We start from the raw sequence: 57,671 nt of genomic DNA on the forward strand, positions 1-57,671 counted from the left end.
AGTGGCAAGGAGAAAACACAATCTATCTAGGAAATTTCTTTTTTTACGGACATGGCGTAGGTGTAAAAACAAAAGAAGAAATTATCTACTCATTAAATGAACGACGCGTCCCTTACGCTTTTATTTCAGCTTTTTTGACCGATACTATTACTCGTATTGATAGCCGTATAATGAGTCAATACGCCTCTCCAAACACACCACAAACAGCCATAGGGTTTATTCCGATTAGAGATGATGCAATCGTTGCTACAGTTGGCCATACAACTACAATTTATTAAAAAAAGCGCCTACACATGTAGGCGCTTTTTTTAATAATTAAGCTTTTGTATGTTCTTTATGGTCACATTCGCAATGAGATCCACATTTCCCATATAATACTGTTGATTTTTCATCTTCAAAATGTGCGATTGTTCCTTCACATACTTGGCATACGATTGTTCCCATTTTTCATTTCCCCCTGATTTTTAATAGTAATCTACTTATTTATCATTAAGCTTTCGCATTATCTCTATTAGCACAATCACAATTTGTACCACATTTCCCGTAAAGTACTGTCGTTTTCTCATCTTCAAAATGTGCGATTGTTCCTTCGCATACTTGACATACGATTGTTCCCATTTTTCATTTCCCCCTAAGTTTATGGTCCTAAAAACTTTCAGTTGTCCATGTCCTATCAATTATTGGGCTTTTGTATGCTCTGTGTGATCACATCCGCAAGATCCACATTTCCCGTAAAGTACCGTTACTTTCTCATCCTCGAAGTGTGCAATTGTACCTTCACAATCTTGACATACGATTGTTCCCATTTTTCATTTCCCCCTAAGTTTATAATCCCAAAAACTTTTGTAACCGCTTAACTTTATGTCTTTATTTTAATATGTTATACTTTTTACGTCAATAGGTTTTTAGTATAACACATTAAATATTTTAATTTTAAATTAGTATGCGATATTAACATAAAAAAACAGCCATATTTATACGTACGACTGTTTCAAATTAATTATTCTTCATATTCTGCATGCAATGAAGTAGATGGAACGAGAAATTTAAAAAACTGAGCTAACTCCGCTGCTTCCTCTTGAGATCCTAACTTGAAAATTTCCTGCATATATTGCACATTCTCTACATCATCTTGTCCCAGTAAAGTAGACCTTCCCGTTTGCATACAAACAATGAGTGGCTTTCCAAAAAACATATTTGTATAAACAATCCCAAAGTCATAACGAGTATCATGTGTCATAAATCCTAAAAATCGTACCTTCACACTTTCATGCTCATCATACAATTTTTCAAACATTGGTTTCCACCTCTCTACATCACCTTTCCTACTCATACATATATTAAACAAAAAAAGCAATACTCCTTTTAATTGTCAAAAAATTCAGTAGGTTGTAGAATGATATTATTCTACTAAGCTAGGGGGAACTTATATGCAACATGCCTTTATTACGCTTGTACCTAAATCCAATCAACACTCTGTTTCAACAGATGATATAAAACAACTTTTTCAGTACTATAAAACAGTTACTTCCCAAACCGGAGTTCAAATTAATTACGCTTATACAAATACCGCTTTTCCTTATGAAATTTTAGATACATCAGCAACAACATTAAAGCTTCAATCCAGTCATGATCGATATGACTCAATTTATGTCGGTGTTGGAATAGAAAATGAACAATCTTTCATTCAAATTTCTTTACCCTCTAATGCAACATTTGGTGATAAAGGGAAAGCAAATGAATTTTGCCGTTTTCTAGCGAAGAAATTAGAAGGAGAATTACAATTATTTAATGGAAGGATAATGTATTTCTATAAACGTTAGTTTAAAAACAAAAATAAACGATTAGAAAAATCATACTATTCGTGCAAGTGAGAAGCATTGCTTTTCTCCTTGCACTTAGTATGACATACGCTATCACATACGCTAAATAAAAGAATATGAGAAAAAGAAAAATTTTATAATGAAGTTTATCACGACTTGACAATAATAACACTGCTGAAAATCCACTCCATAAAACTAGATGTAAAAATGAAACTAGCGTAATTTTCATAGCGTTACCTCCTATTTCTTCTATTATATTGTGCAGCCCATCCCTCTCCTTATTTTAAAAACAAACTTCTACGTGTATAAAATATTTGAAGCTTCTACTTACTCTATGATTTATCTTCTACCATTTATGTAAGCTCTTAATTATTTTATATGCCAAAACTTCCTCGTTTTTTACGTTACATTCTCTTTCTTTCCTTACAATATAGATTATTCCATTAGTAGCGTGGTATAATTCCTTTGGATTAACTATAGAAAGAAATCAATGATACATGGTATTTAGTAACCTATTTTTTTTATGTCTTTTTTTACCTGCAATTCTTCTAGTGTACTATTCAGTACGTAAAGAATAACAAAACATCGTTCTTTTGTTATTTAGTTTATTATTTTATGCCTGGGGAGAGCCTATATATGTCTTCCTTATGCTTTTTTCTATTTTCATTAACTATTGGTTCGGGTTATGGCTTAATACAGGACAAATATCTAATACAAATAGAAAACTCATTCTTACTATAGCAATCGTCGTCAATATTGCTATACTAGGATATTTTAAATATGCTAATTTCTTAGTAGATAATATAAACGGGATTTTTCATACAAACATTGTACTCGAAAAAATCCCATTACCAATCGGGATTTCATTTTTCACTTTCCATGCAATGAGTTATATTATTGATATTTACAAAAGAAAAGTAGAGGCTCAGCGAAATCTGTTTGATTTGGCGCTATACTTTACTATTTTCCCTCAATTAGTTGCGGGACCAATTGTTCGGTATAACACAATAGCTCATCAATTACATGTTAGAACCGTTAATGCTGATATGTTTTCAGAAGGCATTCGTCGTTTTATCCTTGGATTAGGAAAAAAAGTTTTGATTGCAAATCAATTGGGAGCTATTGCCGATGAAATATTTGCAATGGACCCAGCAACAATGAGCGTATCTACTGCTTGGATTGGTGCGATCGCTTATACATTACAAATTTATTTCGATTTTTCAGGCTACAGTGATATGGCCATTGGATTAGGAAAAATGTTCGGGTTTGATTTCTTAGAAAACTTCAATTATCCGTATATATCAAAATCGATTTCTGAATTTTGGCGTCGCTGGCATATTTCCCTTGGTTCATGGTTCCGTGATTATGTCTATATCCCACTAGGTGGCAATCGAGTATCTAGCTGGAAAATCTATCGTAATCTCTTTATAGTATGGGCGCTAACAGGTTTTTGGCATGGGGCTAGTTGGACATTTATGATTTGGGGTATCTATTACGGATGTTTAATTGCTTTGGAAAAATCCGGTTTTGAGAAAATCTTGCAAAAATTATGGTGGCCAATTCAACATGTATACGTGCTGTTTTTAGTGATTATCGGTTGGGTTTTCTTCAGAGCTGACAACTTTAGCTACTGTTCTAAATTTTTACAAGCAATGTTCGGATTAAATGGATCGTTGACTGACATTACTAGTTATTTCTATGTGATGAATTATTGGGGAATCTTTATACTTGCAATAGTGACATCAGCTCCAATTTTCTCTTGGATCAAGACTCTATTTGTAAATAAAAAGATAGTACTTTTATCTCCACTTTACTATTTGAGTGTTTTAATCATTACTATGATGTACTTAACGAATGCAACTTACAATCCATTTATTTACTTCCGCTTCTAAAGGAGGGCTAACTATGGATACTATAAAATCCGGAAAATATTTCAAAGATACTGAATTACACTTTACAGATCATATTGCCGCACGAGATAAATTTATTGAAACTTACACAAAGTTGCAATTAAAATTCAATCGCACTTTTGTAAATAATAATTTCGTCGCAGATGACGGTTTCATTTTGTCTGCACCTACAAATATTGATATGCGTGATCAAATAAAACAATCTGTAAGTGAACTAGACAACTTAAGAAATCAATTTACAAAAACAGAATTTTATTTCCTGTTAGCTCCAAGTAAACTAACGACATTTTCGTATAAGTACCCACCATATGTAGATCGTGGGTATGATCAAAAACATCGTGATTATTTTGTACAAGAATTACAGAAAATAAATTTTCCATTTATTGATGTTCTACCTGCTATTCAAAAAGAATTTACTCACGAACAATTAGAAGAACTATACTTTAAAACGGATCACCATTGGAATATGAAAGGTGCGTTTTATGCATACGAACAAACAATGAATTACATTGCTAATCACTCTAAAGTATTTACAGGAAATGTTGTTAATCGAGATGATTATAAAACCACTATAGAAGAACCTAATGGGCAATTTATCGGTAGTTGGAATAGACAATTATACAAATTAATAAAAACACCTGAAACAATTCCATATGTACAATTAAAAGAAAACCCAAATGTGTGGGATAATTATACTGTCTATCTCGGTCCAAAATCAGAAGAAACAAGTAAAATACCGATGAAAGAATTCTTTGCAGTGAACAAAAAGAAGCTTTCACCAGACTATGCATCGGTTTATCAAACAGACTATTCACAGATTAACATCTTAAATCCAAATGCAAAAAGTAAATTGCATGCTGTCATTATTAAAGATTCTTATGCAGATGCAACTTATCCTTTATTCGCACAAGAATTCGAACAAACAACTTTTATTGATCCACGATTTGGGGCAAGTAAAAATATTAAACAAGATCTTGAAAAACTAAATGCTGATATCGTCTTATTTCTTTATAATGACACTAGTACAAGTAAACAAATGTATCAATTTGAAAATAAAGAATAAAAAACAAGAGGTGAATCATTCCGATTCACCTCTTGTTTTTCTATTCATATAACACATACATAAAAAAACGTCTTCTAAATTTAGAAGACGTTTTTTTATTATTTTACAATGTGAATTGGCATTCCAAGAGCAACTTCAGCTGCTTCCATTGTGATTTCACCTAATGTTGGGTGAGCGTGGATTGTTTGAGCGATATCTTCAGCTGTCATTCCAGCTTCGATAGCTAAACCAATCTCAGAGATAATATCAGAAGCACCTGCGCCTGCAACTTGAGCACCTACAAGAAGACCATCTTCTTTACGTGTTACAAGTTGTAGGAAACCGTCAGTGCTGTTTAATGATAACGCACGACCGTTTGCAGCGAATGGGAACTTAGATACAGTTACAGTCATTCCTGCTTCTTCAGCTTGTTTCTTAGTGTAACCAACAGATGCTAATTCTGGATCAGTGAAGCATACTGCAGGAATTCCGATGTAATCGATAGCTGATGCATGGCCACTAATTGCTTCAACAGCTACTTTACCTTCGTAAGAAGCTTTGTGAGCTAATGGTGGTCCAGGAACGATATCACCGATTGCATAGATGTTTGATACGTTTGTACGGCATTGCTCATCGATTTCGATGATACCGCGGTCAGTCATTTTAACTCCAACTTGCTCAAGACCGATTTCTTGAGTGTTTGGACGACGACCTACAGTTACTAATACGTAATCTGCTTCTACAGTTTGGATTTCACCTTTAACTTCAAAGCTAACTTTTACGCCAGTTTCTGTTTCTTCAACGCCTTTAGCCATAGCTTTTGTATGGATATTTACGTTACCTTTTTTCTGTAGAGCACGTTTAACAACAGAGCTCATAGCTTTTTCGAAACCAGCTAAGATTTCGTCGCCAGCTTCTACTACAGTAACTTCTGTACCGAAGTTAGCATATGCAGTACCTAATTCCATACCGATGTAACCGCCGCCGATTACAACAAGTTTTTTAGGAATTTCAGGTAAGCTTAAAGCACCTGTAGAGTTGATAACACGTTTAGAGTATTTGAATCCTGGAATTTCGATTGGTGTAGAACCAGTTGCAAGAACAGCATTTTTAAACGTATAAGTTTGGGCTGCATCTTCAGTCATAACGCGTAATGTGTTAGCATCTACGAAGTAAGCTTCACCGCGAATGATTTCAACTTTATTACCTTTAAGAAGGCCTTCAACACCGCCAGTTAATTTCTTAACTACGCCGTTTTTCCATTCTTGAACTTTTGTAAAGTCAACTTTTACGTTCTCTGCAGTGATACCCATGTCATCAGAATGCATTGCATTCTCATAACGATGACCTGCATTGATTAACGCTTTTGAAGGAATACATCCAACGTTTAAGCATACGCCACCAAGGTTAGCTTTTTCAATAATTGCTACCTTTTGACCTAATTGTGCTGCACGAATTGCCGCAACGTATCCACCAGGACCTGCACCAACAACGACTGTATCTAATTCAATTGGGAAATCTCCTACTACCATTGTTATTACGCCTCCATTACTAATAATTGTGGGTCATTCAATAGACGTTTAATTTGGTTTAATGCTTTTTGAGCAGTTGCGCCGTCAATTAAACGATGGTCAAAGCTTAGAGATAATGCTAATACTGGAGCTGCAACGATCTCACCATTTTTCACAACTGGCTTCTCAGCGATACGGCCGATACCAAGGATTGCTACTTCTGGGTGATTGATAACTGGAGTGAACCATTGTCCACCTGCAGAACCAATGTTTGTAATTGTGCAAGAAGCACCTTTCATTTCAGTTGGAGCTAAACGACCTTCACGTGCTTTACCAGCAAGATCATTGATCTCGTTAGAAATAGTGAAGATAGACTTGCGATCTGTATCTTTAACAACTGGTACTAATAGACCTTTGTCTGTATCAGCTGCGATACCGATGTTGAAGTAATGTTTGTGAACTACTTCTTGAGATGCATCGTCTAAAGAAGTGTTTAACATTGGGTATTCACGTAATGCAGATGTTAAAGCTTTAACAACGTACGGAAGGTAAGTTAATTTAATACCTTTGTCAGCTGCAACAGCTTTGAACTTCTTACGGTGAGCAACAAGCTCAGTTACATCAACTTCATCCATTAATGTTACGTGAGGAGCTGTATGCTTAGAGTTAACCATTGCTTTCGCAATCGCTTTACGGATACCACTCATTTTCTCACGAGTTTCTGGATATTCACCAGCTGGGATTGGTTGTGCTTTTGGTGCTTCTTCTTTCGCTGCTGCTGGAGTAGCTTCTACTGCTGCTGGAGCCTCAGTTGCTGCTACAGTTTGTCCACCATTTGCAAATGCATCGATGTCAGCTTTCACAACGCGACCGTTCTTACCAGATCCAGCTACTTTATGAATATCTACACCTTTTTCACGAGCATATTTACGAACAGATGGCATAGCGATAACGCGCTCATTTACTACTTCTGCAGTTGCTGCTGGAGTAGCTTCCGCTGCTGGAGCTTCTACTGCTGCTTCTTCAGCTTTTGGAGCTTCATCATGATCGTCACCTTTAAATTTAAGGTTTTCGTATCCAGGAGCATCAAATTTAATTAATGTATCTCCTACAATTGCAACTGTTCCTTCTTCTACAAGTACTTCAAGTACTTTACCTTTAACAGGAGAAGGGATTTCTACTACTGCTTTATCATTTTGTACTTCAAGAAGTACATCGTCTTCATTTACTTCATCGCCTGGTTTAATAAACCATTTTACGATTTCACCTTCGTGGATACCTTCACCGATATCTGGTAGTTTAAATTCAAATGCCACGGAATTCAGCCCCCTGATTCATTTCATTATTATGGAATATGTACAAAAGAAACCAGCATGTGCTGATTTCTTTTGCACATGAAAAGCTAAAAATTAGAAGTTCATTACTTTGTTAACAGCTTCAACAATATCTTTATGGTTTGGTAACCATACGCTCTCAGCTTGAGAGAATGGGAATACTGTATCAGCAGCTGCAACACGTACAACTGGAGCTTCTAAGTTTAAGATTGCACGGTCGTTAATTTCCGCTACAACGTTAGCTGCAATACCAGCTTGTTTTTGAGCTTCTTGAACTACAACTACGCGACCTGTTTTTTCAACAGAAGCGATGATTGTTTCGATATCTAATGGTTGAACTGTACGTAAGTCAACAACCTCTAAAGAGATACCTTCTTTTTCAAGTTCTTCAGCAGCTTTTAATGCAGCGTGAACCATAGCACCGTAAGCGATAACAGATACATCTGTACCTTCACGTTTGATATCAGCTTTGCCTAAATCAATTGTGTATTCGCCTTCTGGTACATCTTGGCGGAATGAACGATACAATTTCATATGCTCTAAGTAGATAACTGGATCGTTGTCACGAATCGCAGAGATTAAAAGACCTTTAGCATCGTATGGAGTAGATGGAATAACAACTTTTAGACCAGGTTGTTGAGCTACTAATCCTTCTAAGCTATCAGCATGTAGTTCAGGAGTATGAACACCACCACCGAATGGAGAACGAACTGTTACTGGAGCAGTCCAACGTCCACCAGAACGGTAACGCATACGAGCTAATTGACCAGAAATTGAATCCATTACTTCAAATACGAAACCGAAGAATTGGATTTCTGGAACTGGACGGAATCCTTCAAGTGCAAGACCAACTGCAAGTCCACCAATACCAGACTCTGCAAGTGGAGTATCCATTACACGATCTTCACCAAATTCAGCTTGTAAACCTTCAGTAGCACGGAATACACCGCCGTTTACACCAACGTCTTCACCAAATACAAGTACGTTAGGGTCATTTTTCATTTCAACGCGTAAAGCATCAGTGATTGCTTGAATCATTGTCATTTGAGCCATGGCTTACTTCGACTCCTTTTCTTTGTAGATTTCATATTGTTCAGCTAAGTTGTAAGGCATTTTTTCGTACATGATTTCCATTAAATCAGTTACTTTTTGTTTTGGAGCTTGGTCAGCCTTAGCAATTGCTTGTTTGATATCTTCTTTTGCTTCTTCGATTACTGTCTCTTCAACTTCTTGAGACCATAGGCCTTTAGCTTCTAAGAACTTACGGAAGCGTACGATTGGGTCTTTTTGTTCCCATTCGTTTTCGATATCTTTTGTACGGTAACGAGTTGGGTCATCACCAGCCATTGTATGTGGACCATAACGGAATGTTAAAGTCTCGATTAAAGTAGGGCCTTCGCCATTTACTGCGCGCTCACGAGCGAAAGCAGTTGCTGCGTATACAGCTAATGGATCCATACCGTCTACTTGAATTCCGTAAATACCTGCTGCTACTGCTTTTTGTGCTACAGTTTTAGCTGCAGATTGCTTTTCTACTGGAGTAGAGATTGCATAACGGTTGTTTTGAACAACGAAGATTGCTGGAGCTTTGAATGCACCCGCAAAGTTCATACCTTCGTAGAAGTCACCTTGTGAAGCACCACCGTCACCAGTGTAAGTAATTGCAACAGATTTTTTACCACGTAGTTTCATACCTAACGCAACACCAGCAGTTTGGATGATTTGCGCACCGATAATGATTTGTGGAGCTAATGCATTTACATTCTCAGGCATTTGGTTACCCATGAAGTGTCCACGAGAGAATAAGAATGCTTGATATAATGGAAGTCCGTGCCATACTAATTGTGGTACATCACGGTATCCTGGTAAGATGAAGTCTTCTGCTTCAAGTGCGAAATGACTCGCTAATTGAGAAGCTTCTTGTCCAGCTGTAGGTGCGTAGAAACCTAAACGTCCTTGACGGTTTAAAGAAATAGAACGTTGATCTAATACGCGAGTATACACCATACGACGCATTAATTCTTTTAATTGATCATCAGATAATTCAGGCATAGCTGCTTCATTCACAACTTCACCGTTTTCATTTAAAATTTGTAATGTTTCAAATTGAGCTGCGATAGCTTTCATTTGCTCATCAACATTAAATAGGGTCTTTTTTGTTTTAGTACCCATTCCGTTCACCTCTTCCTCTCTTGAACCATATTCTGAAACGCTTTCACTGGCTATTTTCCAGTTTAAAAAGCGCAACGATGTAAACCAACATGTTTATCTGTCGGTTGAGAATAATTTTGTGTACCTAACAATCTGTACTAATGTTTTTTCAGAAACATATTAATACAATCTTGATCACGTTTTTTAGTTTACAACTATTCTAATTACGATGTCAATTACTTTGAATACGTTTTTTTATAAATAATATGCAGGTTTCTACTACACAAACGTGTTTTTATTTTTTACATCTGTATTAGTAAGCGTTGACCTACTGTTATATTATTCCCTTTTTCACTTATTTTTTCTCTTAGAATAATATGTAAACGATTTAATTCTCTTTAGTTTTTCTCTCTTCGTAACAAAAATATACAAACTATCCTTCCTTTTTTAGGTAAATACCTATACATTTCTCCCCTCTCTTCCATACATTATAGTAACCGCAGTATTAGCGGGAAATGATAAAGGAGGTCATCTCATGTACGGATACTCATATTGCTATCCAACTTGTTCATATCCTTCCTACGGTTATGGCGGTTCTTGTGGCGGGTCTGGACGCGGCTTCGCCTTAATCGTTGTGTTGTTTATTCTTTTAATTATCGTTGGTGCTGCTTGCATTCGCTAATGTAAAACGAAACAACTATGGAAAGAAAAAGACGGCTTTGCCGTCTTTTTCTGTTTATCACATACATAAATACTCTATAATAGAACGATTTCCAAAATGCCTTCCCTTTCTTGCCGATGACTTTTTCCATCTCCTTTGGTAGACTAAAGAGGAAAGGAGAGATTACATATGCTTACAATGAAAGATGTTATTCGCGAAGGAGATCCTATTTTGCGCAACGTTGCAGAAGAGGTGTCATTACCGGCAAGCGAAAAAGATACAACTACCTTAAAAGAAATGATTGAATTTGTAATAAATAGCCAAGATCCTGAAATGGCTGAAAAATATAGTTTACGCCCTGGAATCGGATTAGCGGCTCCGCAAATCGGTGTTTCAAAAAAAATGATTGCAGTTCATGTAACCGATGCGGACGGTACATTATATAGCCATGCATTATTCAATCCAAAAATCATTAGCCATTCTGTTGAACGTACATATTTACAGGGTGGTGAAGGCTGCCTATCTGTAGACCGCGAAGTACCTGGTTATGTTCCTCGTTATACAAGAATTACAGTAAAAGCGACTTCTATTAACGGAGAAGAAGTAAAATTACGTTTAAAAGGTTTACCAGCAATCGTATTCCAGCACGAGATTGACCATTTAAATGGTGTTATGTTCTATGACCATATCAATAAAGAAAATCCTTTTGCCGCTCCTGATGATTCAAAACCTTTAGAGCGCTAATAATAAAAAGGCGGGAATTAATCTCCCGCCCCTTTATTTTATGAAATGGGTTCCATATTTACTTATAACAAGCCAGCCCATTTTAATCCATGATATATACCGTCTTCACTTACATCCTTTGTCACATGATTTGCAAGTTTTTTCAAATCTTCATGACCATTCCCCATCACAATGCCTGTCCCAACTGCTTCAATCATTTCTAAATCGTTTAAACCATCCCCAAATGCATACACTTGTTCACGGCTAAATCCTAATTTTCCAATGAACTTCTCAATCCCTTTTGCCTTAGAACCACCATTAGGAATGATATCCATTGAATACGCATGCCAACGAATAAAATGAAAATCTGGATATTGATTAATAAACTTTTCCTCTTCATTTACTTCACAAAAAAGAAGCGTTTGATAAATATCGCGTTTTTCGTAAAAATCAGGTTCATATGCCGGATGCTCGAACTGCAAGCTTCCAAAACCTTCTTTCACATAATCATGATATTCCACTGTCGCTCTCATTTCTTGATGGTCAAGATATACAAGTGGATATCCTTCTTGTTTTGCAAACTGAGTAAACTTATGCAAGGCAGCTGGGTGTAACGGATTATTAAATACTACTTCATCTTCAAAGACAACATACTGTCCATTAAAACTAACATAATTATGTATATTGAGTTCCTTACGAATATCTTCAAACATAAACGGTGCGCGTCCTGTCGCAATTGCTACATGCACCCCTTTTTCCTGCAAATGTCTTACTGCATCTCGTGTAGATTGCGGATTTTTTTTATCGTGATCTAATAATGTTCCATCAATATCAAAAAAGACAATTTTATCATTCATTTGTCAAAACCCTTTCTGGCACTCTTTACTCCTATTTTGATAATCGCTTTTCAAATTCTAAAAAAAAGTATAACATATTAAACATCTGTGAAGAAAGCGTTCACTTTCTGACCTTATTTATGAAACATGCATATATATATTAGTAAAAAAGGTGAATACTTGTTCTAATGAATTTTCTTTTCCATTCTTCCTCATACTATATCTATAACTAACGGCTACTAATCGTTACTATAGAATAACTTTCACTGTATGAGAAAGGACAAGGTTTTCCATTCACTTTCCCCTCTTTCTTATGTCAGAGATAGAGTTTTCACTAGTAATATGCATGTTTAGAATAAGGAAAGGAAGGAGTAATCATGCTGAAGAAGCTGAAGAAAAAGCTTAAGCGTTATTTAAACGATTTAGTCCGGAAGAAGACAATCGCTTAAATTATGCCCATTTCGGGCTTTTTCTTCATTCTCATTCGAAAAAACATGAAAATCGTGACTGTTTGCTTTATAATAAGTAACAGATAATGCAAAACATAGACAAGGAGAGGTTTTCCAAATGATTTTTAAAGTATTTTATCAAGAAAAATTAACTGAGGTCCCAGTACGTGAAAATACAAAAGTTGTATATTTAGAGGCTACGTCTGAAAAGGATGTTCGTAAAAAATTAAATAAGTTCGCATATAATATCGAGTTTGTTCAGTCTGTTACTGGCGCTCATCTTGAATATGAAAAACAAAACGCTGATTTAGTATTAGCGGAGATTGTATAGCCATATGAAATTTCTAAAAAATGATCAAGTTGCCGTTTTTGCTCTCGGTGGTCTTGGTGAAATCGGTAAAAATACATATGCTGTTCAATTTCAAGATGAAATTATTATAATTGACGCTGGAATTAAATTTCCAGAAGACGAACTCCTCGGGATCGATTATGTAATACCTGATTACACTTATTTTGTGCGAAACGAAGATAAAATTAAAGGATTATTCATTACACATGGTCACGAAGATCATATCGGTGGAATCCCTTATCTATTACGTCAAGTAAACATTCCAATTTACGGTGGAAAATTAGCAATTGCACTAATAAAAAACAAATTAGAAGAGCACGGATTACTTCGTAAAGCGAAGCTTTATGAAATTCAAGAAGATGATGTTATTAAATTTAAAAAGACATCTGTTTCCTTCTTCCGTACAACTCACAGTATTCCGGATTCATACGGAGTTGTTGTGAAAACACCTCAAGGACAAGTCGTTCATACAGGTGATTTCAAATTCGATTTCACACCAGTCGGTGAGCCAGCAGATTTAACAAAAATGGCTGAAATCGGAAAAGACGGTGTACTTTGTCTCTTATCTGACAGTACAAACAGTGAGGTTCCAAACTTTACGATGTCTGAGCGCCGTGTTGGCGATAGTATTCAAGATATATTCCGCAAAGTAGAAGGTCGTATTATCTTCGCAACCTTTGCATCGAATATCCATCGCTTACAACAAGTTGTTGAGGCTGCTGTTGAAAATAATCGTAAAGTAGCTGTATTTGGTCGAAGTATGGAAGCAGCTATCGAGATTGGACAAAACCTTGGGTATATCCGATGTCCAAAAGATACATTCATAGACACATCTCAACTAAACCGCCTACCAGCTAATAAAGTGGTTATTTTATGTACTGGTAGTCAAGGTGAACCAATGGCAGCACTTTCCCGTATTGCGAATGGTACTCATCGTCAAATTCAAATTATTCCTGGCGACACAGTTGTTTTCTCTTCTTCACCAATCCCTGGTAACACAATTAGTGTAAGCCGTACAATTAACATGTTGTATCGTGCTGGTGCTAATGTAGTCCATGGCAAGCTGTCAAACATTCATACGAGTGGACATGGCGGACAAGAAGAGCAAAAACTAATGCTACGTCTAATTAAACCAAAGTATTTCATGCCAATTCATGGTGAATATCGTATGCAACGTATGCATATGAAATTAGCGAATGATTGCGGTATTCCAGAAGAGAACTGTTTCATCATGGATAACGGAGATGTTCTTGCCTTGCGTTCAGATGAAGCAAGTGTAGCTGGAAAAATTCCATCTGGTTCTGTCTATATCGATGGAAATGGTATTGGAGATATCGGTAATATCGTATTACGCGATCGTCGCATCCTTTCTGAAGAAGGGCTTGTAATTGTAGTTGTAAGCATTGATATGAAGGAATTTAAAGTTGCAGCAGGACCTGATATCATCTCGCGTGGTTTCGTTTATATGCGTGAAAGCAGCGATTTAATCAACGATGCTCAAACATTGATTACAACACATTTAGAAAAAGTAATGGAACGGAAAACAACACAATGGTCTGAAATTAAAAATGAGATTACAGACACATTAGCACCATTCCTATACGAAAAAACGAAACGTCGCCCAATGATTTTACCAATCATTATGGAAATATAAGAAAAAGGACAATGCCTTCATGGCATTGTCCTTTTCTCTTATCTTAAAAAGTGTTTAAAACGATCTACTTCGTCATCATGACCAATTACAATTAATATATCCCCCGCTTGAATATTTTCCGTAGCTCGAGGAGAGACGATAACTTCTTTACCACGTTTAATTGCTACAATATTCAATCCAAACTTCGCACGAATATCTAATTCAATTAAAGAGTGCCCATCAATTTTTTTATTTGCAATAATCTCTACAATACTATGCTCATCTGAAAGCTCAAGATAGTCTAATACATTACTTGATGCAATATTATTAGCAATCCGTTTTCCCATATCACGCTCTGGATGTACAATGTGATCTGCACCTATCTTACTTAATACTTTTTCATGATAGTCATTTTGAGCTTTTACAGTAATATTTTTTACACCTAACTCTTTCAAAATTAACGTTGTTAAAATACTTGAATTTAAATTATCTCCAATAGCAACGACTACATGATCAAAATTACGAATACCGAGACTTTTCAATACCATCTCATCTGTTGAATCTGCAATTACAGCATGTGAAGCTATATTTGCAAACTCATTAATTTTATCCTCATCTGAATCAATTGCCATTACTTCCATACCTAATTGAGCTAGTTCTCGGCAAATACTTCCACCGAAACGCCCAAGCCCGATGACAGCAAATTCTTTTTCTTTCTCACTCACAGGAATTCCTCCAATAACTTCAAGTACTATGTATTTTCATTGTAACATACTTTATATACGTCACAAAAACGTGTAAATCATACTTATTTTTGTTTTTGTATATAAAAATATTGTTGTAAATAAAAGGCGATACCAACAAGTAACATACCAAATACAAATATATTTCCAAACGAACTAAATGTTTCAAAAACGAACAATAACGTTTCTTGGCCGAAAAAAGCAAATAGAAGCTGCGTAAAAGCAAATACAAGCGCCCATATGTAATGATGTTGATGGAATAAATAATGCGTTGCGCCTAAAAAAGCAATAAATGAAACGATGAAAATCCACCAATTTTCTAACAACAGTTGCCAATTAGAAAATTGGTATCCATTCACTAATATCGCAATAATCCCGATAACCGCCATTGTTGGCACACTCCAGAATAGTGCTCGCCCTCTAAAGAAGCGGGTACCTTGAACATCTCCTTTTTCATATGCAATGTATGTTAGTACTACTGTACTTATATACAAAACAGAAAGAATCGTTAAAACGATAATAAGCCAAAAGTGTAATTGATAATATTCATGCTCTATATTTGTCACGATTGCAGCTAGCATACACGGGATTAACATTCCCGTCCAACCATCTACTTTTCTTTCATTCCAAAAGACCGTATTACCAATTCGTATACCTAGCAGCATAAAAATAATGATACCTAGTACAAATAATGTAGTTTTATTCCCTACTAAACTCGTTGAGAAAGCAATTAATCCAATAAATAAAAAGAGCACAAACCCATTCATAATTTCTAGTACAGGTGATAAATATCTCTTCACCCATTTGTATGTTTCGTCATATTCATTATTATCTACTAGACGATAGGCATAAAAACTTATCCCAAAATAAACCGCCGCAATAATAACATACGCATATAAGACGAAACATAAAATCGCACTGCTAATTTGCACGTAATTCCCCACCCTTTTTTCTATGTTTCACATTGATTTTACACACTTTTCATACTAAAAGTAAACATATATAAGTTAGTCAAATAATTAATAATGAGCAGTGGCTAAAACCCCCTGCTCATTATTAAAACAGTACAATTAACTTTAATTCTTTCATTTGTATGTAAATGTCTAAAATCAATCTATACGAGCGTTACTTACACCTCAGAACAAAAATTTTTTTGGAACCTTCAAGAGAGCGGAAGTTTTATTTTCTATTTCCTTTCCACTTTACATATTGGCTTAAAAATGTAATTGCCTTTTCAATCACTTCTTCGTCTGGTTTTAATTTCGCATGATGTAAACCATATTCTGAATTTACTCCAAGCCAAAACATAAATCCAGGGATTTCTCGAAGCATATAACCAAAATCTTCACCTGTCATTGCCTCAGTACATGTAATAACATTCATATCAGTTTGTTTATGTACAAATTGCATAAACTCTCTCGTTAACTCTTCGTGGTTATATACTTGATGATACATTGCTCCGTAATCTATAATCGCCTCACACTGGAAAGAAGCTTCGATACCTGCAACAATTGCCTCAATTCTGCTTTTCACACGCTTCATTGATTCCACTGATAATGTTCGAATCGTTCCTTCTAAACGAGATTTTTCTGCGATAATATTTTGAACTGTACCACCTGTTATTTTTCCAATTGTAATTACCGCACTGTCAAGAGGATTCACATTACGACTAATAACGGATTGAAGTTGTGTAACAAGGTGACTGGCTGCAACAATCATATCATTCGCAGTATGTGGATAAGCCGCATGTCCACCTTTTCCTTTTAAATCAACATATAATTCTGATGTATTCGCAAATAACAGACCTTCTTTTGTCGCAATTGTTCCTACAGCGTATTCTGGTGCAATATGAAGACCAAGAATTATATTAGGCTTCCATCCTTTTAGCTCTTCACTTTCTAACATAGGAAGAGCGCCACCTGGACCTTCTTCTGCCGGCTGGAATAGAAACACAAGGTCATCATCTATTCTTTCACTCACAGCTGCTGTTAGGAGGCCTAGACCAATTGTTGTATGCAAATCATGTCCACATGCATGCATCATTCCTTCATGTACAGAAGCAAATTCGTATCCAGTTTCCTCTGTTATTGGCAAACCATCTATATCTGCACGATAACCTATTATTTTCTCTGGGCTTTTCCCATTTACTTTAACAATTACACCTGTTTTCCATGTTCTCACTTCCAAATATTCGTTAGGAAGTGTTTCTATATACTCTAAAATGTACTGTTGTGTTTTCCACTCTTTAAATCCAATTTCCGGGATTTTGTGTAAATCTCTACGAACTTGGACAAATTTGCTTACTGTCATTTTTGCACCTCTATCTATAAAAAGCGTAAGAGCCTATTTATGCTCTTACGCTTTTTGTTTTTTATTTCTCTGGGTTTAATTGACGAAGCTCTTGTTTGATTTCAGTTTTCGCTTTTGTCTTCTCATCAATTTCTTTAATTACACGTGCTGGAGTTCCCGCAACAACTGTATATGGAGGCACATCTTCTGTTACAACAGCTCCTGCTGCTACAACTGCACCTTTACCTACTGTAACGCCCTCTAAAACAACTACATTTGCACCAATTACAACATCGTCTTCAACGATAACTGGTTTTGCAGAAGGTGGCTCAATAACACCCGCAAGTACAGCACCTGCACCTACATGACAGTTTTTGCCAACCGTTGCACGTCCACCAAGCACTGCGTTCATGTCGATCATAGTACCTTCGCCAATTACAGCACCGATGTTAATTGTTGCATTCATCATGATAACAGCGTTGTCACCAATTTCAACGTGGTCACGAATAATTGCGCCTGGCTCAATACGAGCTTTAATACCTTTTAAATCAAGCATTGGGATTGCAGAATTACGACGATCGTTCTCAACTACATAGTCAACAATGTGCTTGCTATTTTCATCAAGAATTGTCTTAATTTCAGACCATTCTCCGAATACTACACCAGATTTTTTATTTACAAATGCTTGTACTGTTTCAGGGAACGTTACTTCTTTTAAATCCCCTTTTATGTATACCTTTACAGGAGTTTTCTTTTCACTTTTTTGAATAAACGAAATAATTTCGTTAGCGTCCATCATTTTCATTCTTGTTGCCTCCTAAATCCATTTATATTGTTACTCTACCAAACGATAGAGCGAGTAGCAAGACAATAATCTTATTTTTCCCTTTGAATTTCTTCTATAATTTCTAAAAACGCTTGTACTTGCTTCAATTGTCTTGCTGATTCACTCGTTAACAACCATGTTTCTCTCGTTAATTGAACAGGTGTTTTATACATATTTTCCTGCACTTCTTTTAATACTGTAGAAGGCAATAATGCATAACCTATACCATTTAGAACAAGTTGTTTGCACGTCTCAATTTGATCAACTACAATTGTTCGCTTAGGTGGGTTAGAGAATAACCCATACCACCAATTTTGTATTTGACCATAATAAGTCGAATCACTTTTAAATTGAATAAATGGTCTATTTGTTTCTTTTAACATCGAAATATCTTTTATTTCTTTATCGACTAAATATAATTCATCTTCAAATAATTGTTGCTTTTGTCCTTTATATTCCTGTGATCCCCTTAATATAGCTACATGAACATCGCCCTCATAAAATTGCTTTTGCACTTCACTACTCCAGCCAGTAAACAGCGATATCTTCACAGAAGGATACTTTTGTACAAACTTTTTCAACACAGGAGGGAGCCAATATTGACCAATAACCGATGCAACAGCTATTTTTAACGTTCCATATGTTTCCGTTCTAAAAACTGCCAGTTCGCTCTTAATATTCTCTTCTCTTTGTAACATTTCTTTTGCATAATTTGCGACTTTTTCCCCTTCAGGTGTAATTGTCAATCCTTTTTGTGAACGAATAAAAAATTTCATTCCCCATTGTTTCTCCATAGATTGTAATCGTTGACTAAGCGCAGGTTGGGAAACAAATAAACGTTCCGCCGCTTTTCTCATATTTGATTCCTGGGCTAACACAACCATCATTTGAAAATCATCAATTTGCAACTTTCTCCCTCTTTCCTTAGCTTCCATACACCTTATTTCAATAAGCTTTTCATCCTGAATTTAACTGAATACTTTTATACAAAAAATACAATTTTTCAGTTCGAACTTTCCTTATGTTTTATGTCTTTTTAAATATAATACATACACAACTGATATGCACGAAAAAAAGTGACTTCTCCGTTTCTATGAAGTCACTTTCCTCCTATTGTCTATCGATTATGCTGCCGTACTTTTTTATTCAATAATTTTAAAATAGCTCTACGTGTTAAAATCCCCTCGAAATACCCTTCTTCATTTACAGCACAAATAAAAGGATGATCAATTGTCATTTCTAAAGCTTTTGCAAATGAATCTTCTAACTTAAGAACCGGAATATCTTCCTTCATCACTTGTTCTACTTTCATATCATCAAGTCTTTCAAACTCAATGCGCTCTAACCCTAACATACCATCTAAAATCATAGCAGTACTAATCAACCCATGTAATTTATACATTGGGTCTAAAACAGGTATTGCCGAATATCCAGATTTCACAAGAACGAGTAAAGCATGCTCTAATCCATTCCCAATTTGGACATGTGCTACTTTTTCTGATGAAATCATTAAATCTTTCACAAGAATTTGCTGAAACTCGTCTTTTGGAATACTAATCATGTTACATCCCCCATTTTCCCTTTTTCCTGCTTATATTCACCGATTCTATTCTTATTTTATGACAGCGTTTTCATATTATTATTTTGTCCTAACTTTATTTCAATAAAAATACAATTACACAGCTATTTTAGCATACAACACAAAAAAAAGACTACCATTACGGTAGCACTTAATACCCTTTATTTTTTAATCTGTAAAATAACCTTGTGATTTTTTTATATTGCGTCACATCTGTCTGTTTCAAACCATTCTCAATATCTGTAAGTTCTACAGCTAAAATTTCACTCGCATAATTTTGTTGAAATAAAATATCTAGTAACAAACTTTCTTCTTCTTTCGTTAAAACAAATTCCCTTTGCATATACCCCTCTCCTTATAATCCCATCGTTACTCTCATTATATAAAATTTCCAACTTATTTAGTAGATGTAATATTCAGTTTTTAATAAAAACATGTAACAATTGTAACCATATAAAAATTATTTCGTATATCGATTTGCATAACTAAATGCCGCATAAGCATCCGGCTTAATTTTTGCAGTTAATCCCATCGCTTGAATTTTCGCTGTCATATCTAAAATAAATTCTTTTGTTAAACCATCATTCCCTATGTCCAAATGAATTTCCATTATGAACCCAGCCCCATCTTGAGCATATGGATGCAATAAATCCCATATGGTTTGTATATGGTTAGGAGTAAATAGGCAAGCGATTTCTTGACTAAACTGTGTTTCTAAATATATTTTCTCCCGTAATGTTGCCGGCTTATCTTTTACTGACCTATGGTGTAAACATCCCCAAGCCCCTTTTCCAACACGGTGAATATGGATTGCCGTAATAAATCTCGTATCTTTTTGATGTGCCTGTGAGTCTGTCCCAATAGATAATCGATATAAATTTCGTGGATCCTTTTCAATGAAACTACAAATGCGGTTAAAGACCGTATCAAAATTCAAATGTCTCTCTGAAACATTATAGAATTTATGCCCACCGTCCACATAGTCACGTCCTTTCCATTAGACAGACTTTTCGTATTCTCATTGTATGGGACAAAAACAAAAATTATAACTTACTATCCTTTATTCGTCTCAATATTTCGCATTACAAAATGACAAACTTGGCAAGTATAAATTACATTTTGATTCGATTGAGCCGTTAATACATGAATAATCTCTGCAGAATTGTGGCAATTAGGACAGATCACAACTGGTAAACGTTCCACATAACACACCTCCTATTTATTTTTATCACGCTATTTTCGAGCAGTAAAACTCCTGATTGATGTAGGCCAATCATCAGTCGATAATAAGCACTTCCACTGATTAAAGTCTTACTTTATTACCATTGTAGGAAAAACGAAAAATTCCTATACATATATACTGGAAAGTAAAAGAACTAAAAAAGGTACTGCCATAGGCAGTACCTTTTTTATATGTATCAAGAAATGATATCGTAAATCTCAATTGCAACCATATCGATATTATCGAATTGATACACTTGAGGTTTTTCACCTTGTTGATACACTTCTAATTCATACATTTCACTTTTATCGAAAAATTTCACGCTACATTTGCGCTCACCGTTCACTTCAAAATAGCGTTGTGCTACTTCACCGCTTACAGCTTGTTCTTGTAGACTAACAAGTCGTGTTAAAATTCCTTGGAGTAGAGACATGAAATCTCTCCTTTCTCTAATCTTCCTACCAATAGGTTTTACAGCTATACTCATTCTATCCGTCATAACAGAAAAAATGTTCCACAGTCTAGGATAAAGGTTATTGGCCAGAAACTCAACTAAAAATTTGTCGAAATGCAAAGGAAAACACAGAAAGAACATCTTTTTCCTTCTTTATTGCGATTTCCATACTGGAATAATATAATAAAAAACAGAAAAAAGGAGGAATTACAATGAAAAAAATTGAGGTTTACACACAACCTGATTGTCCGCCATGTGTCATTGTGAAAGAATTTTTAAAGCATAATAACGTTTCATATGAAGAATTTGACGTAAAAAAAGACGCTGCTGCTCGAGATCGACTTTTATACGACTATGATTCCTATTCAACTCCAACAGTTGTAATCGACGGTGAAGTGGTTGCAGGTTTTCAAATCGAAAAATTACAACAGCTACTCAATATAGAATAGGAATAGGTAAATACCTATTCCTATTTTTATCTCGTTATTTATGGGCAGTAAAACTCCCGATTGATGAAAGCTAATAATCAGTGGGATATAAAGCCCCCACTGATTATTAGCTTTATAATTGTTGTAACCTTTTTATTTCAGTTAAAAGTTCTTGGCTTTCATGATACCCTGCTAATTTCCATTTATCTTGATCCCTTTTCAATGTTACAATTTGATATTGTCCACTTTTCGCCCGCTCATATACATATAAATTTTTATGCTCTTCATCATACGCCATTTTCGTTTCCGAATTAAAAGAAAACGGTGCTTCTTTTGCTGGAAGTAAATATTCACCACTTTGTTTATCACTTCTACTATTTTCATCTGTAAATACTTGAAGGAAATTATCTGTAAAATACGGTGATAACGTCTCTATCATCTTATTCATCGGCAAATGCTTCCCGCGAATTGAAAATTGGGTTTCATAGCCTTTTTGTATCGTTGTAAACACGTCTTTCCGATCGACTTTCAATTCCTCTTTTCCTAAAACAGTTGTAACACTATAACCAACTAGAAAGGCAACACATACAAATAGAACAAGCCATATTCCATATTTCCTCATTTTTTCACCTTCCTTTTAAAAGAACTTGTCTTTGTAGTATTCATTGTAACAATGATTATGCAAAGAAAGGGATGGTTTCGTTCGTAAAATCTTTACAACGATAGACAGCATTTTCATCACCATTTTCACTATTACCAATTTCTGATAAAAACAAACAAAAAAATGCACGAATCTCTTCGTGCATTAAAATAAAACATCTTCTTCATATAAATATTCATAAGATAAATCTATAAATAAAAAGTTTTCATCATCAATCGGGAAAGAAAATGTTCGTACCATTTCACCAGTTTCAATATCGGCATATAAATCTGAAAGTCTCGCCTTATTTTCAAAACGCATTTTCATAATATTCTCAAGAAAATACGGACGCCAACTCCAGTTCTTCATATAATACTCCGGCATCACAATCCATTCCCCATCTTTTTTCATAACATTACCTGATTGTTGAAAACCATCTTCATTGCAAATAAATATGCGAAAACTACATTGTGATATACTTTGGCTAAATTGTAATAACCAATCATTTATATCTTCATTCTTTTTTTGTTTTGACAGAACATCACCAATTCGATCACGTAACATCTCTGTTAAATGATAAATTTTTTGCAACTTCTTTTTCTCATGCTGAATAAATTGATGACATTCATTACCAAGTCTCTCTTTTAAAACATTCGTTTCAATAAAATCAGGTAAACATTCTTTTAAATAATTACCTTGATAGTATCTACCACCGTTTTTCCAAGCATATTGTAGTTGATAAAAAGCATCAATTTCTTCATATAACAACGTTGCACCAATTCTTCTTGCAAGTAAAGATAAGGAATATAAAATATCTTGATAAGATTGTATAAGTGCAGTTTGCCTTAAGTTTGTTAAATCTACTTTTAAAATATCAGGTGCTAACACGCTAATACGTTCTAAATTACTTGTACCCGTTCCAACTTTATTAATCGAAATCTGAATACCATATGTACGATAATACATAAGCAAATGATTAAATTGCTCAATATCTTCTTTACATTCATGCTCTGTTATCTCTAAAACAATGTGGTTCAAATTTAAACCTTGTTTTTCATACATCAATAAAAGTTGAAGTAAACTTTCATCTTCGTCATTCATTAATACGTTAGCATTTCGATGTATAAATAATAACAATTTTTGATTGCTTTCTAAATAACGGTTTAAAGCTTTTTCTACTATAATATTATCCGCTTCCAGTTGAAACTCACTTGGAATAGAATCATCATGAAAGAACGAAGCTAAACTTTGTATGCCCTCTTCTGTTTGAATACGTCCTACTACTTCATATCCAATTACTGTATGTTCATCAGCACTAAAAATAGCTTGATAATAAGGAAGGACTTTATCCAAGTTACTCATTACATCTAATGCATCTATCAACGTGCTTCCCTCCCTTTACTTTTCAAAAATTATAACACGATATTTACGGAAAAATAATAAAAAATCCCTTCAGTTTTCCTGAAGGGATTAGAGGGGTAAAATGCTAAGGGGAATTAGCAATTCTACTATGAAGAAAAAAGAGGTCTTAAATATACCGTATATATGACCTCTTGTAAATACCTTTCTTTCACATGTCACAATTCCGTCACATTTTACCACAAAAAAATGAATCAAACATTCATTTGGTCATCCCTCTTAAAATGGATATTGATGCAAGTGTTGTCCTCCATCCATTGTCATGCATGTTCCATTTATGTATGCAGCTTCATCTGAACATATATAATAAGCTAGACCCGCAATTTCTTCTGGCGTACCTAGTCTTCCAAGTGGCACACTTTGTAGTGTACGCTTAGCCATTTCTTCTGAAATCCATAATTTATCGGCACCGCCCGTACGTTCAATCGGCCCTGGTGCGATAGCGTTAACTCGTATTCCATATTTACGTCCCCACTCAACAGCAAGCGTTTTAGTCATTGCTAATACGCCAGCTTTTGCTGCAGCCGAATGAATAACTCCTGGACCTGCATCCCATGCATATGTCGCTACCATATTAATGATATTTCCTTTTATACCTTTCTCAATCCAATACTTCCCGACAGCTTGACTGCAATAAAATGTACCATTTAACACAATATTAATGACCGAATTCCAGCCATTCACAGATAAATCTTCTGCTGGACAAATAAAGTTGCCAGCTGCATTATTTATTAAAATATCAATTCGTCCGAACTTTTCATCAATATGTTCAATCATTTTCTGAATATCTTCAGTATTTCGTACATCCATTTGTACAGGCAATATTTGCCCTGGAAACTGTTCAATCTCTAACTTTGTTTCCTCCAGTTTTTCTTTTGTACGCCCTGTAATAACAACTCGTGCCCCTTCTTTTGCAAAACGAGTTGCCATTCCTTTTCCCATTCCACTCGATCCACCTGTTATAATTACTACCTTCTCTTTCATATATATCCCTCCCAAAAATGAATACACATTCATTTTATCATTTTATTTGATAGAAATCTTTATATTTTTAAACTTTTCTGATATTTTAACTTAAAGAGACTTCTTTTCATTCATTTTTCCGTAAGCTATACTACTTCTTTATTATTTTAAATATATTAAAAAAAACTGAAAGGAGATTTGAGTAGCCTGTATATGGAACGAAAACACATGATATAAATCAAATAGGTATACTCATACTTTTATGAAGCAAATTACACGAAGAAATTTTTTGAAAAATGGAATACGCACTTGTCTATATTCATTTATAACCACTAGTATCGGTTACTATTACGCTAAATACATAGAGCCGCATATGATCTCTTTTACAGAGCACACACTAAAATCACAGCTCATACCAAAAAGTTTTCATGGTATGAAGATTCTTCAATTTAGCGATTTACATCTCGGATACTATTTCTCGCTCCAACATTTATCTCAAATCATTTCTAAGATTAATGCTGCAAACCCAGATATTGTCCTTTTTACTGGTGATCTCATTGATAATTACCAAACATATACTGATACTCCTTTCGTTGCATCCATTTTAAAGAATATACAAGCACCCTTCGGTAAATTTGCTATTTATGGTAACCATGATCACGGCGGATATGGAACTGAATACTATGATCACATCATGCGTGAATCTGGATTTGAACTATTACAAAATAGCGAAAAACGAATTCGTCTACTGGATAATAGTGAAATTTCTATTTTCGGACTCGATGATATACTACTTGGCAAACCAAAAATAGCGGAAACACTACAACAAGCGCGGCAAAATACTTATAACATTGTTCTTGTTCACGAGCCAGATATTGCGCCACAAATTGCTACATATCCAATCAACTTGCAACTTTCTGGTCATAGCCACGGCGGACAAGTAAAAATCCCTTTTTTAGGTGCTATCGTTACCCCATCACTTGCCAAACACTACATTGAAGGCTTCTATTCCATTCAAGACTTATCTCTCTATGTCAATCGCGGACTTGGAAGAACACGTGTCCCATTCCGGTTTATGTCAAAACCTGAAATTACACTCTTCACCCTACAACATTCGTAATAATTCGCCTATTTTCTTACATATCCTTTCTTGTACGCGCTCATCCACGTTTCGTTTACCATATGATAAAAGTGAGTCCAATAAAGGAGGTTTGTTCATGTATCCATATTATCAACCAATCCCAGTTCGTTCAGCACCTATTGGCCCAGTAGGCGACTCACGATTCTTTCCGTTTTTTGGCGTTCCATTTCTAGCTGGAATTGCTGGTGGATTGCTCGGCGGAGCATTAGCTTTCGGCCCTAGACCATTTTATCCACCTTATCCACCACCTTACCCGCCACCAGCACCTTATCCTTGTTATGGTGGACCTTGTCAACAACCATACTATTATTAATGTATGCCAACAATTCTACCAACGCTATTCTCTCTATTAGACAATCGATTAATATGCTTACAATAAAAACTATTCTCTCTACACATTCTTCTATTTTGAGAACGTATAATAAGTAGAGAACAAAGTAAAAAACCTCTTATTAATAAGAGGTTTTTTACTTTGTTCTTGCTATTCAGCATCTGTATTTTGATACGCCATCTTAAACAACTTCACTTGGCTATCAATCTCCTCTGCACTACTATTAATAACATAATAGTAGTCACCGTCTTTATTTTGTTCGCGTGTTTTCACATTATCTGCTAAAGTAAGCTGTAAAATCGCCTTTATTCTTGCTTTCATTTCAATATCTAGAATTGGGAAGGATATTTCTACTCGTTTCTCCATATTTCGCGTCATCCAATCAGCTGAAGATAAATATATTTTCTCCTCTCCATTATGATGGAAATAATAAATACGGCTATGTTCTAGATATCTTCCTACAACACTAACTACACGAATATTTTCACTTACATTTGGAATACCAGGTCTTAAACAACATGTTCCTCGAACGATGAGCTCTACCTTTACTCCCGCTTGTGATGCTTCATACATTTTTTTTATTAATGGTTTATCCGTTAGTGAATTCATCTTAGCGATAATATAGCCATTTCCATATTGCCTATGATAACGAATTTCTTCATCTATTAAATCCATAAATTGCTCTCTTATATCAAATGGTGCAACTGATAAATGGTGAAAATGCGGTTTCGTTGTATAACCACTTAAATAATTAAAGAAATTTGTTGCATCGACCCCAAAGTCTTTTCGTGATGTAATATAGCCAAAATCGGTATATAACTTTGCTGTTGCATCATTATAATTTCCGGTTCCAAGATGTACGAATCTTTCGATTTTTCCGTTTTTTCTTCTTACAACTAGCGTAATTTTACTATGCGTTTTCAAGTGACTTACACCGTAAATAACGTGACACCCAGCCTGTTCTAATTCTTTAGCCCAATGAACATTATTCTCTTCATCAAACCTTGCTTTTAACTCCACCAACACTGTGACTTGTTTTCCTTTTTCAGCTGCTACTTTTAGTGCCTGAATAATCGGAGAATCACCACTTACTCGATATAATGTTTGTTTAATCGCAAGTACATTCGGATCGTCTGCCGCATCACGGACAAAATCAACTACTGGCTGAAACGATTCAAAAGGATGATGTAATAAAATATCATGCTCAATCGCCTTTTCAAATACATCTTCCTCATCACCTAAGTCTTGAGGTGGTTGCGGAATAAGGGCTGGATAAATGAGATGTTCATATAATGGTGCTAATTTTTTATATAAAGAGAATAAACATGTTAAATCTAACGGTCCATCCATTATATATACATCTTCATCTTTTACTTCCAACACCTCGTATAATAATGTTAATACTCTTTCATCAATGTGTTCTTTGCCAACTTCTAAACGTACAGCAGCTCCCCACTTACGCTTTTTCAACTCTTTTTCAATTACCTTTAATAAATCCCTCGCACCCTCTTCATGAATTGTTAAATCCGCATTACGTGTAATACGGAAACGAGTAACAGATGATACTTTATATCCTGTGAATAATTTATGAGTAAAACTACTAATTACGTCTTCTAATAAAATAAATTTATGCTTTTGCCCTTCACTCGGTAAAAATATGAAGCGTTCAAGTAATGAAGGAACTTGCACAATTCCTAACTTCGTACGGTTTTCTTCCTCCACTTGCTTCTCATCATATAAAAGAGTAGCTAAGTTCAAACTTTTATTTAATAACATCGGAAATGGACGGTATGCATCGATAGCTACAGGCGTTAAAACCGGAAAAATTTGCTCATCAAAATAATCTTCTATAAATTCTCTCTGTTCTTTCGTCAAATCATGGAATGTTAAACGCTCAATCCCCTCTAATTCAAGCGCTGGCAATACGTAATTTTTAAACGTATCATATTGTACGGTCATTAATTCATGGGCTTTTATCTCAATTTTATTTAATTGTTTTTTTGGTGTTAAGCCAGCTTTATTTTCTGGTTGATTAAACCCAGCACTCACTTGATCTTTCAAACCCGCTACACGTACCATAAAGAATTCATCTAAATTCGAGCTAAAAATACTAATAAACTTTAATCTTTCCAAGAGTGGATTATTTTCATCTTGCGCTTCTTGTAGTACACGTTCATTAAATGCTAACCAACTTAGCTCTCGGTTATTATAATATGCTGTATCATTTAAATTTACGATGTTCCCCTTCAACAATTCCATTCTCTTCACACTTCCCCTTGAAACTTTTTTACTATAATTTAGTTACTTTTATTTTAGCAAATTACAATATTATAAAGTGTAAATTTTTTGTAAAGACATCCGTACAACCTAACATTTTCATTCAAATGACAAGTTAATATTCGTTTTTAACACTCTTTCTAGCTGCTTTTTTTGTTTTTCAGCTTGTACTTTTTCTGCTAATGCCGATTGCTCACATAAAATTCTAAACGTTAATCCTTCTTTATTTTCTGTTATGGATATCGTATCGACAAGCGATCTTTGTCTTACATTTAAAGCAGCTGAAAATTGTAAAACAGCCCCTAATAGGCGGATTTTTTTTTGTTCGCTTTTATCAAACCAACCTTCAAATGGAGATAAATGTTGTTTAAATAGCATTTTTGATTTATAAGATGCAATAAGCGCTAACCTCACTCGATCTTTATGCATCATGCCATCAATTGTTTTATTCGCCAATAAATAAAACGTGTGTAAACGACTCGCTTCTTCGTCTATATATTTTCCAATGTTAAATACTTTCGCTGCTTGATGGAATGCTTCCCAGTCTTTTATCGAAACAGAAATCAGTCCCATTTCTTCGAGTTGTTTACAAATCAATCTTCCATGTTTAATAAGTTGAATGACAAATTCCATATCCATTTCATATTCGTGTGATAACAAATGTAAGCTTTCTTCAACTACATTCGGATAATATGAAATCCCTAAATCTTTCGTCAACTCTTCATAGAAAACACCTTCTCTTAATCCTTTTTTGCTTAATACAAATGCCGTTGCTTCTATAATATTTACAAGTTTATGAAATACTTCAACCGCTGGAATAATTGTATCAGCTCGATCTTTTGCCAATCCTTCCATTTTCTGAAGTTCGATAAACGATTGTTTTTCTAATGTACCTTTTACATTTTCAATATCTTCTTCTTTCATTTTGTATAAATGTACTCCCGCTATAGGATAGTTTATTAAATTTTGGTGGATTTTTGCTAAGTTTCTCGCACTACCACCAATTGCAATAAGAGGCAATTTCTTATCAATTAACCATGGTAACGTTCGAAATTGACACTCTAAATACTCTCGAATTTCCTCTAATTCATCTTTAGTAGGAATATCACCTTTAATAAATAGATGTTTTAAAGAAAGCGCACCAAAAGGAAAACTATGGTACTCTAAAATCTCTCTATTTTTAATATATGTAACTTCCGTACTTCCGCCACCAATATCTACTGTTATTCCTTCCGAAAACGAAGTAGAATTCATAACTGCTAAATAGCCGTAACGTGCTTCCTCATATTCTGATAACACTCTAAGAGTAAAGTCTGTTTGTCCTTCAACAAGTTTTTTAATCTCCTCTTGATTCTCAGCCTGTCTAATTGTTGCCGTTGCAACACAAAGTACATGATGCAGCTGATGGAATTTTGTACTTTCTTGAAATTGAAATAATGTTTGTAACAATACTTCCTTACCTTCTTCATTCAAAACACCATCGATTAAATAATTTCTTAACCGGGCAACCACTTTCGTATTTTCAATTTCTTTATAAAAACCTCCATTTTGCTTTTCATAAATAACTAAACGCATTGTATTAGATCCAATATCTATAATGGCATATTGTTGTTTTAATAGTTCTTTCAAACTTCTCACTCTTTCATTATCAAATTTCAAAACACATTCTATTACTATTATACAAAATAGTTGTTTTTTGTAACAATATTGCTTTAATATTGAAAATGTATACAATCACTTTTTGCATATAATAAAAACCTCTTTTATTTATGTTATAATAATGAAAAATTGAAAGGAGATTCAATATGAAACCTTCACAACCACAATCTCAATTACAAAACCAACATCCTATTAATCGACTAGCTCAATCTATTTTCGTTGTGAATCGTCATGCCAAAGCTGCAACTAACCCTAAATATTTATACTGGTTAAAAAAGACAGCTTTAGAGCGTTTAATCGCCGAAAAAAAAGCAATTAAAGAAGGATTACATTTCTCTAGAAATCCACGTTTTAGCCAACAACAATCTGATGTTCTTATACGGTTAGGCGATTATTATTTCCACATCCCTCCTACGAAAGAAGATTTTCGAAACCTACCACATCTTGGTCATCTTGAATCCTCCTACCGAAACCCGAAAACAACCTTGTCTTTAACAGTTTCCAAAAAAACACTTCAAGATTATATTGGTCCTGAAGCACTGAAACAAGAAAAAAAATTAAGTGAACCTGTTCCATGGTATAGCCGCACTTATACAAAAAAATAAAACAGTTTGGCCTATGTTAGGCCAAACTGTTTTATTTTTTCTCTTCTTTAATTTTAATATTGGCTTGCTTGTAAAATGCAACTTTTTCTGTATTATAAGATTTCGTGAATTCATTAAACTTATCTTTTTCTGACTCAATATCCTTATACGATTGATTTACTACTTTAACTTTCTCACTAATATCTTTTAATTTTGTACCTTTATCTTGTAACATTGTATATAATTCTTTTTCTTGTTTTAACGATTTATTATAGCTGTCATACATTTTGTTAAATGAATCATGTCGTTTCTCATATGTGCTTTTCACTTTATCCGCTTGCTCTTTCAATTTCTTATCTTCAATTTTCTTCACATATTTATCTGCTGATTTCACTTCTTCTTGCGCCTTATTTAAAGATTCTTTTTCTTTTTTAAGCACTTTTTCTCGTTCATCTGTATTTTTCACTGCTTGGTTCAGTTTTTCCTTAACAGTTTGATTATTATCTTTTCCTTCTTGAACAATCTGGTTATATAATTCTTGTCCCTCTTTTTCTAAAGTTTCAAGTTTCTTTGCATCTTCAAACATTGTTTTTTCTTGCTTGGCAGCATTTTCAAATGCTACATATAATTCCTCTTCTGGTTTTGGCCCAAAACAACCCGCTAATAAAACCATTGATAATGTGGCTACAATTGCTAATTTACTATATTTCAACATCTTTTCCTCCTACTTATAAACGATCCTTGTGTAAAAAAGCTATAAAAATCATATAATCCTTCTATACACTTCACACTCGCATCTTTTTTACGAAGATCATCAGTATTGTTTATCATGCTTGTACACATTTATTACTTGAAATTATTTTTCACGTTATTCTCTTTGAATTATGTAGCAGTTTCATGTCCATCTACTAAGTATATTTCACTTTGCACTTTTCATTCTCTACTCACACTATGTATTACCTTAAAATACAATGGAATTCACCAGAGCCATAATAATTAGAAGAACAACTATAATAATTCACCTGATAAAAGATGATTGTCGATCTCTCACATCTATCATTCCCTTTCCGCTTTCTATCAAATAATCTCTTTGTTCATTTTACACAGTACAAATACTACCTCGCAACAACTTACAAATATTCTTTTCCTTTCCTAAAAAGGAAAAGTGTAGAGCATGTTTTCCTCTACACTTTTAAAATGAAACACATTGTGCAAATGCATTGACACATCCATCATAATTATATGCCTATTTCATATATTTTTAAAGACTTTTATTACAATAAAAGTTGTTTTTGTAATAAAAGTCAAAAAAATGTTACAATCCGAATTTCTTCATATCATATTTCTTCAACTCAAAGTTTTACTCATTGTCTTTCAAATTTCTATACTGGTACAATTGATTCTGTGCCTTTCTTAACAATTCTTCAAAAGTTTTCCCTTCTACTGGATAACTAGCAGCCCCAAATAATAACGTCACACTTAATAAACCACTTTCTATTTCACTTTCAATATTTTTCATTAATCGTCGTGTTATTGTTGATTTTTCATGACCATTATCAATCGCTACAATAACATATTTATTTTCATCCCATTTTGTAACGACATCACCTTTTCGAATCGTCTTTACAATAGTAGACTCCACTCTCTGTACTAACGCTTCCAACTTTTTTTCTTGCACTGTTTCCTTTAATCCCTCCCATTCTTTAACGGAAAGAATGTACACTGTAATATTGCGAGAATCTCGTTCAGATAAAGCAGCTACTTTTTCAAAAAAATCAACAACAAAATCATTACTTGCCATTCCCCCTACTTCCATATTCATACGTCCGTTTTCTCTTTTATCATACCAATGGCCAAAGTAACAACTTAGCAACAGTTGCAAAATATAAATAATAAAGACAGTATAAAATGATCGCGAATCTAATTTTGCAATTACATCCTGAAGCGCAATCCATTCCGTAACAGCAACAGTATTCCCTAGTAATAATCCACTAATCTTCCCTTTATGTTTCATACTTCCTCTCCTTCCTATACCAATATATGTTTCTATAACAATAATGTTTTTCTACCAAATAAAAAATGTACATATTCTATGTACATTTCCGCTAGAGCTTGTATTCCTTTTTTATTCTATTTCATATATATACTATATATCGTTTATAGAAAGGAGTGACCTATATGCTACAAAAAGAAAATCTATCAGATGCTATACGTTTACTAGCTGGTTTTTTGTTATCATTAAAGCTACTATTTACCTCTTTCGGAATAAACTTTATTACGAACGATCAAATCGACGCTATTGTAAATGTTATTTCATTTCTATTCATTCTATATTTTGGTTATAAAAATAACTATGTAGGAAAAAAAGGAATCGAACAAAAGAAAATACTCAAGAAGCACAACCTCCATTAAAAAAGGAACCTTTCGCACAGGTTCCTTTTTATCATTGCCGCACCACAACTTCATTTGTTTGCAATGGGCCATATGAGACTGCTTTATGTTGAAATGTGTATGTAGCCTTAAACAATGCAGTTTTAACCGCTTTATCTTTATTTGCTTTTAATTTACAACTTAGTTCCACCTTCTCGTTCGGCAATAAATTATCGATTCTCCACCTTACAAGCTGGAATAAAAACTCGCTCATCCCCTTATTAACCTGCAGAGAATTCGGAATATACGAAAAGTAATCTCTAATCATATGACTTACAACGACTCGTGAAATCACTTCAATTCCTTTATTTTCAACTTCAATTCGCATAATAAGTATGTCGTTTACATCATAGATTAGTTCATATGAAAATTTTTCTTCATACATACTACGGATTTGTAATGTAACTGCTACATTAGGAAGTTCGCCTTCCTTTTTTGAGCCATCAATCCACAATACCGGCTGTAACGGTATTGTATCCCTTCCTTGATCCGAAATTCGCTTCCATATTTTCATAATATATATTCACCTCATTTCAGATGTACCATCCATACAATTCTATTCTTTCGCTTTACACAATAAACTACAAAAATGATGAACGCTTGTTACAAACGATATTTAATAGTTCCCTTCCTTTTATCCTATTCGACAATATAAAGAAAAAACCATTTTTCAACTGTTAACAGGAAGTATTCTTACTGAAATATTTTTTACAATTTACTTCATTGACTTTATAACAATATTCAGTATTGCTCACTCTTTTTCTTTCCATACAAAAGGATATTTTGGTGAAAGAAAAAGTTTGCCTTTTAGTCAAATTTGACTATAATATTCTTTATGGCATGTCAGTGCACTTATGTAAGAGAATTTAAGAGGAACTATGCTTTAGATTTTTATGCGTTGCATTTAAAACTTAATATAGTTTACTTATTATTAAAGGAGGGGCATATTTGGAAACTCAACTATCAAAAAAAGACTCCAACAATACAAAGTTTGTTGTTGCTGGTTTACTACTTGGTATTTTAATGGCAGCAATGGATAATACAATTGTTGCAACCGCAATGGCGACGATTGTCGGAGACTTAGGAGGATTTGACAAGTTTGTTTGGGTCACATCGGCATATATGGTAGCAACAATGGCAGGGATGCCTATTTTCGGAAAACTTTCTGATATGTACGGACGGAAACGTTTTTATATTGGTGGACTCATTCTTTTCTTATTCGGTTCTGCACTTTGCGGGACAGCATCTAGTATTGAACAATTAAGTATTTATAGAGCAATTCAAGGTATTGGTGGTGGCGCCCTTATGCCTATCGCCTTCACAATTATGTATGACATATTCCCGCCAGAAAAACGTGGGAAAATGACAGGGCTATTCGGTGCAGTTTTCGGGACATCAAGTGTATTTGGACCTTTATTAGGTGCCTATATTACGGACTATATAAGCTGGCATTGGGTCTTCTATATTAATATTCCATTAGGGCTTATCTCCTTCTTCTTCATTACTAAATACTACAGTGAATCTCTAGAATTTAGAAAACAAAAAATTGATTGGGCTGGTGCTATTACACTTGTCATTAGTATTATTTGCTTAATGTTCGCACTAGAACTTGGTGGTAAAACGTATGCATGGGGCTCTAATGTAATTATCGGTTTATTTGCAACTGTTGTTATTATGCTTATTATTTTCTTCTTCGTAGAACGAAAAGCAACTGAGCCTATCATTTCTTTCCATCTATTTAAAAAACCTTTATTTGCAGCTAGCCAAGGCGTTGCCTTTTTCTATGGTGCTGCTTTTATCATCTGTACAGTTTATATCCCAATCTTCGTTCAAGGTGTTCTCGGAGGTTCAGCCTCAAATGCTGGATTAATTTTAACACCAATGATGGTCGGCTCTGTAATCGGAAGTCAAACAGGTGGACAGTTAGCTTCACGAACAAGCTATCGTAACATTATGATGGTATCTGGCGTTTTCTTCGTTCTTGGTATTTATTTACTAAGCACCTTAACAATGGACACACCTCGTATGCTCGTAACGCTATTTATGGTCCTCGCTGGACTTGGGGTTGGTTTCTCATTCTCAGTTTTAAGTATGTCTTCTATCCATAAATTAGAAATGAGAGACCGTGGTTCTGCTACATCAACAAACTCATTCTTCCGTTCACTCGGTATGACTCTTGGTGTAACGATTTTCGGTACAATTCAAAATCATATTTTTATTAATAAATTAAACACTGTGTTCCCTCCTGAACTTGCAAAATTAGCTCCAAAAGGTGGAGACACAAGTTTCTTATTATCACCAGGTGCTACCGAGAAGATTCCAGCAGAAATATTAACTGGTATTAAAGAAGCTCTCGCTACATCTATTGCCAACACATTCTTCTGGGCACTGATCCCAGCTGTACTAAGTATTATTTGTATTTTACTTATGGGAAATGAACGCCTATTTACAGGACCGAAAGCGAAACAAAAGCAAAAACAAGTAAGTTAGTATAAAAAAAGGAACGGCATATCCCTTTATGAAAAAGGATATGCCGTTTATAATATGTATAAAATCAAACTTTAATTAGTAGGGATACAGTTTTTATGTACAGGAGTTGAGACAGAATGAGCATGAAATTAGTCATTCTCGGCTTGCTACTCGAAGGAGATAAACATCCATATGAAGTGCAGCACATAATGAAAGACAGACAGATGGATTATTATATTAAATATGCAAAAGGATCACTTTATTACGCCTTCGAGCAATTAGAAAAGCAAGGTGCAATTCGCATTACAACTATTGTTCGTGATACGAATAGACCAGATAAAACAATCTTTCATATAACAGAGGAAGGTAAACAACTATTTCACACGTTACTCTTAAAACAGTTCGAAGCAAAAAACCAAATATATAAACCAATTTATTCAGCACTTTCTTTCACTCATTTTGGTGATGATCAAGAATTGGTTCCAATTTTAGAAAAAAAGAAACATGATACCGTTCAATATTTACATAAAATGCAAACTATATATGATTGCAGTAAAGGAAAAATTCCACGTGCACAACTATATATTTTACAAAGTGTTATTGAGCATATTACCGTTGAATTACAATGGTTAAGCACCCTCCTTAACGATGCCATAGCAGGACGACTTTCAAAATTTGATGTAGATGAAAATTGAGCGAGTAAAGAAGACGTTCCCTCTTCTTTACTCGCTCAATTTTTCTATATTTTCACATTCCATTATATATCATTAATCTGAAAAACACCTGAATTATTCAGAATATTAAGAAATAAAACCTTTAGAATTTTCTTATTTTAAAACAGTAGACAAAATTCCAAAAATCGTGTTAGAATTTGTTTCAATATCATATCGCTTGTTAAATTCCTTTCAAAAGGAAAATAGGTACACGAAAATTTCGTTTCGTGTTTAAAAGGGAAGCTTGGTGAAACTCCAACACGGTCCCGCCACTGTAAATGCTGAGATTTCTTTGTTAGTGCCACTGTGAGAACGGGAAGGTGAAAGAAATTATATGAAGCATAAGTCAGGAGACCTGCCTGTTTTAACAACACTGATAGATTCACGGATGATGATGAGGTGTTAAAACAAAAAGGAAGGCTTATTTTCTATGTCTTTGTACTTTTTGTTATAAGTATTTCCTAGTAAACGGAAATGCTTACTTTCAATTAGGGAGGAATTTAAAATGGCAATTCAAACAAGTAACTTAGGTTATCCACGTATCGGACTACAACGAGAATGGAAAAAAACATTGGAAGCTTTTTGGTCCAATAAAATTGATGAAGAACAATTTTTAACAACGATGAAAGAAATTCGCCTTCAACACGTAAAAGTACAGCAAGAAAAAGGAATTGAACTCATTCCAGTCGGCGATTTTACATATTATGATCACGTTCTGGATACTGCTTATATGTTAGGTTTTATCCCGTCACGTTTTTCTGAGTTTACATCTTACCTTGATGTATATTTTGCAATGGCGCGTGGCTCTAAAGATCACGTAGCTTCCGAAATGACTAAATGGTTTAACACAAACTATCATTATATTGTTCCTGAATATGAAGAGGGATTACAAATCTCTTTAAAAGATAATCGTCCACTTCGCTTATACGAAGAGGCAAAACAAGAATTAGGCGTAGATGGAAAGCCTGTTATTTTAGGACCATATACTTTCTTAAAATTAGCAAAAGGCTATAAACAAGATCAATTTGCTACTATTTTAAAACAGTTAGTTACACCTTACGTACAACTACTTTCAGAACTACATGCGGCTGGTGCACAAATCATTCAAGTTGATGAACCGATTTTCGCTTCTTTAACTAAAGAAGAAATTCAGCATGCGAAAGAAATTTATGAAACTATTCGTAAAGAAGTTCCAAACGCGAATCTTCTTTTACAAACATATTTTGATAGTGTAGAAGAAAACTATGAAGAAATTATTACATTCCCTGTATCTAGTGTTGGTTTAGATTTCGTTCACGGTAAAGAAGGTAATTTAAATGCTATTGCGAAATACGGATTCCCAGCTGACAAAACTTTAGCAGTCGGTTGTATAGATGGCCGTAACATTTGGAGAGCGGACCTTGATGAAATTCTTACGTTATTTACAACGTTACAAAAACAAGTCCAAACAAAAGATTTCATCGTTCAGCCTTCTTGTAGTTTAATGCATTCACCAATTGATAAAACCGAAGAAACTCACTTATCGACTGAACTATTTGATGCGCTAGCATTTGCAAACCAAAAATTAGAAGAACTAGTTCTTATTCATTCTGCTTTGACTCAAGGTACAGAAAGCATTAGTAACGAACTTGAAACATATCGCAATGCGCACCATACAATACGTTCATCTGCTGCACGTAACCGAGAAGATGTCAAAGCAGCACGAACAGCACTAAAAGAAGAAGATTTTTCACGCCCTCTTCCATTTGAAAAACGATACGAATTACAACAAGTTGCTCTGCAGTTACCGTTGTTACCAACAACAACTATCGGTAGCTTCCCGCAAACAACTGAAGTTCGTCAAACGCGAAAAGAATGGCGTAACGGCGTTATCTCAAATGAACAATATGAGCAATTTATTGAAAAAGAAACAGAAAAATGGATTCGTTACCAAGAAGAAATCGGTCTTGATGTTCTTGTTCATGGTGAATTTGAAAGAACTGACATGGTCGAATACTTCGGTGAACGTCTTGCTGGTTTCTCCTTCACTAAAAACGGTTGGGTACAATCGTATGGTTCCCGTTGCGTGAAACCACCTGTTATTTATGGTGATGTTGCCTTTATAAATGGAATGACTATTAAAGAAACTGTATACGCACAAAGCTTAACAGAAAAAGTAGTAAAAGGTATGCTAACTGGACCTGTCACTATTTTAAATTGGTCATTCGTTCGAAATGATATTTCAAGAAAAGAAGTTTCCTATCAAATTGCATTAGCACTTCGTCATGAAATTGAATTACTTGAATCGTCTGGAATTAGAGTAATCCAAGTCGATGAGCCAGCGCTTCGTGAAGGAATGCCACTAAAAGAAAAAGATTGGGATGCATATATTACATGGGCAGTTCAATCCTTCCTTTTAGCAACATCTTCTGTAGCCAATGAAACGCAAATTCATACGCACATGTGTTACAGTAACTTCGAAGATATTGTAGATGCTATTCGTGCATTAGATGCGGATGTCATTTCTATCGAAACATCACGTAGTCACGGAGAATTTATTGATACATTAAAACATACAACATATGAAAAAGGGATCGGTCTAGGGGTATACGATATTCATAGCCCACGTGTACCGAGTAAAGATGAAATGTTTGAAATCGTAGAACAATCTTTACAAGTATGTGATCCTAAATATTTCTGGATTAATCCTGACTGTGGTTTAAAAACAAGAAAAACAGAAGAAGTTATTCCAGCTTTAGAACACATGGTGCAAGCAGCAAAAGATGCTCGTTCCCTTTTAAAAACAAATGCATAACAAAAATGGGTTATCCTTCCTTAGGATAACCCATTTTTTATTCTTTACTTTCAAAAAAGAATTCGTATTGTAGTTTATATAACTCATCATCCGTTGGTTCTTCAAGAGGAATTACCTGCAATACAACTGTATACTCACCATTTGGAATAGGAATTTGAAATTTATTTGAAAGAATACTCGTTACAACGATACATTCATTTTTAATTGTAAAAGGAACCGTAACTGTTCTAATTACTTCTTCTTTTTCAATATGTTTTCCACAAGTCACTTTTATTTCACAAGTATAATCAGAAAGTGCTTCAAAAATAACAGTTCCATCCGCCTTAGCATAACCTCTATCAAAATCTTCATCCGTCCAGTCTACGTAAGGCTGTTCACCGTCATAGTTCATCAACATTAATTGTGAATAAGAAATTGTTAACTCCATCGTTCCCCTTCTCCTTCATTATGAAATATGTAACACTACTTCACTTCAAATTTCACACGCGTACCATCTGGATATTTATCTAACTTATTTCCTACCCAAGAACCTGCTCCGCGATTATCCGCTGGACTTATATATTCAATATGCGCCCCTTTTCCGCCTTCTTTACACATCGCCATTGGCCATTCATCACGATCATAGCCTTTTTTTGATGGATATGGAGCTAACGATAATTTCCTTCTATCTCCAGCACCACCACGATCAATTGTACAAACTTCTGAATGTCCTTCTTTTATAGCATCCGTAATATGTTTCCCTGTCTCTGGATATCGCTCTTTCGGAAATTCTAGAACTTGATCATACGCATTCGTTTTTTTGATACTTGTTTCCTCTGGAACAAGTACTTCATACACCGCTACTACAATAGAAAGAATTGCAATAATTGAAATGATAATACCTTTTAATTGCTTCATGTATACCTCCATGATTCTACCAGTTTCTTTTCCTCCGTTATTATAACAAACTTCTCCTGTATATGTTTTCAGACATTATTTTAGCTCTTCTTCGCCATTCCGCCAAAAATCTCTCATTTTTCTTCATCTTTTCACTAATGCTGTAGAAAACTAATAACCTTCCGACATTCTTTTTCAAAGGAAGTCCTCATAAAAAGATTGAAATGATATATACGATACTTTTTGGGGAGGAAATAACATGGAAGCTATCTATAAAACAAAAGATGTCACGAATAAAACAGGCATCCCAAAACATATAGTCCGTAAATATAGTCAACTGTTAGAGGAACATGGGTATATCATTTCAAAAACAGCTGATGCTCGTATTTATAAACTGGATGATTTAAAACTATTGAAATCTATACATGAAAGAGCTGCTAAACTGCAAGAAGATATTTCAGAAACGATACCTATTATTTTAAAAGAAAAAGAGGCCCCGCCTGTACCCGCTATACAAGATAAGCAAGAAATACAAACGAAAGAAAAAGAAGATGGGCGTAACTTTGAGGAGTTCATGTTAAAACTCGAAATGCTCGCTCAATTAAATGAAGCAATTATTCATCAAAATTCTACTCTAATTACACAAAATCGTTTGAAAGATGAAAAATTAGATGAATTGATGCAACAAGTTTATGTAAAAGAAGGCTCTCAAGAAAAAATGCTACAAGAGTTAGTTGATCACGCCGCTCAAACAGATGCCTTGCAAAAAGAAAAGATGGACTTATTAATGAATCATATGTATAAACGAGAATCCAAGCAAGAAGAAAAAATGAATAAACTCGTTAATCAAATTTATCATAAAGACAGTAACCGTGATACACAACTTATGCAAGTTATTCGCGAAATTCAAGAAACAAAAAGAATGGTCGCCGCCTCAAAAGAACAAGGTTTCTTCCATTCATTTAAAAGTTTATTTAGCCGAACAAAACAAGAAAGAACAAACGAATAAACAATATACAATAAAAAGTTACCTTCCATCGGTAACTTTTATTCCTTACTTCTTACAGCTGGTAATATAATAATCGCTTCAGTACCTTTTCCGCTTTCGCTTTTATATTCCAGTGTACCATTATGCGCTTGTAAAATACTAAATGTCACCATAAGTCCTAATCCTGTCCCTTTTTCTTTTAAAGAATAATACGGTTGTCCAAGCCTTGCTAACTGTTCTTTTGTCATACCAACGCCACTATCTTTAACTCTTATTACGATTGTTTCGTCTTTTTGAACAGCCGTTACTTTTAAATATCCTTTATTTCCTTGAATTGCTTCAATACCATTTTTAACAACATTCATAATAGCTTGCTTCAATTTCGTCTTATCACCAATCGTATAAAGGCTCTCAGAAATCTCAACTTGCAAATATACACCTTGCATCGCTGCAAATGATGACATTAAAGTAGTCATTTCTATAAGTTGCGCGGATAAACAAATGTGTTCTTTTTTCTCAATTTGCGGTCTTGCTAAATTTAAATAATCTGAAATAATTTGTTCCGCCCGATCTAATTCAGCTAATACGAGACGCATATAGTCCTTATTCTTCATTTCTTCCGTACTTTCTAGCAATTGGATAAATCCACGAACAACAGTGAGCGGATTTCGAACCTCATGTGCAACACTTGCTGCTAATTCACTTACGATATTAAGTTTTTCTGATTTTTGCATCTCAGTACGTAGTAATGCGTTTTCATTTAAATATTCCGTTAAATACACCTGAAATACCATAGTCATAACCATAATAAGCGAGGCAAATATAAATCCGCTATATATTTGCGAAATATACGGTGTAAAACCTGTTTCTAACAGCACATTAATTATACCAAATACTAGAAAAACCAACACATAAAATGACGAAATCATAAATGCTAAAATTAGCTTCTTACCCCTTGAAAAAAGAGACCATTTCTTTGATAAGAACAATGGAACTATCAATAGAAATATTACTTCTACAACTGGAAGAATGCTCATTCCTTTTAGTGCCCATTCATATGTAACAAAAATAACTGCTGGGATTAAACCGACAATCCCACCATATAAAAAACCACTGACAATTGGGATTGGGTGAAAGTTATACCCGCAAACATTGTCAAAACAAATAGAATATGTCATGGAGAGAACGAGCGTAACGCTAGATAAAAACATAATAAAGTAACGATTCGGCTTCGGAGGCATTTCTTGATAGCGATTTAAACGAATCGCTTCATATAAAAATAATGGCAAAATAATGATGGCAATTTGGATCAATAAATCACGGATAAGCTCCATAGCCTCTCATCCCCTATATGTATTTTGATATGATTATATCATTTTATTAGTTTATTTGTTTTAAAATTTTGATTTTTCTTAACATATTTGTTAATTCTTTGTTAACAACACATATTAATTGTTACAGATTTTCGAAATGATTGTAAACCCTGTACCAAATTTCCTTCATGCAGTATACAATGAATACGGATTACAAAGAAAATATAAAAAATACTTCACTAGACGGACAACTATAGTAAAATACAGCATATAATCCATACTATCTATGTTTACAAATAAGTGATCATTACTTTAGTAGGAGGAAGATAAATATGGCAGGTACTACGCTTGTTTTAAAAGAAGAAAATTTGGTAGTTCTAGAAAATGTTGAAAAATCAGTGTATGAGGAATTACAGCATAAAACAGGAGAAGCAGATTGCACATGTGCTGTGAACGAATCAGTTGTTCACCTTGGCAAAGTATCCTCTGTACTTTGGAATGAAGATGAAATAGATTGGGAATACGGATACTAAAAAGCCGCTTATAGCGGCTTTTTTTCTGTTCTCTCTTTCTAAATTTCATATACAAAGCGCAATCATAGAAAGTATGATAAAATGAACTTAATTTTCAAACGGAAGAAAGGGAGATACAATGGAACAATTCATTAATCCTAGAGTAAAGGACATCCAAATTTCTGGAATCCGCCAATTCTCTAATATGATTCAAAACTATGATAATCTTATCTCTTTAACAATTGGGCAACCCGATTTCCCTACACCTTCTCTCGTAAAAGAAGCGGCAAAACGGGCCATTACAGAAAATTATACAAGCTACACACATAACGCTGGTTTACTAGAATTACGAAAGGCCGCTTGTAACTTTGTAAAAGATAACTACGATTTACATTATTCAGCTGAAAACGAAACCATCGTTACAATCGGTGCTAGTGAAGCAATTGACGTTGCATTCCGAACGATTTTAGAGCCCGGGACAGAAGTAATTTTGCCTGCTCCTATTTATCCAGGTTACGAGCCTATTATTCGACTATGCGGCGCAACGCCAATTTTTGTAGATGTTCGTGAAACTGGATTTCGTTTAACTGCTGCAGCACTAGAAAATGCTATTACAGAAAAAACGAGATGCGTCGTACTGCCATATCCTTCTAATCCAACTGGTGTAACTTTATCAAAAGAAGAATTAAAAGATATTGTATCAGTCTTAAAAGATAAAAATATTTTTGTTCTTTCAGATGAAATTTACAGCGAACTTGTATACGAAGAAAAACACACATCTATCGCCCATTTCCCAGAAATGCGTGAAAAGACGATCGTCATTAACGGTTTATCTAAATCACATTCTATGACTGGCTGGCGTGTTGGACTTTTATTCGCACCAAACTATTTAGCAGGACATATTTTAAAAGTTCATCAATACAATGTAACATGTGCTACTTCAATCGCCCAATATGCCGCAATCGAAGCATTAACTGCCGCTAAAGACGCACCGAAGATGATGCGCCACCAATACAAAAAACGCCGTGATTACGTATATAATAGACTCACTCAAATGGGGCTAACAGTTGAAAAACCAACAGGTGCATTTTACTTATTCCCATATGTTGGCCATTTAACATCTTCATCATTTGATTTTGCACTTGATCTAGTAAAAGAAGCTGGACTAGCCATCGTTCCTGGAACAGCATTTTCTGAGTATGGTGAAGGTTATCTTCGCCTTTCCTATGCATATAGTATCGAAACTTTAAAAGAAGGCTGTGATCGTTTAGAAGCCTTTCTACAAAAAAAAGCTAAGAGTTAAACTCCTAGCTTTTTTTTGCATAATGATCACATGTTTGACGCTTCAATAATTTATGCGGAATAATGATACACTTGGCAGTAGATTCAGCATTCTCCACTTTATCAACTAAAGCTTTTGCTGCTTCATATCCTAACTGATATATATTCACATCAACTGTTGAAAGCGGCGGACTCGCAATTTCTGATAATAAAGCATTATTAAAGCTTACAATTGAAACGTCTTTCGGTACAACGAATCCTTTTTTAGAAAGCGCACTTAACACACCAAGTCCAATTAAATCATCCGTAGCTATAATTGCTGTCGGTGGTTGTTTTAGTCCCATTAACTCTTCAACAGCTTGTTGACCACTTTCCCTTGAAAAATCAAAATGTAAAATATACTCTTTCGGTAATACAATGTCTGCTAATTTTAAAGCATCACTCATACCTGCTAAACGATCTCTTGTTACAAGTAAATCTGAGCCACCACCAATGAACGCGACCTGTTTATGTCCTAGTGAAATTAAATATTCTGCCACTTCTCTTGCAGCTGTATAATTGTCATTATCTACATATGTGATTTCATCTTTTCGATCATATGGTTTTCCAATTAAAACAAACGGGAAGTTTTGGTCATGCAAGTATTGAATAATCCGATCGTTCTCTCTTGAATATAAAAGAATAATACCACCAATTTGACGCCCTTGTACCATTTTTACAACACCATTAAAAATTTCATCTTCCGTTTCACCTGTCGACATATAAAGTGCATACCCTTCCACATGTGCAAATGAACTAATTCCTCTTATAACTTCCGGGAAAAACGGATTTTGAAAAGCTTTACTTGCAGAGCTTGGCATAACAAGACCAAGTGTCTTCGTCGTTTGGTTCGCAAGGTTTCTTGCATTTAAATTTGGATGATATCCTAATTCACTCATTACTTTTCGAACACGGCGCTTTGTCTTTTCACTTATACTTGGATTATCAGCAATTACACGAGAAACAGTTGATGGTGCTACGTTCGCCTTCTTCGCCACATCTTTAATTGTAACTGTCATAAAAAATCCCCTCCTCTCACTTCTCTGCCATTTTTCATATATTTTATCTTGCACTCGTTGCAAGTCATAGGAGAAGTCATAAACTTTCATTTATTTATTTTATCTTGCAAAACTTATCATATTCTCCCTCTCCATGTATTGTAAGGGATATAGCTCTTTTTTCCTATACTATAATATACTATTTATTTCACTTATTTTCACATGTGATGTCAAATCTCTTTTCATCTCCCTATAAAGCTTTTTATAGGGAGATGAAAAGAAAAATGGGACGTAATGTCCCATTTTTCATCCTTTCGTACCTCCAGCTGTTAAACCAGAGATAAAGTATTTTTGTAGTGATAGGAATAAAATTGAAATTGGGATTGCAATTAATACTGAACCCGCTGCAAACGTCGTAAATTCATTACCAAATTTCTTCGCTACCATTTCATATAATCCAACTGCTAAAGTATAATTTTCTGGTGTGCGCAAAATGATACTCGCTAAAATGAAATCTGTAAATGGACCGATGAAAGTGAATAACGCTACAACCGCTACGATTGGCTTTGCAAGCGGCATAATGATTTGCCAAAAAATACGAAAATGCCCTGCTCCATCCATACGAGCTGACTCATCCAATTCTTTCGGAATCGTATCAAAATACCCTTTCATAAGCCATGTATTCATAGGGATTGCCCCGCCTACATAAATTAAAATTAATGCAAGGTGTGTATCAATTAATCCTGTTAACTGCGCTAATACGTATAGAGCGATTAACGCTGCAAAGTTCGGAATCATTTGCAGAATTAAAAATGTTAGTAAGCCATTTTTTCTTCCAACAAAACGGTATCTCGAAAATGCATAAGCAGTAAAACTAATTGCTAACACTGAGAAAATCATCGTTAAAACACTTACTTTTAATGTGTTTTTATACCATAGTAAGTAATTACTATTCTCTAGATCTAATAACTTACGATAATGATCTAACGTTGCATTTTGCGGAATAATACTTGATCCAGATAAACTATCACCCGGATTAAACGATGAGCCAATAATCCATAATAATGGATAGAAAATTATGGCACACATTACAAAAATAACGAAATAGCTTAATGAGAGACGTAACATCTTCTGTCTTTTAATATTCATTTACATCATATCCTCTTCTTGGAATGATTTTGTTCTCTTAAATTGCCATAACGCAACTGTAATAACGATTAACGATAAAATCATTGTAAGAGCTGCTGCTTTCCCGTACTGCGCTGAAGTCATCGTCAACTTATAAATCCATGAAATTAAAATATCTGTTCCACCTGCATCTTGTCCAGCTACAGCAGGTCCTCCGCCGTTAAATAGATAGATAATACTAAAGTTATTAAAGTTAAACGTATATTGCGTAATTAATATTGGTGCTGTTGCATATAAAACAAGTGGCAATGTAATTTTACGAAACTGTTGCCAAGCTGTCGCTCCATCTACTGTAGCCGCTTCATATAATTCTCCTGGAATCGATTGCAAAATACCTGTTGTCATTGCAAAGACGAATGGGAACCCAAGCCACGTTTGAATCATAATTAAAGCTATCTTCGCCCAAAATGGATCTGTCATCCAAGCTATCTTTTCAATTCCGAATAACGCCAATACTTGATTGTTAATTGCTCCAAACGTTTCATTAAACATACCAGAGAAAACAAGAATAGATACGAATGCTGGAACAGCCCACGGTAAAATGAAGATTGTTCGAATAATTGCCTTCCCTTTAATACCAGGCTGATTTACGATAATCGCTAAAAAAATACCGAGTGCAACTTGTAATGTCGTTGCAACGAATGTCCAAATGACCGTCCAAGAGAATACACTTAAAAATGTCTCTCTCCACATCGGTAGTGTGAAAATATCAATAAAGTTTTTAAAGCCCACCCAATCTACTAATTTAGCTGGAGGAGAATGATATAAATCATAGTTCGTAAATCCAATTAAAATTACGAAAATGATTGGAAATACAACAACAAAGATAAGTAGTAGAAAACCTGGCGAAACCATTAAATACGGAAAGCCTTGATCTAATAAATTACGGTATTGCTCTTTTACAGAGTTTAAAGGTGTTCCGATATCACGTTTCTTTCCATTTTGATACGCATCATATAAATTAAATGCATATATTCCGAGTCCAAACCCGATAACGATAAGTGCTAAGATCCCTTCCACTAATAGAAAGACAGAATGATCACGTGGAACTTCTGTACCAAGCGTTACAATCCCCCATAATCCCATATTTAATAAATCAGCAAAGGCTACAATAAATGAACCTGTTAATACTAGAAAAATAAGACCTTTTACAAATTGTTTATTATACATTTGGCCCACGCCCGGAATGATTGATAACATGGTTGCCATTTTCCTATGTTTTGAACCGTTCATATCTTTCATTGGTTCCATAGATGTTTGCATATTCCTTCCCCCTTTTTTCTTCCTACTTGGAAGGGAGAGAATTCGTGCCCCTCATATTAGAGGCACGAACTTCACCTTATTTTTTCTTGTTATGATTTGCCTCAATATTACCTTTAATTTGCTTCACTGCACTATCAAGAGCTGCTTTTGGCGCCTCTTTATCTGTAACAACTAATTGAAGGGCATCTCCAGCTGGTTTCCATACTTCTTGCATTTCTGGAATGTTTGGCATTGGAATTCCATTTTCTGATTGCGTTGCAACCGCTTTTGCAGCTTCGTTATCTTTAATAATCGGATCTTCCATTACTGATTTTACTGGCGGAATTTCTTTCGTTTTCTCAAATCTAATTTTCGCGTTTTCTTCATTCGTTACCCATTCAGTGAATTTAGTAGCTAAATCATTTTGTTTAGAGAAGCTTGTTACATGCCATCCTTTTACCCCAACGAACGTTTTCATCGGTTGACCATTTGGTAATTTTGGCATTGGAGCAACACCATAATCAATTCCGTTCTTTTCCATCGCTTGGAACGCCCATGGTCCGTTCATGATAGAAGCTGCTTTTCCTTCATTAAATAATCCATCAGCAGCAGGTCCACCAGATTCACCGATAATACCTTTCGGGAATAGTTTTTCTTTGTACCATTTCTGAAGATATTCAGCACCTTGTACAGCACCACTATTATTTAACCCAACATCACTTGCATTTGGTTTTCCATCTTTTTCACCAAACACATAACCACCCATACCTGCCATGAATGCATTAGCAAAGTAGAAATTATCTCCTAATGTTAAAAATCCGTACTTGCCATCCTTTGTAAAATCTTTTGAGAAGTTAAACAATTCGTCCATTGTTTCTGGTGCTTTTTGCATAAACTTTTTATTGTAAATAAAGACTGGTGTTTCAATCGCTTTTGGTAAGCCATATAGTTTCCCGTTATATGTCTGTGCTTCTATTGATAAATCAGTAAACTTACTCTTAACAGCATCATCTGCTTTCACTTCAGAAAGTAAGCCCTCTGTTACTGCATTTCCGATTTGATCGTGTGGCAATGTTACAACATCCGGTCCAGTCCCCGCTGGTCCATCAAGACGTAACTTCTTCACTTGATCTGTCATTTGCATTTCAACAACTTTTACTTTTACTTTATATTTTTCCTCAAAGCTTTTCACTGCTGGTTCTAAACCAACGCCTTTTTTATCATCTTCCCAAACGAGAAGGTCATAGTCTTTCTTCGCTTTACTTTCCTCTTTTTTCCCTGAATCTTTCGGCCCACATGCAGATAACATACCAATTGATAATGCCGAAACCGTTAATAATGATAATGCTTTCTTCATCCCCAAAAACCTCCCTAAATTGTCTATGTACCTCACTAATTGAAAACGTTTGCATTTGAAAGTTTAATAGAAGCGCAAACCTTATCTCAAATCTACGAAAACGTTTGCGCTATTTGTCTATCATTATACATTCTTTTATTCATTTTGCAAATATTAATTTTAAAAATAATGTCATTATGCTCTTTATACATTGACTTTATATGAAATGAATACTACTCTTATAAGCAATATTAAAGCTAATAGAAAGGCAATCGTTTGCAATACAGGCTTTATTATTACATTTAAGGGAATAATATGTATAGAGATATTAAAGGGGGATTTTCTATATGCTTAAAGAAGCCGTTTACCATAGGCCGAAAGATAATTATGCATACGCTTACGATGAAAAAACAATTCACATCCGAATACGTACTAAGAGAAACGATGTTCAAATCGCCACTCTTATTTATGGTGACCCTTACGAATGGACAGATGGAAAATGGATTACGTCAAATACGCCGATGAACAAAACTGGTTCTACTGCATTATTTGATTATTGGTCCATTTCAATCGAACCAAAATTTAAGCGCTTACGTTATGGATTCGAATTAAAAACTGAGACAGAAACTCTTATTTATGCAGAACGAGGCTTTTTCTCAAACATTCCAGATGACGATGTCGGTAACTTTTTCTGCTTTCCATTCATTCATACAAAAGACGTTTTCATGGCACCACCTTGGATTAAGGACACAGTATGGTATCAAATCTTCCCAGAACGATTCGCTAACGGGGACAGCACATTAAATCCAGCAAACACCCTCCCTTGGGGAAGTACCGAACCAACTCCAACTAATTTTTTCGGAGGAGATTTTGCTGGTATTATTCAAAACCTTGATTACCTTGTTAAACTTGGGATTTCCGGAATATACTTCACACCTATTTTTAAAGCTCATTCAAACCATAAATATGACACTATTGACTACATGGAAATCGATCCGCAATTCGGGACGAAAGAAACTTTCAAAGAACTTGTTGGGGCATGTCATAAACACGGTATAAAAGTAATGCTCGATGCTGTGTTTAATCATAGTGGCTACTTTTTCGATAAATTCCAGGACGTACTAGAACATGGTGAAAAGTCAGCCTATAAAGAGTGGTTCCACATTCATGAATTCCCAATTATAACCGAGCCACTTCCTAATTATGATACTTTCGCATTTACACCGTATATGCCTAAATTAAATACTGCACACCCAGATGTAAAAGAATATTTACTTGAAGTAGGGCGTTATTGGGTAAGAGAATTCAATATAGACGGTTGGCGCCTTGATGTAGCAAATGAAGTTGACCACTGCTTTTGGAGAGAATTCCGAAGTGAGATAAAGGCGTTAAATCCTGAAGTATATATTTTAGGAGAAATTTGGCACGACGCCCTCCCATGGCTACACGGAGATCAATTTGATGCTGTCATGAGCTATCCTGTTACAAATGCTCTACTTTCTTACTTTGCTAACAATTCCATTAAAGCAAGTGAATTCATGAAACAAATTACAGAATCCCTACATTCCTACTCTATGAATATAAATGAAGCCGCATTTCATTTATTAGACAGCCATGATACACCAAGAATATTAACAACATGTAACGGAGATAAAAATAAGTTAAAGTTACTCTATGTATTCCATCTTTCTTACATCGGCTCTCCTTGTATTTATTATGGAGACGAAATCGGTATGGATGGCGGCATGGACCCGGATTGCCGCAAATGTATGATTTGGGATACAAAAGAACAAGACCATGTATTATTTACACATATACAAACATTACTTTCATTACGAAAACAATATAAAGCATTTGGAGGACATGGTACATTCCAATTCATCGAAGCAAATGATGAACATAATTACATTTCTTATACGAAAACATATGGAGATGAAACTATCTTTTTCGTTTTAAATCCTACTAACGATGAAATTACAGCTTCACTCCCTATCCATATTACAAGGAAGAAAATAGTCAATATATATACAAACGAAGAATTTTCAGCAGAAGCAAGTGTATTACAAGTTACACTTCCACCGCACGGATTCTCAATATTAAAATGGTAATAGAAAAAGCCTTATGCCGCTCGGACATAAGGCTTTTTCTTATTTCAATTTATACACCATTGCTTCATATGGACGCAATGTAACGTTTTCCATTAATCCATTTTCCGAGTCATAATTGTGTATTAACAGTTCTGATTCACTATAAACAATGTTCTCAGGCAATTCAAATACACATTGATCCGCAGTGAAGTTTGCAATCACAAGTAGCTTTTCTTCTCCATATGTTCTTACATAAGCAAAAATAGAAGGGCTATTATCTAGTATTAAATCATACGATCCATACACAACTATTTCATTATTTTTGCGTAACTCAATTAATTTCTTATAGTAATAAAAAATTGATCCTTCGTCTTGGATTGCTTGTTTCACATTAATCTCTTTGTAATTAGGGTTTACCGTAATCCAAGGTTCACCCGTTGTAAATCCAGCGTGATACTGATCATCCCACTGCATCGGAGTTCTAGCATTATCACGACCTTTTATATAAATAGATTCCATGACTTTTTCTTTATCTTCACCACGGTCTATCACTTTTTCTTTATACATATTTAGCGTTTCAATATCTCGATATTCATCAATTGATTCGAATCGAACGTTAGTCATTCCGATTTCTTCTCCTTGATAAATATATGGTGTTCCTTTCATCATATGAAGCACCGTCGCTAACATTTTCGCAGATTCAGTACGATACATCCCATCATTACCAAAACGAGATACAACGCGTGGCTGATCATGGTTATTCCAATACAGGCTATTCCATCCTGTATGCTCTAATGCTTTTTGCCACTTTGTTAAATTCTGTTTTAAAGTAAGAAGTGGACATGGTTTTACATCCCATTTTCCGCCTTCTCCTGAATCTAAATCCATATGTTCAAATTGAAATACCATTTGTAGTTCTTTTCTAGCTTCTCCTGTATACAATTTAGCTTCTTCTGTCGTTACACCAGGCATTTCACCAACCGTCATAATATCATAATGAGACAATACTTCTTCATTCATTTCATGCAAATATTTATGAATGTTTGGACCGTTCATAAAATGCTTATGACCTGAAACATACCCCTCTTCTTCTGTTTCAACAGTCGGTAAACCTTCTTCTTTAGAAATAAAATTGATAACATCCATGCGGAATCCATCAATTCCTTTTTCTAACCAAAACTTCATCATTTCATAAACATCTTGTCTTACCTGTTCATTATCCCAATTTAAATCCGGCTGTTTTTTAGAAAACAGATGTAAATAATACTCATCTGTCATTTCATCATATTGCCATGCAGATCCACTAAAAGCTGCTCCCCAGTTATTCGGCTCTTTCCCTTCTTTTCCAGAACGCCATATATAGTAATCTCTATATTTATTATCTGTTGATTTACGTGATTCAATAAACCAATTATGTTCATCAGAAGTATGATTAACAACTAAATCCATCATAAGTTTCATATTACGTTCATGCATTTCATGTAATAGCTCATCCCAATCTTCCATTGTTCCGAACTCGTTCATAATTTTACAATAATCACTTATATCATAACCATTATCATCATTTGGAGATTCATAGACTGGCGATAACCAAATTACATCAATCCCTAATTCTTTTAAGTAATCTAGCTTTGAAATAATACCACGAAGATCCCCTATACCATCACCATTACTATCCATAAAGCTACGAGGATAAATTTGATATACTACACTTTCTTTCCACCATTGTTTTTCCATTATGCTACCCCATTTCATTAGTAATTCATTCTTCTCTTTCTCCCCAAGGCGCAAACGTTTTCACTAATGAATGATAACAGATTCTATCTTAATTTAAAATAGCGCTTACAATTTTTATCCTTCTTTTTCTAGGAAAACATATGAAAACTACTACATATCACTCGAATAAATGAAAACGTTTTATTTTTTTATTTATTTTTTGAATCTATTCGTTTATAATAAATTCAAAGAAAACGTTTGCATAATTTTTTCTAGGGGGAAATACCATGGCAGAACTGAAATTAGAAAACATTTATAAAATATATGATAATAACGTAACCGCTGTAACAGATTTTAATTTACACATTCAAGATAAAGAGTTTATCGTATTTGTTGGTCCTTCTGGATGCGGAAAATCTACAACATTACGAATGGTAGCTGGACTTGAAGATATTTCAAAAGGAGAATTTTCAATTGATGGTAAGCTAATGAATGATGTTCCTCCAAAAGATCGTGATATCGCAATGGTTTTCCAAAACTATGCTCTTTATCCACATATGAGTGTATATGATAATATGGCATTTGGATTAAAGCTTCGAAAAATACCAAAAGATGAAATCGATCGTCGTGTGAAAGATGCCGCACGAATTTTAGGGCTTGAACAATATTTAGATAGAAAACCAAAAGCGTTATCAGGTGGACAACGCCAACGTGTTGCGTTAGGTAGAGCAATCGTTCGAGACGCGAAAGTTTTCTTAATGGATGAACCATTATCAAACTTAGATGCAAAACTCCGTGTTGCAATGCGCTCAGAAATTTCTAAGTTACACCATCGCCTTGGAACAACGACAATTTATGTAACACATGATCAAACAGAAGCAATGACAATGGCTTCCCGTCTTGTTGTTATGAAGGACGGAAAGATTCAACAAATTGGAACTCCAAAAGAAGTATATGAAACACCTGAAAACATTTTTGTTGGCGGATTTATTGGCTCTCCAGCTATGAATTTCTTCCGTGGTACATTAACTGAAACTGATTTCGTTATAGATAATTCATTGAAAATCAAAGTATCTGAAGGAAAAATGAAATTATTACGTGAACAAGGTTATGTAAATAAGGAAATCGTTTTAGGAATTCGTCCTGAAGATATTCATGATGAACTACTATTTTTAGAGGCTTCACAATCTACTACTTTCACATCAAAAATTGAAGTTGCTGAGTTGTTAGGTGCTGAATCCATTTTATATATGAAACTTGGAAATCAAGATTTTGCAGCACGTGTTGATGCAAGACATATATTCTCACCTGGAGACCAAATTAAATTAGCATTTGATTTAAATAAAGCGCATTTCTTTGATAGCCAAACCGAACAACGTATTCGCTAAAAAAATTTTCTTGTATATAACATACAAAAAAACCGTCCACATACATTGAGGGCGGTTTTCATTATTATACTAGGGCTTCTACTGTATGAAATGATTGTCCTTTCGTGCTAATAATACCGAAAATCGGTAAGTCACTAAGCACCACTTCTTCTTGCTGTTTCATAAAAGATGACGTTAATTGTTTTATCTCTATCCAAACGTCATTAATACAAAGTACATTGGAATCGTTCTCTTGTTGGCGAGAAAAAATAGAATCTATTTTATATAAACCAGCATTTTGAAAAAGCATATCAATGCGACTGAATGCATTCAAAGTAATACTGATAACACGTTGCCAATCTCCTTGTTTTTCCATATCATAGGATACAAAAAGGGCTTCTCCGCCTAGATTCGTAATTTCCTCCACTGTTGCTTGTCCACTATCTTGATCAATGTCCGTCACAATTACTTTTGCGCCTTGTTTAGCCAACAAAAGAGCTGTATTACGTCCAATACCGATGCCACCGCCAGTTACGATAGCAACTTTTCCTGCAAGCTTCATTTTCATTACCCCTTCTATAAGTCTTACCGTCATTCAGTATACTCCTTTATAAGATTAGTCTGCAAGCAAGAAAAGTTACTCTTTTATTTGTAAGCGATTACTTTTTTACTCCTTCTTTTTTCTTACTATTACACTGATCGAAAACGAGACCAACGAAAATTAAAATCCCCCAAAAGATTATGCTACCTCCCGTCATTACAACTTCCCCCTTCATTATATAAAGATATTATTTTCATTTATTATACCATTTTCTTAATTTTCAATCTATTGAAAAAGGACTTTCTACTTCGAAAAATATCCTTCCATAATAAAAAACCTTTTTATGTACAAGCATAAAAAGGTTTTTTATTATACTAGATTCATCACTTTTGTCTTTGTAATTAAATCATGAAAACCGCAATTATCTTTGCGGAACAACATCATATATACGTTGCATATTAACGGAATTCCAAGTAACAACATGTTCGGTAATAACAATACAAAAAATCGTAAAGTTAATGTTTGCAACGTTAATTTTTCACTCGTCAATGAAATCAATTTTGTTCTCGTTATTTTTTTCCCAAGTGTAACACCGTTCCAAATAAAAGGTAACAAAATAAAATATAGAACCATTAATATGAAAACTACTGCGAGATCATATCTATAGTCACCGAAACTTATATTAAACCGATTAAAAATAGCACTATAGTTTCCGGTCATAACAGCTACTACTGCACCATACATAACCGAGATTAAAAACATGTCAATTAGGGAAGCACCTATGCGATTCATTACAAGCGCTGGACGATGCATCTTCAACTTCATTTTATGTCGACTCCTTCGTATCCTTCTTTACCCGTTACATCGTACCACTTCTAAAAAACATTGTAAACTGGCGTTTCTCTTACTTTTCTTGTACAATGTGTTACAACAGCATTGTAAAGGAGGTTCCCATATTGAAAAAATGGATAATCCTATTCGTCGCCGTCCTATTAACTGCTTGTACAGGAAATACAAACCATGTATCTTATACGATTAACGATGAATACGAACTCATACGTACTTCTGGAAATGCATTTGAACTGTTCCCTACGCAAGATGCTGTATATGCCACACAATACATCCCTGCCAAAATTACAGACATCGCTTGGGATGATAAATACATTATTGTAAAACAAACAGAGGAAAAGTCAGATCCAAATAACCCTGACGCAGCAATTGCAAATAAAAAAAGTGAACATTATTGGATTATTGACGTAAAGCACAATAAACGTTTCGGTCCCTATAATGAAAAACAATTTAATGAACAAAAAGATGCGTTTAAAATTAAAGTGCCTTTTCAAAATGTAGATTCATACATAAAAGAAATAAAAAAACAGTCAGCATAATATATAGAATGCTGACTGTTTTTCCTTATATCATTTTAAAAACATATTACTCAGAAAGTGAAATGTTAAAACTTTGTGATTCTTTAACAGTTTCTTGTGTTTCTGTGTCTCCTGCCATTAAATCATCCGTTGTAAATTTAATATCCTTTACCTTTTCTTTTCCATCATCAAGTATTAAACCGATAATTCCATCTCTTGTTTCACCAGGCTTATAATCTTCTCTTGATACATTTTTCGTACCAACGAGCGTATCTTCATCATATAAAAAGTTTTGAGTCGCTACTTTAAAATGTTGCTTATCATTAATCGTAACATCATTCATAGAGAAAAATTGCATATTTTTATTCCCGCTATTTTCCACCTTATATGTAATTTCAACGTAACGAATCGTATCACTAATCTCTGTTCCACTTAGCGATGCATATAATTCAGCATCTTCTTGACTTACCTTATCGCCCAATCTACGCTTTACTTCGTCAGGAGTTAATGCCGTATATGCTTTTAATGTATTTTTTGCGTCTTCACTCATTTGTGATAAAGAGATTACTTTCACATCTTGTACATGAATTTTCATTGGTGCTACTTCAAATGTTTGATTCACAGAATGTATCTGCTCTAACTTGAAAGTACCCCATCCTGTTTCTTTCACTTTTTGCCCAATTTTTTTTAGCTCACGCCCACCATATTCTTTTGTTTCAGGAATAGATTCTTTCTTCTTCGGTTCAGCTTTCTTTTCTTCTTGATGGAAGCAACCACTTAACATAAGAAGAAAACTACATAAAACAAAAATACTTTTCCATGCTTTCATCATTTAATTTCTCCTAACACTATCATTCATTAAAATAAATTAGTCCCTAGTCTTGTAAACTATAGAAACAATAAGAAGTCCACAAAACGAACTTGTCAGTCCAGATACTATTATACCCCCTATTTGGAAAATATGAAAATAGGGATTTACGAACGCGTGAACGATAAATATAATAGTTGCCACAATGATTGCCGAAACCCAATACTTCCTTTTTTCTGAAGCTATAATAATATCTTTCCCTGTTTCATCTTTATACTTCCATAGTACGTGTAATAGTAATAATAAACCAACACATGTACTCCCATGTTGCATATATTTATACACCGGAATACTATGTAATTCTCTTTGTAACAATGGTATTTCCATAACGAAGTAGCCTGTATTATGAGTAAACGCATCCCAAACAACATGCGTGAGCATACCAAATAAAGCAGAATAGCAAAATACAAAGAAATCCTTCCATGTATGAAGTCCCCACCTCTCATCTACTGCATATGTATAGTAGCCAGCAAATGGTTTAGCTAAATGTGTTATAAACGGCTTTTTTAAAATGTAATGATATATGTATGCTAATAGAAAGACAAGAGGTAAATTTAAATATAAGAACC

62 protein-coding genes, 2 pseudogenes and 1 riboswitch (2 of these 65 running past the window's edge) are annotated in these 57,671 nt (G+C 34.6%); of the genes and pseudogenes, 22 read left to right on the forward strand and 42 right to left on the reverse strand.

Features of this window, described 5'->3' with window-relative positions:
* A protein-coding gene (locus tag MHB70_RS18105) for a protein-glutamine gamma-glutamyltransferase (RefSeq protein ID WP_000635336.1) crosses the window boundary here: on the forward strand, positions 1 to 278 show its final stretch. It extends 553 nt beyond the left edge of the window; 278 of the gene's 831 nt are visible here — the last part of the coding sequence; its start codon lies off the left edge, out of view; its stop codon occupies positions 276 to 278.
* Between the two features lie 37 nt (positions 279 to 315).
* Here the strand turns inward: MHB70_RS18105 and MHB70_RS18110 are convergent, their stop codons facing one another.
* The 4 genes from MHB70_RS18110 to MHB70_RS18125 form a co-directional block, all read right to left on the reverse strand.
* Positions 316 to 444 carry a GapA-binding peptide SR1P gene (locus tag MHB70_RS18110; RefSeq protein WP_000536785.1) on the reverse strand — a complete coding sequence of 43 codons (129 nt, stop codon included), beginning with the start codon at positions 442 to 444 and terminating at the stop codon, positions 316 to 318.
* 45 nt (positions 445 to 489) lie between these two features.
* On the reverse strand, positions 490 to 618 hold the full coding sequence (locus tag MHB70_RS18115) for a GapA-binding peptide SR1P (RefSeq protein ID WP_000536788.1): 129 nt from the start codon (positions 616 to 618) through the stop codon (positions 490 to 492).
* 59 nt (positions 619 to 677) lie between these two features.
* Complete coding sequence (locus MHB70_RS18120) at positions 678 to 806, reverse strand: GapA-binding peptide SR1P (RefSeq protein WP_000536778.1); 129 nt, start codon at positions 804 to 806, stop codon at positions 678 to 680.
* A gap of 194 nt (positions 807 to 1,000) precedes the next feature.
* Positions 1,001 to 1,297, reverse strand: coding sequence for a DUF3055 domain-containing protein (locus MHB70_RS18125; RefSeq protein WP_000462031.1), 297 nt, complete (start codon positions 1,295 to 1,297; stop codon positions 1,001 to 1,003).
* A 133-nt stretch (positions 1,298 to 1,430) separates the two neighbouring features.
* Here MHB70_RS18125 and MHB70_RS18130 point away from each other — a divergent pair, with 133 nt between their 5' ends.
* Positions 1,431 to 1,823, forward strand: coding sequence for a DUF1885 family protein (locus MHB70_RS18130; protein WP_001163290.1), 393 nt, complete (start codon positions 1,431 to 1,433; stop codon positions 1,821 to 1,823).
* Between the two features lies 1 nt (position 1,824).
* Here MHB70_RS18130 and MHB70_RS18135 read toward each other — a convergent pair whose 3' ends face one another.
* The gene (locus MHB70_RS18135) at positions 1,825 to 2,052 is read right to left on the reverse strand and encodes a hypothetical protein (RefSeq protein ID WP_000705227.1); all 228 of its coding nucleotides are present in this window, start codon (positions 2,050 to 2,052) and stop codon (positions 1,825 to 1,827) included.
* 268 nt (positions 2,053 to 2,320) lie between these two features.
* On the opposite strand from MHB70_RS18135, the pseudogene MHB70_RS18140 reads away from it, so the two are divergent.
* Both MHB70_RS18140 and MHB70_RS18145 read left to right on the forward strand, forming a co-directional pair.
* Positions 2,321 to 3,715, forward strand: a pseudogene (locus tag MHB70_RS18140) (MBOAT family O-acyltransferase).
* Positions 3,716 to 3,722: 7 nt separating this feature from the next.
* A pseudogene (locus tag MHB70_RS18145) lies at positions 3,723 to 4,796 on the forward strand (DHHW family protein); the annotation flags it as partial.
* A 98-nt stretch (positions 4,797 to 4,894) separates the two neighbouring features.
* Here MHB70_RS18145 and lpdA read toward each other — a convergent pair.
* The 4 genes from lpdA to pdhA all read right to left on the reverse strand — a co-directional run bounded on the left by lpdA (position 4,895) and on the right by pdhA (position 9,792).
* The gene (gene lpdA, locus MHB70_RS18150) at positions 4,895 to 6,307 is read right to left on the reverse strand and encodes a dihydrolipoyl dehydrogenase (RefSeq protein ID WP_000260107.1); all 1,413 of its coding nucleotides are present in this window, start codon (positions 6,305 to 6,307) and stop codon (positions 4,895 to 4,897) included.
* 5 nt (positions 6,308 to 6,312) lie between these two features.
* Positions 6,313 to 7,602: a pyruvate dehydrogenase complex dihydrolipoyllysine-residue acetyltransferase gene (gene pdhC, locus MHB70_RS18155; RefSeq protein WP_000863414.1), complete on the reverse strand. Its 1,290-nt coding sequence runs from the start codon at positions 7,600 to 7,602 to the stop codon at positions 6,313 to 6,315.
* 93 nt (positions 7,603 to 7,695) lie between these two features.
* Positions 7,696 to 8,673, reverse strand: a complete 978-nt coding sequence (pdhB, locus tag MHB70_RS18160) for a pyruvate dehydrogenase complex E1 component subunit beta (RefSeq protein ID WP_000068163.1) — start codon at positions 8,671 to 8,673, stop codon at positions 7,696 to 7,698.
* Between the two features lie 3 nt (positions 8,674 to 8,676).
* Complete coding sequence (gene pdhA / locus MHB70_RS18165) at positions 8,677 to 9,792, reverse strand: pyruvate dehydrogenase E1 component subunit alpha (RefSeq protein ID WP_000536895.1); 1,116 nt, start codon at positions 9,790 to 9,792, stop codon at positions 8,677 to 8,679.
* Positions 9,793 to 10,306: 514 nt separating this feature from the next.
* Between pdhA and MHB70_RS18170 the strand changes: the two genes are divergently transcribed.
* Complete coding sequence (locus MHB70_RS18170; RefSeq protein WP_000274562.1) at positions 10,307 to 10,453, forward strand: YjcZ family sporulation protein; 147 nt, start codon at positions 10,307 to 10,309, stop codon at positions 10,451 to 10,453.
* A 168-nt stretch (positions 10,454 to 10,621) separates the two neighbouring features.
* Positions 10,622 to 11,176: a peptide deformylase gene (gene def / locus MHB70_RS18175; RefSeq protein ID WP_000957051.1), complete on the forward strand. Its 555-nt coding sequence runs from the start codon at positions 10,622 to 10,624 to the stop codon at positions 11,174 to 11,176.
* 62 nt (positions 11,177 to 11,238) lie between these two features.
* Here the strand turns inward: def and MHB70_RS18180 are convergent, their stop codons facing one another.
* The gene (locus MHB70_RS18180; protein WP_061529582.1) at positions 11,239 to 12,012 is read right to left on the reverse strand and encodes a Cof-type HAD-IIB family hydrolase; all 774 of its coding nucleotides are present in this window, start codon (positions 12,010 to 12,012) and stop codon (positions 11,239 to 11,241) included.
* Between the two features lie 546 nt (positions 12,013 to 12,558).
* Here MHB70_RS18180 and MHB70_RS18185 point away from each other — a divergent pair.
* On the forward strand, positions 12,559 to 12,771 hold the full coding sequence (locus tag MHB70_RS18185) for a DNA-dependent RNA polymerase subunit epsilon (RefSeq protein WP_000576438.1): 213 nt from the start codon (positions 12,559 to 12,561) through the stop codon (positions 12,769 to 12,771).
* Positions 12,772 to 12,775: 4 nt separating this feature from the next.
* Positions 12,776 to 14,443 (forward strand): ribonuclease J1, encoded by a 1,668-nt coding sequence (gene rnjA, locus MHB70_RS18190; protein ID WP_000670378.1) that lies wholly within the window; start codon positions 12,776 to 12,778, stop codon positions 14,441 to 14,443.
* A 38-nt stretch (positions 14,444 to 14,481) separates the two neighbouring features.
* On the opposite strand, the gene MHB70_RS18195 is transcribed toward rnjA, so the two are convergent.
* From MHB70_RS18195 to MHB70_RS18240, 10 genes are all read right to left on the reverse strand, one after another.
* Positions 14,482 to 15,147, reverse strand: coding sequence for a potassium channel family protein (locus tag MHB70_RS18195; RefSeq protein WP_001290442.1), 666 nt, complete (start codon positions 15,145 to 15,147; stop codon positions 14,482 to 14,484).
* An 83-nt stretch (positions 15,148 to 15,230) separates the two neighbouring features.
* On the reverse strand, positions 15,231 to 16,097 hold the full coding sequence (locus MHB70_RS18200) for a hypothetical protein (RefSeq protein ID WP_001167326.1): 867 nt from the start codon (positions 16,095 to 16,097) through the stop codon (positions 15,231 to 15,233).
* 247 nt (positions 16,098 to 16,344) lie between these two features.
* The gene (locus tag MHB70_RS18205; RefSeq protein WP_000218680.1) at positions 16,345 to 17,475 is read right to left on the reverse strand and encodes an N-acetyldiaminopimelate deacetylase; all 1,131 of its coding nucleotides are present in this window, start codon (positions 17,473 to 17,475) and stop codon (positions 16,345 to 16,347) included.
* A 61-nt stretch (positions 17,476 to 17,536) separates the two neighbouring features.
* Positions 17,537 to 18,259 (reverse strand): 2,3,4,5-tetrahydropyridine-2,6-dicarboxylate N-acetyltransferase, encoded by a 723-nt coding sequence (gene dapD, locus MHB70_RS18210; RefSeq protein WP_000783253.1) that lies wholly within the window; start codon positions 18,257 to 18,259, stop codon positions 17,537 to 17,539.
* A 71-nt stretch (positions 18,260 to 18,330) separates the two neighbouring features.
* Entirely contained in the window at positions 18,331 to 19,215 is an 885-nt protein-coding gene (locus MHB70_RS18215; protein ID WP_002039481.1) for a LysR family transcriptional regulator, read from the reverse strand.
* A gap of 182 nt (positions 19,216 to 19,397) precedes the next feature.
* Positions 19,398 to 19,841, reverse strand: coding sequence for a cyclic-di-AMP-binding protein CbpB (gene cbpB / locus MHB70_RS18220; protein ID WP_000623575.1), 444 nt, complete (start codon positions 19,839 to 19,841; stop codon positions 19,398 to 19,400).
* Positions 19,842 to 20,010: 169 nt separating this feature from the next.
* Positions 20,011 to 20,202, reverse strand: coding sequence for an antirepressor AbbA (abbA, locus tag MHB70_RS18225; protein ID WP_001188532.1), 192 nt, complete (start codon positions 20,200 to 20,202; stop codon positions 20,011 to 20,013).
* Between the two features lie 117 nt (positions 20,203 to 20,319).
* Positions 20,320 to 20,838 carry a ribonuclease H-like YkuK family protein gene (locus tag MHB70_RS18230; protein ID WP_000348650.1) on the reverse strand — a complete coding sequence of 173 codons (519 nt, stop codon included), beginning with the start codon at positions 20,836 to 20,838 and terminating at the stop codon, positions 20,320 to 20,322.
* 74 nt (positions 20,839 to 20,912) lie between these two features.
* Positions 20,913 to 21,062 carry a hypothetical protein gene (locus tag MHB70_RS18235; RefSeq protein WP_000440536.1) on the reverse strand — a complete coding sequence of 50 codons (150 nt, stop codon included), beginning with the start codon at positions 21,060 to 21,062 and terminating at the stop codon, positions 20,913 to 20,915.
* A 215-nt stretch (positions 21,063 to 21,277) separates the two neighbouring features.
* Positions 21,278 to 21,514, reverse strand: coding sequence for a YkuJ family protein (locus MHB70_RS18240; protein ID WP_000055152.1), 237 nt, complete (start codon positions 21,512 to 21,514; stop codon positions 21,278 to 21,280).
* Positions 21,515 to 21,747: 233 nt separating this feature from the next.
* On the opposite strand from MHB70_RS18240, the gene MHB70_RS18245 reads away from it, so the two are divergent.
* Positions 21,748 to 21,984: a glutaredoxin family protein gene (locus MHB70_RS18245; protein ID WP_000717877.1), complete on the forward strand. Its 237-nt coding sequence runs from the start codon at positions 21,748 to 21,750 to the stop codon at positions 21,982 to 21,984.
* Positions 21,985 to 22,096: 112 nt separating this feature from the next.
* On the opposite strand, the gene MHB70_RS18250 is transcribed toward MHB70_RS18245, so the two are convergent.
* The 4 genes from MHB70_RS18250 to fadH all read right to left on the reverse strand — a co-directional run bounded on the left by MHB70_RS18250 (position 22,097) and on the right by fadH (position 25,006).
* Positions 22,097 to 22,585 (reverse strand): DUF3993 domain-containing protein, encoded by a 489-nt coding sequence (locus tag MHB70_RS18250; RefSeq protein ID WP_001233803.1) that lies wholly within the window; start codon positions 22,583 to 22,585, stop codon positions 22,097 to 22,099.
* A gap of 55 nt (positions 22,586 to 22,640) precedes the next feature.
* Positions 22,641 to 22,769 carry a hypothetical protein gene (locus tag MHB70_RS18255; RefSeq protein WP_000544074.1) on the reverse strand — a complete coding sequence of 43 codons (129 nt, stop codon included), beginning with the start codon at positions 22,767 to 22,769 and terminating at the stop codon, positions 22,641 to 22,643.
* Complete coding sequence (locus tag MHB70_RS18260) at positions 22,769 to 23,986, reverse strand: EAL domain-containing protein (protein ID WP_000564311.1); 1,218 nt, start codon at positions 23,984 to 23,986, stop codon at positions 22,769 to 22,771. Before MHB70_RS18260 ends, MHB70_RS18255 begins: the two co-directional genes overlap by 1 nt.
* A gap of 255 nt (positions 23,987 to 24,241) precedes the next feature.
* Positions 24,242 to 25,006 (reverse strand): 2,4-dienoyl-CoA reductase, encoded by a 765-nt coding sequence (gene fadH, locus MHB70_RS18265; RefSeq protein ID WP_000660910.1) that lies wholly within the window; start codon positions 25,004 to 25,006, stop codon positions 24,242 to 24,244.
* Between the two features lie 241 nt (positions 25,007 to 25,247).
* Here fadH and MHB70_RS18270 point away from each other — a divergent pair, with 241 nt between their 5' ends.
* Positions 25,248 to 26,105, forward strand: a complete 858-nt coding sequence (locus MHB70_RS18270) for a metallophosphoesterase (RefSeq protein ID WP_002039478.1) — start codon at positions 25,248 to 25,250, stop codon at positions 26,103 to 26,105.
* Between the two features lie 97 nt (positions 26,106 to 26,202).
* Positions 26,203 to 26,439, forward strand: coding sequence for a hypothetical protein (locus tag MHB70_RS18275; protein ID WP_000283739.1), 237 nt, complete (start codon positions 26,203 to 26,205; stop codon positions 26,437 to 26,439).
* Positions 26,440 to 26,607: 168 nt separating this feature from the next.
* On the opposite strand, the gene MHB70_RS18280 is transcribed toward MHB70_RS18275, so the two are convergent.
* Complete coding sequence (locus MHB70_RS18280) at positions 26,608 to 28,716, reverse strand: polyphosphate kinase (protein WP_000421687.1); 2,109 nt, start codon at positions 28,714 to 28,716, stop codon at positions 26,608 to 26,610.
* 117 nt (positions 28,717 to 28,833) lie between these two features.
* Positions 28,834 to 30,363 carry a Ppx/GppA family phosphatase gene (locus MHB70_RS18285; protein ID WP_000661381.1) on the reverse strand — a complete coding sequence of 510 codons (1,530 nt, stop codon included), beginning with the start codon at positions 30,361 to 30,363 and terminating at the stop codon, positions 28,834 to 28,836.
* A gap of 176 nt (positions 30,364 to 30,539) precedes the next feature.
* On the opposite strand from MHB70_RS18285, the gene MHB70_RS18290 reads away from it, so the two are divergent.
* Positions 30,540 to 30,998 (forward strand): YkyB family protein, encoded by a 459-nt coding sequence (locus tag MHB70_RS18290; RefSeq protein WP_000804859.1) that lies wholly within the window; start codon positions 30,540 to 30,542, stop codon positions 30,996 to 30,998.
* Between the two features lie 31 nt (positions 30,999 to 31,029).
* Here the strand turns inward: MHB70_RS18290 and MHB70_RS18295 are convergent, their stop codons facing one another.
* The gene (locus MHB70_RS18295; protein WP_000922477.1) at positions 31,030 to 31,692 is read right to left on the reverse strand and encodes a YkyA family protein; all 663 of its coding nucleotides are present in this window, start codon (positions 31,690 to 31,692) and stop codon (positions 31,030 to 31,032) included.
* Positions 31,693 to 32,337: 645 nt separating this feature from the next.
* A complete protein-coding gene (locus MHB70_RS18300; RefSeq protein ID WP_000680808.1) occupies positions 32,338 to 32,991 on the reverse strand; it encodes a diguanylate cyclase domain-containing protein in 654 nt (217 codons plus the stop codon).
* Positions 32,992 to 33,155: 164 nt separating this feature from the next.
* On the opposite strand from MHB70_RS18300, the gene MHB70_RS18305 reads away from it, so the two are divergent.
* Positions 33,156 to 33,389: an SPP1 phage holin family protein gene (locus MHB70_RS18305; protein WP_000939445.1), complete on the forward strand. Its 234-nt coding sequence runs from the start codon at positions 33,156 to 33,158 to the stop codon at positions 33,387 to 33,389.
* Between the two features lie 31 nt (positions 33,390 to 33,420).
* Here MHB70_RS18305 and MHB70_RS18310 read toward each other — a convergent pair whose 3' ends face one another.
* Complete coding sequence (locus MHB70_RS18310; protein WP_000708174.1) at positions 33,421 to 33,921, reverse strand: hypothetical protein; 501 nt, start codon at positions 33,919 to 33,921, stop codon at positions 33,421 to 33,423.
* Between the two features lie 434 nt (positions 33,922 to 34,355).
* Here MHB70_RS18310 and MHB70_RS18315 point away from each other — a divergent pair, with 434 nt between their 5' ends.
* From MHB70_RS18315 to metE, 3 genes are all read left to right on the forward strand, one after another.
* Positions 34,356 to 35,897, forward strand: a complete 1,542-nt coding sequence (locus tag MHB70_RS18315) for an MDR family MFS transporter (RefSeq protein WP_000449890.1) — start codon at positions 34,356 to 34,358, stop codon at positions 35,895 to 35,897.
* 116 nt (positions 35,898 to 36,013) lie between these two features.
* Positions 36,014 to 36,571, forward strand: coding sequence for a PadR family transcriptional regulator (locus MHB70_RS18320; protein WP_000062055.1), 558 nt, complete (start codon positions 36,014 to 36,016; stop codon positions 36,569 to 36,571).
* A gap of 206 nt (positions 36,572 to 36,777) precedes the next feature.
* A riboswitch (cobalamin riboswitch) is annotated at positions 36,778 to 36,966 on the forward strand.
* Between the two features lie 128 nt (positions 36,967 to 37,094).
* Complete coding sequence (gene metE, locus MHB70_RS18325; RefSeq protein WP_001007623.1) at positions 37,095 to 39,383, forward strand: 5-methyltetrahydropteroyltriglutamate--homocysteine S-methyltransferase; 2,289 nt, start codon at positions 37,095 to 37,097, stop codon at positions 39,381 to 39,383.
* 37 nt (positions 39,384 to 39,420) lie between these two features.
* Here metE and MHB70_RS18330 read toward each other — a convergent pair whose 3' ends face one another.
* Both MHB70_RS18330 and nucA read right to left on the reverse strand, forming a co-directional pair.
* Positions 39,421 to 39,810, reverse strand: a complete 390-nt coding sequence (locus tag MHB70_RS18330) for a competence protein ComJ (protein WP_000424018.1) — start codon at positions 39,808 to 39,810, stop codon at positions 39,421 to 39,423.
* A gap of 35 nt (positions 39,811 to 39,845) precedes the next feature.
* Positions 39,846 to 40,280: a DNA-entry nuclease gene (gene nucA / locus MHB70_RS18335; protein WP_000811503.1), complete on the reverse strand. Its 435-nt coding sequence runs from the start codon at positions 40,278 to 40,280 to the stop codon at positions 39,846 to 39,848.
* A 238-nt stretch (positions 40,281 to 40,518) separates the two neighbouring features.
* Here nucA and MHB70_RS18340 point away from each other — a divergent pair, with 238 nt between their 5' ends.
* The gene (locus MHB70_RS18340; RefSeq protein ID WP_000387494.1) at positions 40,519 to 41,268 is read left to right on the forward strand and encodes a DUF3967 domain-containing protein; all 750 of its coding nucleotides are present in this window, start codon (positions 40,519 to 40,521) and stop codon (positions 41,266 to 41,268) included.
* A 38-nt stretch (positions 41,269 to 41,306) separates the two neighbouring features.
* Here the strand turns inward: MHB70_RS18340 and MHB70_RS18345 are convergent, their stop codons facing one another.
* Positions 41,307 to 42,581, reverse strand: a complete 1,275-nt coding sequence (locus tag MHB70_RS18345) for a sensor histidine kinase (protein WP_000420366.1) — start codon at positions 42,579 to 42,581, stop codon at positions 41,307 to 41,309.
* Positions 42,582 to 42,892: 311 nt separating this feature from the next.
* On the opposite strand from MHB70_RS18345, the gene MHB70_RS18350 reads away from it, so the two are divergent.
* Positions 42,893 to 43,093 carry a hypothetical protein gene (locus MHB70_RS18350; RefSeq protein WP_000929282.1) on the forward strand — a complete coding sequence of 67 codons (201 nt, stop codon included), beginning with the start codon at positions 42,893 to 42,895 and terminating at the stop codon, positions 43,091 to 43,093.
* A gap of 118 nt (positions 43,094 to 43,211) precedes the next feature.
* Entirely contained in the window at positions 43,212 to 44,375 is a 1,164-nt protein-coding gene (locus MHB70_RS18355; protein ID WP_000434560.1) for an aminotransferase A, read from the forward strand.
* 4 nt (positions 44,376 to 44,379) lie between these two features.
* Here the strand turns inward: MHB70_RS18355 and malR are convergent, their stop codons facing one another.
* The 4 genes from malR to MHB70_RS18375 form a co-directional block, all read right to left on the reverse strand.
* On the reverse strand, positions 44,380 to 45,411 hold the full coding sequence (malR, locus tag MHB70_RS18360; protein WP_061529584.1) for a maltose operon transcriptional repressor MalR: 1,032 nt from the start codon (positions 45,409 to 45,411) through the stop codon (positions 44,380 to 44,382).
* A 285-nt stretch (positions 45,412 to 45,696) separates the two neighbouring features.
* A complete protein-coding gene (malD, locus tag MHB70_RS18365; RefSeq protein WP_001022595.1) occupies positions 45,697 to 46,539 on the reverse strand; it encodes a maltosaccharide ABC transporter permease MalD in 843 nt (280 codons plus the stop codon).
* A complete protein-coding gene (gene malC / locus MHB70_RS18370; RefSeq protein WP_001195001.1) occupies positions 46,540 to 47,841 on the reverse strand; it encodes a maltosaccharide ABC transporter permease MalC in 1,302 nt (433 codons plus the stop codon).
* Between the two features lie 76 nt (positions 47,842 to 47,917).
* Positions 47,918 to 49,177, reverse strand: coding sequence for an extracellular solute-binding protein (locus MHB70_RS18375; RefSeq protein WP_000709915.1), 1,260 nt, complete (start codon positions 49,175 to 49,177; stop codon positions 47,918 to 47,920).
* A gap of 326 nt (positions 49,178 to 49,503) precedes the next feature.
* Here MHB70_RS18375 and MHB70_RS18380 point away from each other — a divergent pair, with 326 nt between their 5' ends.
* A complete protein-coding gene (locus MHB70_RS18380) occupies positions 49,504 to 51,264 on the forward strand; it encodes an alpha-glycosidase (protein WP_000910469.1) in 1,761 nt (586 codons plus the stop codon).
* A 39-nt stretch (positions 51,265 to 51,303) separates the two neighbouring features.
* On the opposite strand, the gene malL is transcribed toward MHB70_RS18380, so the two are convergent.
* Positions 51,304 to 52,980 (reverse strand): oligo-1,6-glucosidase, encoded by a 1,677-nt coding sequence (malL, locus tag MHB70_RS18385; RefSeq protein ID WP_000415210.1) that lies wholly within the window; start codon positions 52,978 to 52,980, stop codon positions 51,304 to 51,306.
* 266 nt (positions 52,981 to 53,246) lie between these two features.
* Here malL and MHB70_RS18390 point away from each other — a divergent pair, with 266 nt between their 5' ends.
* Complete coding sequence (locus MHB70_RS18390) at positions 53,247 to 54,347, forward strand: ABC transporter ATP-binding protein (RefSeq protein ID WP_000818938.1); 1,101 nt, start codon at positions 53,247 to 53,249, stop codon at positions 54,345 to 54,347.
* Between the two features lie 64 nt (positions 54,348 to 54,411).
* Here the strand turns inward: MHB70_RS18390 and MHB70_RS18395 are convergent, their stop codons facing one another.
* From MHB70_RS18395 to MHB70_RS18405, 3 genes are all read right to left on the reverse strand, one after another.
* Positions 54,412 to 54,921 carry an SDR family NAD(P)-dependent oxidoreductase gene (locus tag MHB70_RS18395; protein WP_000218407.1) on the reverse strand — a complete coding sequence of 170 codons (510 nt, stop codon included), beginning with the start codon at positions 54,919 to 54,921 and terminating at the stop codon, positions 54,412 to 54,414.
* A gap of 64 nt (positions 54,922 to 54,985) precedes the next feature.
* Complete coding sequence (locus MHB70_RS18400; RefSeq protein WP_000145639.1) at positions 54,986 to 55,084, reverse strand: hypothetical protein; 99 nt, start codon at positions 55,082 to 55,084, stop codon at positions 54,986 to 54,988.
* Between the two features lie 152 nt (positions 55,085 to 55,236).
* Positions 55,237 to 55,692 carry an RDD family protein gene (locus tag MHB70_RS18405; protein WP_000769093.1) on the reverse strand — a complete coding sequence of 152 codons (456 nt, stop codon included), beginning with the start codon at positions 55,690 to 55,692 and terminating at the stop codon, positions 55,237 to 55,239.
* Between the two features lie 131 nt (positions 55,693 to 55,823).
* Here MHB70_RS18405 and MHB70_RS18410 point away from each other — a divergent pair, with 131 nt between their 5' ends.
* Complete coding sequence (locus MHB70_RS18410; RefSeq protein WP_000758796.1) at positions 55,824 to 56,255, forward strand: DUF3997 domain-containing protein; 432 nt, start codon at positions 55,824 to 55,826, stop codon at positions 56,253 to 56,255.
* A 46-nt stretch (positions 56,256 to 56,301) separates the two neighbouring features.
* On the opposite strand, the gene MHB70_RS18415 is transcribed toward MHB70_RS18410, so the two are convergent.
* Together MHB70_RS18415 and MHB70_RS18420 are read right to left on the reverse strand one after the other, a co-directional pair.
* A complete protein-coding gene (locus MHB70_RS18415; protein ID WP_000973887.1) occupies positions 56,302 to 57,066 on the reverse strand; it encodes a hypothetical protein in 765 nt (254 codons plus the stop codon).
* Positions 57,067 to 57,102: 36 nt separating this feature from the next.
* Positions 57,103 to 57,671: the 3' portion of a DUF4184 family protein gene (locus MHB70_RS18420; RefSeq protein ID WP_001116885.1), read on the reverse strand. It continues 160 nt past the right edge of the window; 569 of the gene's 729 nt are visible here — the last part of the coding sequence; the start codon falls outside the window, past its right edge; its stop codon occupies positions 57,103 to 57,105.

This window comes from Bacillus sp. FSL M7-1020 (assembly GCF_038050415.1).
GTDB lineage: Bacteria > Bacillota > Bacilli > Bacillales > Bacillaceae_G > Bacillus_A > Bacillus_A toyonensis.

Coding starts and splice junctions, on each gene's coding strand:
- MHB70_RS18110 (WP_000536785.1), bottom strand. CDS start 444: ATGGGAACAATCGTATGCCAAGTATGTGAAGGAACAATCGCACATTTT.
- MHB70_RS18115 (WP_000536788.1), bottom strand. CDS start 618: ATGGGAACAATCGTATGTCAAGTATGCGAAGGAACAATCGCACATTTT.
- MHB70_RS18120 (WP_000536778.1), bottom strand. CDS start 806: ATGGGAACAATCGTATGTCAAGATTGTGAAGGTACAATTGCACACTTC.
- MHB70_RS18125 (WP_000462031.1), bottom strand. CDS start 1,297: ATGTTTGAAAAATTGTATGATGAGCATGAAAGTGTGAAGGTACGATTT.
- MHB70_RS18130 (WP_001163290.1), top strand. CDS start 1,431: ATGCAACATGCCTTTATTACGCTTGTACCTAAATCCAATCAACACTCT.
- MHB70_RS18135 (WP_000705227.1), bottom strand. CDS start 2,052: ATGAAAATTACGCTAGTTTCATTTTTACATCTAGTTTTATGGAGTGGA.
- lpdA (WP_000260107.1), bottom strand. CDS start 6,307: ATGGTAGTAGGAGATTTCCCAATTGAATTAGATACAGTCGTTGTTGGT.
- pdhB (WP_000068163.1), bottom strand. CDS start 8,673: ATGGCTCAAATGACAATGATTCAAGCAATCACTGATGCTTTACGCGTT.
- pdhA (WP_000536895.1), bottom strand. CDS start 9,792: ATGGGTACTAAAACAAAAAAGACCCTATTTAATGTTGATGAGCAAATG.
- MHB70_RS18170 (WP_000274562.1), top strand. CDS start 10,307: ATGTACGGATACTCATATTGCTATCCAACTTGTTCATATCCTTCCTAC.
- def (WP_000957051.1), top strand. CDS start 10,622: ATGCTTACAATGAAAGATGTTATTCGCGAAGGAGATCCTATTTTGCGC.
- MHB70_RS18180 (WP_061529582.1), bottom strand. CDS start 12,012: ATGAATGATAAAATTGTCTTTTTTGATATTGATGGAACATTATTAGAT.
- MHB70_RS18185 (WP_000576438.1), top strand. CDS start 12,559: ATGATTTTTAAAGTATTTTATCAAGAAAAATTAACTGAGGTCCCAGTA.
- rnjA (WP_000670378.1), top strand. CDS start 12,776: ATGAAATTTCTAAAAAATGATCAAGTTGCCGTTTTTGCTCTCGGTGGT.
- MHB70_RS18205 (WP_000218680.1), bottom strand. CDS start 17,475: ATGACAGTAAGCAAATTTGTCCAAGTTCGTAGAGATTTACACAAAATC.
- dapD (WP_000783253.1), bottom strand. CDS start 18,259: ATGAAAATGATGGACGCTAACGAAATTATTTCGTTTATTCAAAAAAGT.
- MHB70_RS18215 (WP_002039481.1), bottom strand. CDS start 19,215: ATGGAAGCTAAGGAAAGAGGGAGAAAGTTGCAAATTGATGATTTTCAA.
- cbpB (WP_000623575.1), bottom strand. CDS start 19,841: ATGATTAGTATTCCAAAAGACGAGTTTCAGCAAATTCTTGTGAAAGAT.
- abbA (WP_001188532.1), bottom strand. CDS start 20,202: ATGCAAAGGGAATTTGTTTTAACGAAAGAAGAAGAAAGTTTGTTACTA.
- MHB70_RS18240 (WP_000055152.1), bottom strand. CDS start 21,514: ATGTCTCTACTCCAAGGAATTTTAACACGACTTGTTAGTCTACAAGAA.
- MHB70_RS18245 (WP_000717877.1), top strand. CDS start 21,748: ATGAAAAAAATTGAGGTTTACACACAACCTGATTGTCCGCCATGTGTC.
- MHB70_RS18250 (WP_001233803.1), bottom strand. CDS start 22,585: ATGAGGAAATATGGAATATGGCTTGTTCTATTTGTATGTGTTGCCTTT.
- MHB70_RS18255 (WP_000544074.1), bottom strand. CDS start 22,769: ATGCACGAAGAGATTCGTGCATTTTTTTGTTTGTTTTTATCAGAAATT.
- fadH (WP_000660910.1), bottom strand. CDS start 25,006: ATGAAAGAGAAGGTAGTAATTATAACAGGTGGATCGAGTGGAATGGGA.
- MHB70_RS18270 (WP_002039478.1), top strand. CDS start 25,248: ATGAAGCAAATTACACGAAGAAATTTTTTGAAAAATGGAATACGCACT.
- MHB70_RS18275 (WP_000283739.1), top strand. CDS start 26,203: ATGTATCCATATTATCAACCAATCCCAGTTCGTTCAGCACCTATTGGC.
- MHB70_RS18280 (WP_000421687.1), bottom strand. CDS start 28,716: ATGGAATTGTTGAAGGGGAACATCGTAAATTTAAATGATACAGCATAT.
- MHB70_RS18290 (WP_000804859.1), top strand. CDS start 30,540: ATGAAACCTTCACAACCACAATCTCAATTACAAAACCAACATCCTATT.
- MHB70_RS18295 (WP_000922477.1), bottom strand. CDS start 31,692: ATGTTGAAATATAGTAAATTAGCAATTGTAGCCACATTATCAATGGTT.
- MHB70_RS18300 (WP_000680808.1), bottom strand. CDS start 32,991: ATGAAACATAAAGGGAAGATTAGTGGATTATTACTAGGGAATACTGTT.
- MHB70_RS18305 (WP_000939445.1), top strand. CDS start 33,156: ATGCTACAAAAAGAAAATCTATCAGATGCTATACGTTTACTAGCTGGT.
- MHB70_RS18310 (WP_000708174.1), bottom strand. CDS start 33,921: ATGAAAATATGGAAGCGAATTTCGGATCAAGGAAGGGATACAATACCG.
- MHB70_RS18320 (WP_000062055.1), top strand. CDS start 36,014: ATGAGCATGAAATTAGTCATTCTCGGCTTGCTACTCGAAGGAGATAAA.
- metE (WP_001007623.1), top strand. CDS start 37,095: ATGGCAATTCAAACAAGTAACTTAGGTTATCCACGTATCGGACTACAA.
- MHB70_RS18330 (WP_000424018.1), bottom strand. CDS start 39,810: ATGGAGTTAACAATTTCTTATTCACAATTAATGTTGATGAACTATGAC.
- nucA (WP_000811503.1), bottom strand. CDS start 40,280: ATGAAGCAATTAAAAGGTATTATCATTTCAATTATTGCAATTCTTTCT.
- MHB70_RS18340 (WP_000387494.1), top strand. CDS start 40,519: ATGGAAGCTATCTATAAAACAAAAGATGTCACGAATAAAACAGGCATC.
- MHB70_RS18345 (WP_000420366.1), bottom strand. CDS start 42,581: ATGGAGCTTATCCGTGATTTATTGATCCAAATTGCCATCATTATTTTG.
- MHB70_RS18350 (WP_000929282.1), top strand. CDS start 42,893: ATGGCAGGTACTACGCTTGTTTTAAAAGAAGAAAATTTGGTAGTTCTA.
- MHB70_RS18355 (WP_000434560.1), top strand. CDS start 43,212: ATGGAACAATTCATTAATCCTAGAGTAAAGGACATCCAAATTTCTGGA.
- malR (WP_061529584.1), bottom strand. CDS start 45,411: ATGACAGTTACAATTAAAGATGTGGCGAAGAAGGCGAACGTAGCACCA.
- malD (WP_001022595.1), bottom strand. CDS start 46,539: ATGAATATTAAAAGACAGAAGATGTTACGTCTCTCATTAAGCTATTTC.
- malC (WP_001195001.1), bottom strand. CDS start 47,841: ATGCAAACATCTATGGAACCAATGAAAGATATGAACGGTTCAAAACAT.
- MHB70_RS18375 (WP_000709915.1), bottom strand. CDS start 49,177: ATGAAGAAAGCATTATCATTATTAACGGTTTCGGCATTATCAATTGGT.
- MHB70_RS18380 (WP_000910469.1), top strand. CDS start 49,504: ATGCTTAAAGAAGCCGTTTACCATAGGCCGAAAGATAATTATGCATAC.
- malL (WP_000415210.1), bottom strand. CDS start 52,980: ATGGAAAAACAATGGTGGAAAGAAAGTGTAGTATATCAAATTTATCCT.
- MHB70_RS18390 (WP_000818938.1), top strand. CDS start 53,247: ATGGCAGAACTGAAATTAGAAAACATTTATAAAATATATGATAATAAC.
- MHB70_RS18395 (WP_000218407.1), bottom strand. CDS start 54,921: ATGACGGTAAGACTTATAGAAGGGGTAATGAAAATGAAGCTTGCAGGA.
- MHB70_RS18400 (WP_000145639.1), bottom strand. CDS start 55,084: ATGACGGGAGGTAGCATAATCTTTTGGGGGATTTTAATTTTCGTTGGT.
- MHB70_RS18405 (WP_000769093.1), bottom strand. CDS start 55,692: ATGAAGTTGAAGATGCATCGTCCAGCGCTTGTAATGAATCGCATAGGT.
- MHB70_RS18415 (WP_000973887.1), bottom strand. CDS start 57,066: ATGATGAAAGCATGGAAAAGTATTTTTGTTTTATGTAGTTTTCTTCTT.